This is a genomic window from Bradyrhizobium sp. BR 10289, assembly GCF_019455385.1.
Lineage (GTDB): Bacteria > Pseudomonadota > Alphaproteobacteria > Rhizobiales > Xanthobacteraceae > Bradyrhizobium.
In genome coordinates this window covers 111,604-168,859 of record NZ_JACOFR010000006.1, presented here as the reverse complement: position 1 = coordinate 168,859, position 57,256 = coordinate 111,604, and the positions used below count along the sequence as shown (strand labels likewise).

Here is a 57,256-nt window from a genome sequence, read left to right as displayed (position 1 = left end):
AGGGTGGTGAGCTGGACGTTTGCCGCCTGGATCGAGCCGATGCGTTGATAGAATCGCAGCGCATCCTTGATGCGGTAACGGGCGAAGGCATCGACCACGAGGCGGCGCCGGTCGAAGGCAATCACTTCCTGCGACGGATTCTCGAGATCGAGGATTCGCTTGTCGATGTTGATCACCGAGTTCCACGGCGCCTTGAAATGCAGGCCTGGATCGGTAACGACGTCCACGGGTTCACCGAACCGCAGCACGATGGTCTGCTCGGTCTGCTGTACCGTGAACAGCGACATGTAGCCGACGATCACAACGAGCAGGAGGGCGAGCAGCGTGACAATACCTGTGACCGGAGACCTCATCGCGTGCCTCCGCTCGAGGGCTGACCGGTGGTAGGCGCCTTTTTGGTCGTCAACTCGCCGAGCGGCAGGTAGGGCACCACGCCCTGGCCGGACTGGCCGCCATCATAAATGAGCTTGTCCGAACCACCGAGCACGCGCTCCATCGTCTCCAGATAGATCCGTTCACGGGTCACGTCGGGCGCCTTCTTGTACTCGTCATAGACCTTCAGGAAGCGCGCGCTCTGACCCTTGGCCTCGGCGACGGCCTGCTCCTTGTAGCCTTCGGCGGCCTGGAGGATCTGCGCCGCGCGCCCGCGTGCCTGCGGCACGACCTGATTGGCATAGGTCTCGGCTTCGTTCTGCAGGCGCACCAGATCGGCTTGCGCCGCCTGGACGTCGCGGAAGGCGTCGATCACCTGCGCCGGCGGATCGACCTTCTGCATCTGCACCTGGGTAATCAGGACGCCGGCGCCATACCCGTCGAGCGCCTTCTGCATCAGGTCCTGCACAGTGGTTTCCGTCTGCGTCCGCGCCCCGGTCAGGATCGGCTGGATCTGGGACCGGCCGATCACCTCGCGCATCGCGCTCTCGGCCACCGCCTTCACGGTACCCTCGGGGTTCTGGATGTTGAAGAGGAAGTCGCCGACGCCGTTCGGCTTGATGCGCCAGAGCACGGTGAAGTCGACGTCGACGATGTTCTCGTCGCCGGTCAGCATCAGGCTCTCCTCCGGCACGTCACGGATGGAGCGGCCGCGCCGGGCCGGATCATCGATCAGCGTCATGCCGATGGAGATGGTGGAGACGCGCAACGCCTTCGGCAGCAGCACGGTCTCGATCGGATAGGGCAGATGGTAGTTCAGGCCCGGGTCCACGGTGCGGACATGCTTGCCGAAGCGTAGCACGACGCCGAGTTCTTCGGATTGCACGCGGAAGAAGCCCGAGAACAGCCAGATCGCGACGATGAACAGCACGATGGCAGTGATGCCGATGCCGGAGAAATAGCCGCCCGGCATGATCTGCTGCAGACGGTCCTGACCACGCCGCAGAAGATCTTCCAGATCCGGCGGCCTCGGCCCGACCGGTTGCGGGCCTGTGCCCCATGGTCCCTTCGGACCCGAGCCCCATGGGCCACCGCCCTGATTCTTCCACGGCATTCGACGCTCTCCTCGGCAGACCGGGACTAGAACTAACCTGGCCCGTATTGTCCGGTCCGGCTTTATAGGGGACAGGCAGGTCCCTTACAACGCAGCCCTCGCCATCCTCCGAGCTATGCTCGGGCACGAAAAAGTCAATGTAAACATTGGCAAAAGCGGTTAATGGGGCGACCGCCGACGATATGTCACATAGGAGTAGTCGGCGCTGTCGTCGGGTCCGGCCGGATGGCGGACACGGGCGACCTCATCCCATTCGGCCCGGGGGATATCGAAATGCGTGTCGCCTTCCGGACGCGCGTGCACTTCAGTGATCTCGAGACGATCGGCGCGATCGAGCCATTGCCGATAGATCTCGGCGCCGCCGATCACCGCGATCTCGGCGACCGACCGCCGCAGGGCATCACCGAGTGCAACCGCAGCCGCAGCGGCGGAGGATGTCGTGACAATGGCACCCGCGGCGCGATAGTTCGCGTCACGCGTGATCACGATGTTGGTGCGGTTCGGCAGCGGCCGGCGCAGAGATTCGAAGGTCTTGCGGCCCATGATCACGGGCTTGCCGATCGTCAGCGCCTTGAACCGCGCCATGTCGGACTTCAAACGCCACGGGATCGCGTTACCCGCACCGATGATACCGTTCTCCGCGATCGCAACGACGAAGACGATTTCCATCAGGTCGTGCTCCCGGCCAGCTGCGTCAGCGCAGGACCAGTGACGCGGCACAGCGTCCAGTCGTCCATCATCACGGCGCCGAGGGACTTGTAGAACGCGATCGACGGCGCGTTCCAGTCGAGCACCGCCCATTGCAGGCGCGACCAGCCGTTGTCGACGCATTCCCTGGCGAGGTGCACCAGCAGCGCCTTGCCGAGACCTTTGCCGCGATGCGACGGTCGCACGTAGAGATCTTCGAGATAGATGCCGTGGCGACCGCTGAAGGTGGAGAAATTGAGAAACCATACCGCGAAGCCGACAGCTTCGCCGTTCCACTCGGCAATCGCGCAATAGAGCTGTGGTCTCTCGCCGAACAGCGCGTGCGCGATATCAGCCTCAGTCGCCTCGACCTCGTGCGAGAGCTTTTCGTACTCGGCGAGCTCACGGACGAAATCGAGAACGAGCCCGGCTTCGCCAGGACGCGCGCGGCGGATGTTCAACGCCATCGGCGCTAGACCGCGACTTCCGCCTTGATGTGCGGATGCGGGTCGTAACCGACGAGCTCGAAATCCTCGTAGCGGAAGGAGAAGATGTCCTTCACCTCAGGATTGATGCGCATCACCGGCAGCGCACGCGGCGCACGCGTCAGCTGGAGCCGGGCCTGTTCCAGATGGTTGGAATAGAGATGGGTGTCGCCGAGCGAGTGCACGAAGTCGCCGGGCTTGAGACCGGTGACCTGCGCCACCATCATGGTGAGCAGCGCGTAGGAGGCGATGTTGAAGGGCACGCCGAGGAACACGTCGGCCGAGCGCTGATAGAGCTGGCACGAGAGTTTGCCGTTGGCGACATAGAACTGGAACAGCAGGTGGCAGGGTGGCAGCGCCATCTTCTCGACATCGGCCGGATTCCACGCGGTGACGATCAGCCGGCGCGAATCCGGGGTGCGCTTGATCATCTCGATGACCTTGGCGATCTGGTCGATGCTGCCGCCATCGGCCGTGGGCCAGGAGCGCCACTGATGTCCATAAACCGGGCCGAGGTCGCCATTGGCGTCCGCCCACTCGTCCCAGATGGTGACGCCATTGTCCTTGAGATACTTGATGTTGGTGTCGCCCTTCAGGAACCACAGCAGCTCATGCACGATCGCCTTCAGCGGCAGCCGCTTGGTCGTCAGCATCGGGAAGCCGGCGGACAGATTGAAGCGCATCTGATGCCCGAACACGGATAGCGTGCCGGTGCCGGTCCGGTCGGTCTTCTCGGCGCCGTCTGAAAGAATTCGCTCGAGCAGGTCCTGATACTGGTGCATATGCCCAAACCTTTAGAAAGACGGCAGCCTTTGGGGAGGCGGCGAACTTAACGGCCGCTTCCACGCTGTGACAGCAGCGATTCGCTGCTCCCACAGATTATACCCCGGAAAAGGTGAGCGCTCCCGCGGCAAACGACAAGGGGCGGAACTCGACGTCCCGCCCGTCGTCTATCGGATTGAAAATGTTAGTTAAGTTGCCGGCTTCAGCACCGGGGTCCACTTCGCGATCTCATTCTTGACGAGGGTCGCGAGCGCCTCCGGGGTCCGCTCGGCGGGCGTCGGAATGACGCTGCCGAGCTCGAGCAGGCGCTTCTTGACGGTCTCGTCGTCCAGCGCCTTGACGGCGGCGGCATTCAGGCTGGCAATGATCGCAGGCGAAGTTCCCTTCGGCGCGAACATCGCATTCCACGCCTGGGCCTGGAAGGTCGGCAGGCCGGCTTCCGTCGTGGTCGGCACGTTCGGCAGCGACGGATTGCGCTCGGGCGTTGCGATCGCATAGGCCTTGATGGTGCCGGCGTTGATCTGCGGCACGGCGTTGACGATCTGATCGCACATGTAATCGACCTGTCCCGCCACCAGCGCGTTCATCGCAGGACCGGTGCCGTTGAACGGCACGCCGACCGGCTTGATGTCGAGGATTGAGTGCAAGAGCTCGCAGGACACGTGCGAGACCGAGCCGACGCCGGCATGCGCGGCATTCACCTTCTCGGCATTGGCCTTCACGTAAGCAACGAACTCCTTGAGGTCCTTCGGCGGAAAGTCCTTGCGCGCGAGGATCAGGATCGGCGTGCCCGCGAGCAGCGCGATCGGCTCGAAATCCTTCTCCGGATGATAGGCGAGCTTTGGATAGAGCGGCACCGAGGCGGCATGCGTGCCCATATGCCCCGTGATGAGCGTATAGCCGTCACTGGCCGCGCGCGCGGCGCGCGTGGTCGCGGTGGTGCCGCCGGCGCCGACGACGTTCTCGATGACGATGCTCTGGCCGAGCGCCTGCGCCATGTGCGAGGTGACGATCCGTGCGACGACATCGGTCGGCCCGCCCGCCGCAAACGGCACGATCATGGTGATGCCGCGCGTCGGATAGGTCTGCGCCTCAGCTGGTGCGACAAAGGCGCACAGCGACGCCAGCGCGACGGCACATGCGCCCGTGGCGAGCGCGCGAATAGAGGTCATGTCGTTTCCCCCCGGGACACAAACAAAAATGCCGGCCACAAGGGCCGGCATTTTCATTTCACGAACACATCGCACAAGTCGATTCGACTTCCGAATGCGGCGTGCGGACGCAGGCGCCGCGCGATCAGTTCTCCGATTCGGTGAACACCTCGTCGCGCTTGGCACGCAGCACCGGCAGCACCGTGAGCAGCAGCAGGAAGGCGGCGATCGCCAGCAAGACCGCCGACAGCGGACGCGTCAGGAACACGCTCCAGTCGCCGCGGGAGATCAAGAGCGCACGACGCAGGTTCTCTTCCATCAGCGGTCCGAGCACCATACCGAGCAGCAGCGGGGCCGGCTCGAAATCGTGCTTGATCAGCCAGTAGCCGACGAGACCGAACACGCCTGCGAGGATGACGTCCACAGGTGCATTGTTCACCGAGTAGATGCCGATCGCGCAGAAGATCACGATCGAGGGGAACATCAGCCGGTAAGGCACGCGCAAGAGGCGGACCCAGATGCCGACCAGCGGCAGGTTGATGATGATCAGCATGAGGTTGCCGATCCACATCGAGGCGATCATGCCCCAAACGAGATCCGGCTGCTTCTGCATCACTTGCGGGCCCGGCACGATGCCGTGAATGGTCATCGCGCCCACCATCAGCGCCATCACCGCGTTCGGCGGGATGCCGAGCGTCAAGAGCGGAATGAAGGAGGTCTGCGCCGCCGCGTTGTTGGCGCTTTCGGGCGCCGCCACGCCCTCGATCGCGCCGCGACCGAACCGCGACGGGTTCTTGGCGAGCTTCTTCTCGAGCGTATAGGCCGCGAACGAGGCGATGACAGCACCGCCGCCCGGCAGGATGCCGAGGATCGAGCCGAGCACGGTGCCGCGCAGGATCGGCGGCGTCGAGTCGATCAAATCCTTCCTGGTCGGCATCAGGCCGGTGATCTTCTGCTGCACGAGGTCGCGATTCATCTCGGCGCCGGCGTCGAGATTGCGGATGATCTCGGCAAAGCCGAACACACCCATCGCCACCGTCGCAAAGCCGAGACCGTCTGCGAGTTCCGGAATGTTGAAGGCCATGCGCGAGGCGCCGGTTTCGATGTCCGAGCCGACCATCGAGAGCAGCAGGCCGAACACGATCATCGCGATCGCCTTCAGCACCGAGCCCTTGGCCAGCACGACCGCGAAGATCAGGCCGAGCACCATCAGCGAGAAATATTCGGCCGGGCCGAACGCCAGCGCGAGCTTCGTCAGCGGCGCGCCGAGAACCGCGATCAAGACGGTCGCGACGCAGCCGGCGAAGAACGAGCCGATCGCCGCGATCGCCAGCGCCGGACCGGCGCGGCCCTGCTTCGCCATCTGGTGGCCGTCGATGGCGGTGACGACCGATGTTGCCTCGCCTGGAATGTTGACCAGGATCGACGTGGTCGAGCCGCCATATTGCGCGCCGTAATAGATGCCGGCGAGCATGATCAGCGCGCCGACCGGCGGCAGGCCGAAGGTGATCGGCAGCAGCATCGCGACGGTCGCAATGGTGCCGATGCCCGGGAGCACACCGACCAGGGTGCCGACGAGGGCGCCGATCAGGCACATCAGAAGGTTGATCGGCGAGAGCGCGACGGCAAAACCGTGAGCGAGGTTGGCAAAAATATCCATCACAGCCTCACGGGTTCAGGAAGCGCGGAAACATCGGCATCGGCAGACCGAGCACGTAGGGAAAGAGCAGCGCGCAGCCGACCGTCAGGCAGGCGCCGACGATCGCGGCCTCCACCCAGCGCGTCTCATGCGATCCCGTCGCGGCGATCATGAAGCTGACGAAGGCCGAGACGACGAGGCCGAGCGGCCGGATCGCGAGTGCGAAAAACACGATCGAGGCCATCACGAACATGGGCCCGCGCCAGGAGTAATGGGACATTCCCGGCCCATCGGTCAAAAGCCCGGTGAGGGCGATGCCCGCGGACAAGGCCACCAGCAATCCGCCGAACATCCGTGGCGCGGTGCCCGCGCCGAAGGAGAAGCCGCGCATGCCCTGCAAATCGCTCGAAGCCCACAGCGCGAACAGCGCCAGCGCCATGAGAATCACGCCGCCGACATAGTCCTGCGCCGAGCGGATCGTCATGAACAGCGTGACGATGGCGACCGCCAGAATTGGATAGGAATAGATGAGCGCCAACAGGACATCGGACGACGCCTTCTTGGTGTCACCGCCGGCCGCTGCGATCAGCGCTGCGGGAGCGCCTGCGACCAGCGCGGTCGCGTGGCTGATCAGGACGGTGGCCGGGCCGCGTCCGGCGCCCCAGCCGAAGATCGTCCCGATCGACCAGATGAATTCGAAGATCTGCGGCGCTATCGCCAGCAGGCAAAAGCCGATCGCCACCGACGTGTTTCGGGTGGCTGTCGCTGAGTGGCCCATCGTCTCGGCCATGCATGTCTCCTCCGCGACCCGTAAGTCACGAGCACTGTTGTTCTAAATCGGCTGGAAGTGGATCCCCGGCCCGGACCATTGCCTAGCGATTTTCATCACACAATGCCAGCAAAACCAAACAGGCCTCCTGCGAGCAGAAGCCATAGCGGATTGATGCGCGAGACCGAGGCGAGCACTGCAACCGTCGCGGTCAGAAGCAGTGCAGCAATGGTGCGATCGGTCGACTGGGCCAGGATCAGGGCGCTGGCTGCCATCAATCCGATCGAGAGCGGAACCAGTGCAGCCTGGATCAGGCCGGGCCAGCGGGATTGGCTGGGCCGGTTCAACAGACGGCTGACATAATAGGCAACCAGCGCCGTCGGCAGGCACATCGCCAGCGTCGCGGCGAGTGCGCCGGGGATTCCCGCGACGGCATAGCCGATTAACGTCACGATAAGCACGTTTGGACCTGGCGAGAGCTGCGCAATCGCATAGGCGTCCGCGAACTGCTTGTCGGTCATCCAGTGATGCATCTCAACCGCGACGCGGTGCATCTCGGGCACCGCTGCGGCGGCGCCGCCGACCGCGAACAGCGACATTAGACCAAAGGTGGAGATCAGCGCCCAGATCGGGTTATCGCTGTTCATGCTGCTACCTTCCGCCGCATCAGATATCTGACGCCGATGCTGACGGGAATCGCGACCAGCAGCACCGCCTGGAGCGGCAGGCGGAGCACGCCGATGGCGACGAAGACGCCGAGCATCAGGACGATCACGACGACGTCCATCCGCTTGAGCAGCGGCGTCATCATCCGGAAGACCACCGCGATCAACAGGCCGACCGCAGCGCAGGAGATGCCTGCGAGACTACGCCGCAGCACCTCCACATCGCCGAACCGGGCATAGATGATCGCAAGCACGGTCATGATCCCCGTCGGCGGCAGCAGCAGCCCGGTGAAGGCGGCAACGCCCCCGGCGATCCCGCGCAGCCGGGCGCCAAACACCATCGACAGGTTGACGATGTTGGGCCCGGGCAGGAAATGGCAGAGCGCGAAGGTCTCGTTGAACTCGTCCGCCGTCATCCAGCGGTGCTGGTCGACGATGGCGTGCCGGGCGAATACCAGGACGCCGCCGAAGCCGGCCAGCGACATCCGGGCAAACGCCAGGAACAGGGCCAGCAGGCCGGGCGGCCGGGCGTGGGCGGCGGCGATATCCGGCTCTTGAGCGGCCGGTGCGGAATCCGGGGACATGTCAGAAGCTTAGAACGCGTGCCGGGCCGCGGCCAAGATCGCCTTGGCGACGATCCGGCCCTATCCAAAGGGAACCGCGCCCTCGCCGCTCGAAACCTCTGTTTTTCGAAAGCTTTGCCCCCTATATTGGGGGTGCCGGTTCGCCGGCTATGGAAATAAACGGTCGTCGCAATAAACCATTCGGACCCGGGGGCGGTACCCGGCGCCTCCACCAAAGCCCACTTCCGGGGCAGGCCCAAGAAGCGGGTTTTGGCGGGGGCGAAATAGGATCGACGAGGGCGTAAAGGGCGTACTTTTTCCCGGTATTGTTCCGCCGTTATCGGGCTACTGCAATAGTTGCCAACGACAACTTTGCTCCGGTTGCTCAGGCTGCGTAACGCAGTTTGAAAGACCAACTTAAAGTCCTAACGGGTTAAGCTCCGTTAGGCGGGGTTCGGAGGCACCTGGCAACAGAAGCCTCCACTTACCTCTGATTTCCTTCCCGGCGGGGACTCCTGCTGACCCGTCAGGCGCGGTACTATTGCGGCTTGGCGAGTCGGGCGGCGGGGGCCCGTCTCCTGGAATGCAACAGGACCATTATGGCGACCGATCACATCCGATACGACGTGCTGGCGAGCGAGGCGATGCGCGGCGTGGTCAAGAAAGTGCTGACCGATGCCGCCGCCCATGGCCTGCCGGGCGAGCACCATTTCTTCATCACCTTCGTATCGAAGGCCGAGGGCGTGAAGCTGTCGAGCCGGTTGCTGGCACAATATCCGGAAGAGATGACGATCATCCTGCAGCACCAGTTCTGGGACCTGACCGTGCTCGAGGACCGCTTCGAGGTCGGCCTGTCCTTTGGCGGCATTCCGGAACGGCTGGTCGTGCCGTTCAGCGCCATCAAGAGCTTCCTCGATCCGTCCGTGAAGTTCGGCCTCCAGTTCGAAACCACCGACGCCGCCGAGGTCGCGCCGGAGACGCTGCCGGCGGCCCCAGCTCCATCCGCCCTGTCGGTGCCCGCGCCCGCCGCGGAGAAGGCAGAGACCACGGAAGAGCCGCCTCCGCCGAGCCAGGGCGGCGCCGAGGTCGTGCGGCTCGATCGTTTCCGCAAGAAATGATCTAGGTTGGGCGCGAGGCCATCGCGTCCAGCCAAACTCCCTATATAGAAGAGCACCTGAATAGGCCGCGCGGCACCTCGCGCGCCGGAATGGATGTGCTCATGGCCAAAGCTGCCCGCGCGAAGACCTCGTCCCCCGCCACCCGCATCGAGACCGACAGTTTCGGTCCCATCGAAGTCCCCGCCGATCGCTATTGGGGCGCGCAGACCGAACGCTCTCGCCAGAATTTCCGCATCGGCATCGATCGCATGCCGATCGAGCTGGTGCATGCGCTCGGCATCGTCAAGCTCGCGGCCGCACAGTCCAACCTCGAGCTCGGCCTGCTCGACCAGCGCCGCGCGGGCGCGATCATCCGCGCGGCGCGCGAGGTGATCGAGGGCAAGCTCGACGATCATTTCCCGCTTGTGGTGTGGCAGACCGGCTCGGGCACTCAGAGCAACATGAACCTCAACGAGGTGATCGCCAACCGCGCCAACGAGCTGCTCGGCGGCGAGCTCGGTGCCAAGAAGCCGGTGCATCCGAATGACCACGTCAACATGAGCCAGTCGTCGAACGACTCTTTTCCCACTGCCATGCATATCGCGGCCGCCAGCCGCATCACTGCCGATCTCGTCCCCGCCCTCGGTGAGCTGCTCCGCGCGCTGCGCAAGAAGGAGAAGGAGTTTTCCAAGATCGTGAAGATCGGCCGCACCCACACCCAGGATGCGACGCCGCTGACGCTCGGGCAGGAATTTTCCGGATACGCCGCGCAGGTCGAGAGCGGCATCGCGCGACTGAAGGTCGCGGTGAAGGATCTCTATCCGCTGGCGCAGGGCGGCACGGCGGTGGGGACCGGCCTCAACTCCAAGCCTCGCTTTGCAAAACTGTTCGCAAAGCACGCTGCCGGGATTACCAAACTCCCCTTCACCAGCGCCGCCAACAAATTCGAGGCGCTGGCCTCGAATGATGCCTATGTGCTGGCGCATGGCGCCATCAATTCGGTCGCAACCGGCCTGTTCAAGATCGCCAACGACATCCGCCTGCTCGGTTCAGGCCCGCGCTCGGGCCTTGGCGAGCTGATCCTGCCGGAGAACGAGCCCGGCTCCTCGATCATGCCGGGCAAGGTCAATCCGACGCAGTGCGAGGCGATGACCATGGTGTGCTGCCAGGTGTTCGGCAATCACACTGCGATCACAGTTGCCGGCAGCCAGGGCCATTTCGAGCTCAACGTCTATAAGCCCGTGCTCGCCTACAACATGCTGCATTCGATCCGCCTGATGGCGGACGCGGCGCGCTCCTTCACCGAACATTGCGTCAGCGGCATCCGCGCCGACGAGAAGCGCATCAAGGAGCTGATGCAGCGCTCGCTGATGCTGGTGACGGCGCTCGCCCCGAAGATCGGCTACGATAACGCGGCCAAGGTCGCCAAGACCGCACATCACAACGGCACCACGCTGAAGGAAGAGGCGCTCCGCCTCGGCTTCGTTTCAGCCGACGAATTCGACCGTCTGGTGCAGCCGGAGAAAATGACGCAGCCCGGATGAATTCCGAATTCCGATAGTCATCCGTAATGATACGGAGCCCTGGAGCACATAAATATAAGGCTTAAAGGACGGGATTTGATTACCGTCAATGTTGCGGCGAGGCGGCGTGCTAGGCAAGGCCTCCTCGCCCTTGACGGGGCTAATTCATCGTTTGATGGCCCGAGCGGCCGATTGACGAGGACGAGCGAATGGCGATCAAGTCTTGTGGGGCGCAACGCGGCGCCTTGTTTCTGAATGTTTCATCCTGCCTGAAGAGGAGCGGATGATGGAGACGCGGCATGGGGAACGTCATCAACCTGAATCGTTTCAGGAAGCGCGCCGAGCGGGAAGCCTCGGCGAAGCAGGCGGACGTCAACCGGGCGAAGTTCGGCCGCACGAAGGCGGAGCGGTCGGCGGAGGAGACGCGCGCGGACAAGGCGAAGGCGCACCTGGACCAGCATCAGATCGATCACGAGGATCAGTCATGAAGTCGCCCGTCGTGAAGCGGTCGATCGTGGTCGCCGGCCACAAGACCAGCGTCAGCCTGGAAGAGGCGTTCTGGAACGGCATGAAGGAGATCTCGGGCCTGCGCAACATGACGCTGTCCGAGCTCGTCGGCGAAATCGACGGCGCCCGCCAGCAAGGCAATCTGTCCTCGGCGATCCGCCTGTTCGTGCTCGACTACTTCAAGAGCCGCGCCATGGCCAACATCCAGGCGGACAAGGTCCCTGCCCAGTAGGGCGGTGGCGCTGTGCCCACAGCTTCGTGATCTGCACTTTAAAATCACTCTAAGGTGCAGCTTCGGGAGGCGAGCGCGCTTGACCTCCATGCCCTGCGTTGAAAATACAGGGCATGACCGATACCAATGACACGCGCTCGCACATGCCGCTGGGTCTGGCCCTGCGCGGCTATACCGGCGTCATTCAGCACCTTGCCACCAAGGACACGGGCTCGGCGCTCTCTGACATCGAGCTCGAAAGCCGGCTGATCGAGCTCGGCTTCGTCGAGGGGGCGCGGGTCGAGGTCCTGCACGAGGGCCTGGTCGGGCGCGATCCCATCGCCGTCAGGGTCGACAACATCACCATCGCAGTGCGCCGCCGCGAGGCCATGGCCATCATCGTCGCTTGAGACGCGCGACCGGATATTTGATTCCATGGAATTACCCCTGCTGCATCTCGCCCTGGTCGGCACGCCCAACAGCGGCAAGACCTCGCTGTTCAATGCCCTGACTGGCAGCCGGCAGAAGGTCGCGAACTATCCGGGTGTCACCGTCGAGCGCAAGGAAGGCTTCTTCGTCACCCCGCAGGGCCGCCAGGTCTCGGTGGTGGACCTGCCCGGCACCTATTCGCTGCGCGGCCGCAGCCCGGACGAGGAGATCACCCGCGATTTCGTGCTCGGCAAGGCCACCGGCGAGACCGTGCCCGATCTCGTGCTGTGCGTGGCCGACTCGACCAATCTGCGCCTGACCATCCGCCTGCTGCTGGAGCTGAAGCGCACCGGACGGCCGATGATCCTCGTCCTCAACATGTTCGACATCGCCAGCCGCCGCGGCATCACCGTCGACGTCGAACGGCTCGCCAAGGAGCTGGGCGTGCCCGTGGTCACCTCGATCGCGGTGCGCAAGGGCGGTACCGCCGACCTGCTGGCGCTGACCGACGAGATCTCGGCCAAGCTTGCCGCCGAGCCGGCGCAGGACAACAGCTGGCGCGCACTCAGCGTCGCCGAGCTGCGCGCCACCCAGCGCGAGGCCGACCGCATCATCGCCGATTGCGTCAGCCTGCCGGCCCGGCCCGATACCTGGACCGCGCGGATCGACGCCGTGGTGCTGCATCCCGTCGGTGGCCTGATCGTGCTGGCGCTGATCCTGTTCGTGATGTTCCAGGCGGTGTTCGCCTGGGCGCAGCCGCTGATGGACCTGCTCAACAACGGCTTCGATGCGCTCGGCGAGCTCGTGAAGGCCAACCTGCCCGACGGCCTCTTGCAGAGCTTCCTTCAGAACGGCGTGATCTCGGGCGTCGGCAGCGTCATCGTGTTCCTGCCGCAGATCATCATCATCTTCCTATTCATCCTGCTCTTGGAAGATTTCGGCTACATGGCGCGCGCCGCGTTCCTGATGGACCGCATCATGGGCGGCGCCGGCCTGCACGGCCGCGCCTTCATTCCGCTGCTGTCGAGCTTTGCCTGCGCCATTCCCGGCATCTTGGCGACGCGCGTGATCGACAACAAGCGCGACCGGCTGACCACGATCCTGATCGCGCCGCTGATGACCTGCTCGGCGCGCATTCCGGTCTACACGCTGATCATCTCCGCCTTCATCCCGGCGAAGGACGTCTGGGGCTTCATCAATCTGCAGGGCCTCGTGATGTTCGGCCTCTACGCCACCGGCATTGTCAGCGCGCTGGCCGTCTCGTTCGTGATCAAGTTCTTCATGATCCGCGACTACGCGCCGGCGCCGTTCATGCTGGAGCTGCCGGACTACAAATTGCCGCGCTTGAAATCGGTCGCGATCGGCATCTTCACCCGCGCAAAAATGTTCCTGTACCGCGCCGGCACCACGATCTTCTCGATGATGGTGCTGATCTGGTTCCTGGCCTCGTTCCCGCAACCGCCGGCAGGCAGCACCGAGCCCGCCATCGACTTCAGCCTCGCCGCCATGATCGGCAAGGCGCTCGCGCCGCTGCTCGCGCCCGTCGGCTTCAACTGGCAGATCGCGGTCGCGCTGATCCCGGGCATGGCGGCGCGCGAGGTCGCGGTCGCGGCGCTCGGCACCGTCTATGCGATCGAAGGCGGCAAGGAAGCGGCCGAGCAGATCGGCTCGGTGCTGGCGACGAAATGGTCGCTGGCCACCGCGCTGTCGATGCTGGCTTGGTACATCTTCGCGCCGCAATGCGCCTCCACGCTCGCCGTGATCCGGCGCGAGACCGGCAGCTGGGGATGGATGGCTGTGACCTTCGCCTACATGCTGGTGCTGGCCTATGCGGCGAGCCTCGTGACGTACAATGTCGCGGTGGCGCTCGGAGCGGGATAGAGCCTCTCAAGACCAAATTTCGAAAACAACCCCATGCACAGTAGGCGTCGGCTGTGCAATCAACGGGTTACGTGCGCGGGACAATGATTTCGTCCGTAGCCCCGATGGAGCGCAACGTCATCCGGCTCCCCCGACGCGTTGGGCAAGAAGCAGGGAAGATTCTTAAATTTCGTTTATCCGAAATAAGACTTGACTCGTCGGGCAAAACAGGTGCATCATGGCATCATCGAAGGAGTGGCAGGCGCGCGTGGCTGCAGACGTTTGTCAATCCGGGATTCCTGGCTGCCGCCAGTCTCTAGCCAGTGCCTGCGAAGGCCTTGACATGTTGCGACGCAATTCGGACGCCGCTCATGACATCTCCGAGATCACTCTCGTATCGACGGCCGACGGCTCGGCGCTGGCCACGCACCTAAGCCGAAGAAGCGCCTGTCGATCAGGTCGACTGTCTCGGGAATTGCCGCCAGAACCCTTCTGGGACTTGCCGGCATCACGCTCAATCCGGCACCGGCCGGCGCGGTCGTGTATTGCCAGTATGTCGGCTATCCCGTCGGATGCGTAGCAAGGGCGGGCGTCGTGCTGCGGCCCCGGCCTGTCGCACGTGCAGCGGTCCGCCACAATGTCGGCGGTAACGCCAATGGCGGCGTCAATCGCATCGGCGCGGGACGGTAACGGCCTGGCTCAAGGGGCACAAGCTTGTCGCCATACAAGATGGCGATGGCTGCCGGTTGTGTCTATGCTCCCAAGCTGCGTGGCATTCCCTGTGGAGCTACACCTCTCATGAAAGAGGCCCCGGCCGGTGCCGGGGCCCGAGTTTCACTGGGAAGACTCTGGATCAATAGCGCGCCGTGACGGGCGCACCGTAGCCGCCAAAGCGGTAGTTCACCCGAACCGTGACCATGTCGACATCCTGGGTGACCCCGCTGCCCGTGAGGGTGAACCCACCCGGCGTAACCACGCCTGCGAAGCCGCTGTTGTCACGTCCCATCCAGAGATGGTCGTATTCGACACCGACGGACCAATTTGGCGAGAAGCCGTACTCCCAGCCGACGCCGAGGGTACCACCCCAGCGCGTATGACCGGCAGAAGCGAGACCGACGCCGGTGACGTTGTTGAAGATGTCGAAGCGATTGCGCGTCACCGCGGCGCCGCCCTTCACATAGAGCAACGAGGCGTTCCATGCCCAACCGAGCTGCGCCGTGAACAGCCCGATGCCATCGATCTTTCCCGTGGTCGAGATCAACGGGTCGATCAGGCTGACGCGCGTGTTCTTGATCTCGGCCCAATCGCCCTGGGCTTCGAGGCCGAACACGAACTGATTGGTCTGCCAGCGATACCCGATCTGACCGCCGGCAAGGCCGCCGGAGCGATCGGCGCAACCGCTCGCGACGGCGCCGGCGGGCGTTATGAGGTCCACGCAGCCGTGGCTCTGCCCCCAGCCGCCGTTGGCACCGATGTAAAATCCGGTCCAGTTGTAAACAGCCACCACCGGTGCCGGCGGCGGCGCAGCCTTGACGGCCATATCGGCGGCCATGGCGGGAGCTGCCATGCTCAGCGCCGCGAAGCCGATCGCCGCGATCGAAAGCTTTTTCATCGTCTCGTCCCCTTTGCTCAGATCTTCTTGTTCAACAAAGTGAGCCCTTATGCAGGCTGGCGTGCATAAGTGCTGCGAACATCCTGGAGTTTACGCGCGACGAGGTTTTCGGCCGTATCAAAATGGCAACACTCAAGCGCCATCGCTATGCACGGAAAAGTGCTTAGTCCTGGTTTGAATTGCCCGATGCCGTCGTGCCGTCCTGGTTCTCGGCGAGCCAGGCGTTGATGCCGGCGGACGGGATCACGCGCCTCGGAACGTGCGGGTTGATGGTCCCTGCAAAGACGGCAAGTCCCTCATCGAGCTTGGCGCGCGCAAAGAGTTTGGCTTCCTGCTCCGTCGCGAAGGTCCTGGTTTCCCGCGGACTGCGTTGTCTCGGCAGAATGCCTCGCTGCTGCACTTCAAAAGTGACGTACCAGGTCGGAATCATCGCGCACGCCAACATGTCACCGGCCCCAGTGACGCGTTGTCGTGCCGCTGGTGTCCGCGCGCTTGATTCAGATCAACGCCGAAAGCGCAGCAAGCTCAGGCATCATCGATCTTCATCGGCCTGATTGTTGCAAGTCAGCGCGGGCGGCTCTGGTCTCCTCCTGATCGCTCTCCGGCTCCTTGATCAGCACCACCGGTTCGTCATAACCCTTGCGGCTGCTATAGAAGACCAGCGTCATCAGGCCGACGCCGACGACCAGCGAGAACACGACGCCGAGAACGAGCGCGACATAGCCCGCCTCCGGTACGTCGTGATCCGTCCTGAACCAGCCGAGATAGCCGAGCGCGAAGGCTCCGGCGAGCATCGCGCACAATACCGCGATGACCAGCCATGTGACGAGCTTGCCGCCTTGCGGCGTGGATGGTGCCTGTCGCATGTCGGTGCTGTTCATGGACCCCTCCTCAATGGCGCCCTATGGCGCAGTCGCCTTGGTCGCGATCGCATGCAGGGCGCCGGTCATTGCGAGAACTGCAGCCTTGGCCGGCTCGCCGACGCGGTGGCGCCCGGCGAGCCAGGCCGGATCGTTGTAGGACAGCCAAGTCGCGCCCTGCTCGTCCTGCCAGACCAGCGCCTTCAGCGGCAGGTCGATGCCGATGGTCTGCGCCTGCTGCATCAACGGCGTGCCACCCTTGGCATTGCCGAAGATGAGCAGATCCGTCGGACGCAACGGCAGGCCGGCGGCAGACGCGCCCGCGGCATGATCGACATGGGCAAACACGGTGAGGCCCCTGGCCTTCACTTCGGCCTCCAGCCGCTTCATCGTGTCTTCCGGTCCAAAACTGCTCTTGATGGTGATGAGTCCGTCTACGGCCATTGCCGGTGTCTCCCATGAATAAAGCGCTGCAATCACAGCGAGGATCTTGATCAGTGCCGAAAGCCTCATGCACCGCGGGCTCATTTCTTGCGGAACAGTTTTGCTGGATCGAATTCCGGATCCGGAATGAAGCCGTCGCGATTGGGCATCCTGATCTTCGGCAAGCTGTCCTTGTCGACCTTGCCGTCAGCGGGAATGATGCCGTTGAGACTGAGGATGTAGGCCGTGACGGCATAGGTCTCGTCGGTGCTCAGCGAGCCAGGCGTCGGATAGGGCATGGCGCGGTGAATGTAGTCGTACAGGGTCGTTGCGTAGGGCCAGAAGCTGCCGACGGTCTTGACCGGCATGTTGGAGGCAAGCGTGCCCTGCCCGCCGACGAGCCGGTCCTTGATGCCGCCCTGGCCGTTGTCGCCATGACAGACCGCGCAATTGTCGGCGAAGATCTGCTTGCCTTGGACCGCGGAGCCGCCGCCGTCAGGCAGGCCCTTGCCATCGGGGCCGATATCGATGTCCCACAGCTTGATCTCGGCGGGCGTTGCCGGCCGGCCGAAATCAAACGCCAGCGCAGGCGCAGCGATCAGACCCGCGCCGAGAAAGCCGGCGAGAAGGAGTTTCCTATGCGAGAACATTGCGGACCCTCCCGGCCTCGTCGATGCTCCAGGTCTGCTGGGCGTTGTAGTGAAACAATGCGTTGGTCCCCATCGCGGCGATGAAGGATTGCCGGTCGGGCTGGACATTGCCTTGCTCGTCGGTCGAGCGGCTAACGATCCTGGTCGGCTTGCCGTCCCAGACCCAGTCCATCTGGAAGCGCACCTGCGCCTTGGACAGCACCGGCTGACTCAATTGCGCCTGCTTCCAGGTCTTCGCGCCGTCAGTGGAGACCTCGACCTTGGCGATCTTGCCATGGCCGCTCCAGGCGAGGCCCGAGATGCGGTTGTAACCCGGCTGGATCTGCATCATGCCCGAAGGCTGGGTGATGACGGAGTTGGTCTCCATCCGCAGTTGGAATTGCCGCGCCTTGCCGTCGGCCAGCAGCTGCGTGTAGCGCGCCGTCTCCCAGCGCGTCATCCAGGGCGCGTTGCCGAACTTGAGGCGGCGCAGCCATTTGATGTTGAGGTTGCCTTCGAAGCCCGGCATCACCAGCCGCATCGGAAAGCCGTGCGCGGGCCGCAGCGGCTCGCCGTTCTGCCCGTAGGCGACGAAGGCCTCGCTGAGAATCTCGTCGGTGAGCGGAATGCTGCGATCCACGCCTGCGCCATCGCCGCCTTCCGCGAGCATCCAGTTCGAGCTCCTGTCCTTGGCGACGAGATCAATCAGGAATTTGAGTGGCACGCCGGTCCATTCATTGGTGCTGACAAGGCCATGCGTGTTCTGCACCGTCAGGTCGGGATCGGCCTTCTTCCAGTTTTCCCAGCCGTTGCCGGTGCATTCGATGAAGACGATTCGGGTGATCGACGGCATCCGCTTCAGATCCTCGACGCTGAACACAAGCGGCTTCGAGACCATGCCGTGGATCAGCAGCCGGTGCTGGGCGGGATCGATATCGGGCACGCCGGAATGGCTGCGCTCATAGTGCAGATCGGTCGGCGTGATGTTGCCGACCAGCTTCTGGTGCGGCGTCTTGGAGTTGATGGCGTTGCCGGGATCGACGTTGCGCTTGCCCGGTGTCGCCTCAGGGATGCGATCGAGTTTTACGAATCGAGAGCGCTCGCTATGCGCACTGAGTTCGGCGCCGGGCCCACGATCGGGCACGTCGGCCAGCGTTTCCGCGCCGGCTGCCTCAGAGGCGGCCGCGCCCAAGATGCCGGCCGACAGGCCTCCGACAAAGCCGCGACGCGACACATTCGCATGCCCCGGCAATAATTCGATTGGTGTCCTGGACGTCATATCATCTCCCGCTGATATCGTGCTTTTTCGAAACCGCGTCCGCTGTCATGTCGAGACATTTAGCGGACGCGGCGAAGATTGCTTGTTAGGTTGTGTTAGAAAGAATGAGCATTGGCGCGCAAGTCGATCAGGCCTCCCTGAAGGCCTCGTGCGCGCGAATAGCCCCTTAGGATGGGTAGAGCGCAGCGAAACCCATCGCGTTTCCGTATGCTCGGAGACAATGATGGGTTTCGCTGCGCTATACCCATTCTACAAAACTACAAAACGAACGCTCAGCGGGCACGCAGCCGAATGACCGAGCTCGGCAGCGAGGCCAGAAACAGCACGGCGCAGACGCACAGCAGGACGATGTCCTTGAACAGGAATTCGCCGGTCAGATTCCACGCCATTGGATCGGTCGAAAGGCTCCATCTGACCACGCCCGGCGTCGTGAAGAAGAACGACCACGTCACCGCGAAGGTCATCATGCCCATGAATGAACCCAGCGCCGACAGGATTGGATTGAAGCTGCCTGCCACGAGCAGTGCCGCAATCACGAACTCGGCCACCCCGAGGACGTAGGCCTCTCCCCTCAGACCGAAGACGGACAGCCAGGAGATGAATGGACTGTTAGTGATGAACTGAGCGATGCCCTGTGCCGATTGCAGCGTGAACTTCTGCATGCCGAACGAGACGAAGATGACCACCATGACCCAGCGGAGAATGGCGAGCGGTCGATAGGAACCTGCGCCGGTCTCGGCAATGTTGAGCCCTTGCATGTGACGATGTCTCCCCGGACAAGACGTGCATCCTTTGGCGAACGAGTGTCCGCTGCGGACAGTACGAAGAGGAGCTTCGCTTGTTACCTGTATCCGCGGGGTCCGCAGATCACAGCTGCGTGCAATGTGGGTTTTTGTGTCAAGGCCCATCCGACCTGCCGAGAGCTACCCCTCGCCCGGCCACGCGACCATCGCGGCCTTCGCCGCGCTTCTCAACTCCGCCGGCGTCGCGCCGTCCTTGGCCTGGATGGCCATGCCCTGGAAGACGCTGAGATAGAAACGGCTGAGGGCATCGATATCCGTCATCGCGGGCAGCTCGCCATCGGCGAGCGCCGCCTCCAGCCGCGCGTGCAAACTGCGGAGCAGGTCCAGCCTGACTTTCCTGACCACACGGGCGATCGATGGCGGCCACTCGTCACTGACGGCGCCCAACGCGACCATGCAGCCCGCCGGGGCGATCCGGGATTTCGGAAGGGTCTCGGCGGCGGCCATCAGCAGGTTCTCGACCCCGGCGCGTGCTGTCGCGCCGTCCGCCAACCTGTCCCAGACAGCCTGACCTTCGGTCGCGGCGTAATGCGCGAAGGCGGCAAGGTAGAGCTCCTCCTTGCTGCCAAAGGCGGCATAGAGGCTCGGTGAGCTGACGCCCATGGCCTCGCACAGATCGTGCATCGAGGCCGCAGCGAAGCCTTTGCGCCAAAACAGGTGCATGGCGGCTTCAAGCGCCGCATCGCGATCAAATTCCCGTGGCCGTCCAGCCATGACGCCCTTTCGCGTCTCGTTCTGTAATGATCAACACATAATTCACTTGACGAATGGGTTCAAGCCTCCACATATTCTGTGTCGATCGTTACAAAATTGGAGAGAGCAGATGACACTGGCAGGAAAACGGGCCCTGGTGACGGGCGCAAGCAGGGGTATCGGTGCCGCCATCGCCAAGGCGCTCGCGGCCGAAGGCGCCAATGTCGCAATCACTTACGAGAAGTCCGCGGACAGCGCCGCCAAGGTGGTTCACGCCATCAAAGCGACCGGGCGGAAGGCCGTGGCGATCCAGGCCGACAGCGCCGATGTCGGTGCAGTCCAGGCTTCGGTCGAGACAACCGTCAAGGAGCTGGGCGGGCTCGACATTCTCGTCAACAACGCCGGCATTCTGCGGCTGGCGGGCCTTGCCGACATGTCGCTTGGGGACATCGACGCGCTGCTGAACGTCAATGTCCGCTCACCGATCGTGGCAAGCAAGGCCGCGCTGCCCCACCTCGGCAAGGGCGGCCGCATCATCACCATCGGCAGCTATTTTGCAGACCGCGTGCCCTCGCCAGTGCTCGGCGTCTACGCCGCCTCTAAGGCGGCGCTGGCAGCGTTCACCAAGGCGCTGGCGCGGGAGCTTGGGCCCAGGGACATCACGGTCAACCTCGTGGCACCGGGCTCGATCGACACCGACATGAATCCGGCGCACGGCCCGACCGCGGAGACCTTGAAGCAGTTCATGGCTCTCGGCAGCTACGGCGCGACAGATGACATCGCGAGCGCGGTCGCGTTCCTGGCGAGCGCGAAGGCCAAGTACATCACGGGCACGACATTGACGGTTGATGGCGGCGCGAACGCCTGAGCCCTGAAAACACCGGCGGCCGGACCACGGATTGGGCCGGCCGCATTCGACGAACCCCTACAGTTCGAGGGAACCAGGGAACAGCCGACCCCACGGCCAACTCGTTTCTCGGCGAGGACGGGCAACCTTCGCATGACCCAAGGCCGCGGCCCCCTCACAGCGTCATCAGGGCCGCAACGAGGCGCTCGGGCGGAAACGGCTTTTCGAGAAGAAGGCTGTTGGGCACGCCTTGTGACTTCCATAACGCCAGATCGGCACCGGCCATCATGTACACGACCGGAATGTCCGGATGTTTCTCTCTCATTCTGCGGGCGAGATCCCAACCACTCAACGCGCCGGCGAGGTACACATCGGTCACGAGCGCCTTGTGATGCTTTCCCCTGGCGATGAACACCGTGATCGCTTCCTCGCCCGAGGAAAGGATGTCGGATGCAAACCCTGCTTCCGCCAGAGCGTCCTCGAGCACGCCCTGGAGGGGATATTCATCCTCCACGACAAGGATCGAGGGCGGTTCCGACATCGTTCGATTCGCCCTTGGCTTCGGCGTTGACGCGGCGATCCGTCGCGGAACATGCGACGTCGGACGTCACTACACGACGCGAATGTGCGGCTTTGTTGACAATCCCTGCAGTTCCGCGGGTTTCCCTCCGCTGAATCCTGGACTCGGCGCAAGGAGGCCCCGCCGCGGCGGGGCTTTTTTCGTGCGGCTCCAGGCCGCTCCGTGCGGGTTACAGCCGGAGGATTCTTATCGGAAATATCCCAGCACGAGATCGGTATCCGCAGGGGATGCGACCGTGCCGTTGAGCTCGGCGTCGATGACGCGGCGGCAGGCCGCGATCGCGGTCTGGTCGCCGAGATCGTTGGCGGCTTCGAGCACGAGCCAGGCGGCGTCGACGGACGCCTTCTCGGGAGCCGATCCGTTCGGCTCGACTTTGAGGCTCTTGGTCTTGCGAACTGCGGTGCCGAATTGAGGCAACATTCTCAAATACTCCCTCGATTTCCCGCTCAGTGGACCTGGAGCTCGGGCTGACGGCCCGAGCCCGCATCGGCACCCGCGCCGGTCTTGCGCGACTGGTAGAACTTCAGAATGCTGCGCGAGGTCTCGATCTTGAGCCGGCCGAACTCGCGTTCATTGTCCTGGAGCTCGCGCGCCGTGATCAGATGATCCTTGGCGCCGAGGAACAGCAGCGACATCGTGGTGTCCCAGGAGAAGTCGAGCGCCTTGCACAGCACCAGGATCATCTCGCGGTTGCGGTCCATCAGCGCGCGCTCGATCACGTCGACCGGCAGCGCCGACAGCAGCGACAGGCCGATCTGCACCTCGTCGAAGCGGTGCTGACGCGCATAGTTCGAGATCGAATCCTGGTTGAGATTGCCCTGGCGATACTGCGTCGTCACCACGCGCTTGGCGACGAAATAGCTGCGCGAGGACGGGCCGAACTTGGATTGCAGATCGCCGGTCACATCGGTCACCGAGCTCTGGATCTGCGCCATCATCTCGGGACGCTCGCTCTCGAGGCGGCGGCGAACGTCTTCCGACGCCTTGGCGATCAGCTGCTGGAAGATATGACGCGGCACGTCCTTGCGCAGGCCGAGCTGCTCGGCAAGGATCGAGTCGCCCTCTGCGCGGCGGACCATATGCAGCAGGCCCGAGCCGGAGAAGCGGGCCCCCTCGTTCCTGGCGACCGACGTCACGACCGCCTGGTCGCCGCGCTTGACCAGCACGTCGGTGACGGCCTCGCCGATCGACTGGCGCTGGGAAATCGCGAGCAGATGCGCCTGGCCCTTGGTCAAGGCGCTCTGGACCAGCATCTTCTCGTCGATGCGCGTGGAGTCGCGCAGCACGGGGCCGGCGACCGCGATCTCGTCGTCGAGCGCGAGCTTTTCGATGACGTTGAGCGGGGCGTGATCGCAGGCCGACATCACCTCGGAGAGCTGGGTGCGCGCGGCAACCTCGATCTCGTCGGCGAGCCGGCCGATCACCTCGCCGAACATGCTGATCTCGTCGTCGCTGTAGCGGCCGGTGATCAGAATGTCCGTCGCATGCCACAACGCCCGCGTCCGGCTTTCGTCGGTGCCGCGCGCGATCGCGTCGTCCAGATCCTGTAGAAGCGTCTTCGCCCCGTTCATCTCGATCACCCCAGTTCTTGGTCGTTCGGATTCCTCTGGCGTCGAGACTAGGGAACAAACGCGAGAATCCAGTAAAGCCGGTGCAGCAGTTTTGCCGACGAAAATTCGCTAAAATGCGAAGGAATGGGTTTACCCGTCGGTGAGGTGCTTCACCTCTCCCGTAGGGAGAGGTCGGGTCGCATCGACAGATGCGATCCGGGTGAGGGGTTCTGGTCTCACTGGGTGCCGCGCCCCCTCACCCGGATTGCTCAGGCGCGCGATTGCGCGCCATAGCAATCCGACCTCTCCCCACTGGGGAGAGGTGAAGACCGAGCCCGCGGCAGCCAGCGTAGCTGTCCTACGGATTCTGCGGCGTCAGCACCAGCGGCGGCTTTGGCTTGGGCTTTGCGGGCGCGGGGCCCGGCGCGGGCTTCACGTCGATCGGCGGCGGCAGCGGGGCGACCTGCTGGCTGGCGAGTGGAGGACTTGCGAATGGAGGGCTTGCAAGTGGCGGACTTGGAGCGGCGGGAGCAGCCTGCGGCGCTTTCGGCGTCGGCGCGGCCTTGGGCTTCGGCACCGGCCCGCGGCGCGGATCGCGGCCGGGCATCGGCACGTCGGTGAGCGAGGGCTCCGGCGCGGGATCGGGCGAGACCAGCGTCGGCAGTGCGGCAGTCGCCGGCGGCGGCTCGCCGCGCTCGATCGCATCCAGCCGGCGCGTCTCGCGGTCGATCGTGCGCACCGCAAGCCACGAGGACAGCGGCGCGACATCGACGGTGCGGTTGAGCCTGTCGGGGGGACCGGCCGCGAACAGCTGGATCTCCGGCGGCGCACCGGAGAGGCCGGTCATGATCGGCGTCAAGCTGGCGCGGATGTCGGCCTGGTCGGCCGGAATGTCATAACCGCCGGAGACGATGGCGCGAGCGTTCCTGGCCTCCAGCGGCGTCGCGCCGACGCGCAGCCGTCCGTCGCGGATCGTGAACGGGATCTGCGCGGAGGCGACCGCGATGGGAGCGGCCGCCAGCGCGGGCTCGACGAGCTGGCGCAAGCGGTTATCATCGGAGACCTGGCCGCTGTCGCTGGCGCGGATGGCGATCTCGAAGGCGCGCGGATTGAGGCCCGATATCTCGGCCGAGTCCAGCGTCACCGTGCCGTTGCCGGCGAGCGCGCCGGTGAGCGCAGCGACGCTGCGGCCCTGGCTGGTCAGTGCCATCTGCACCGAAGCACGCCCCTTCGGCAGCGCGAGGTCGCGGTAGCGCAAACTGGCCGCATCGACATTGGCGAGCTCGATGCGCGCGCTCAACGCAACACTGTTCGCACCATTGCGCGCATCGAAACTCGCCGACATCTCGCCGCCGCCGACATTCCCTTTCAGCGCATCCAGCGCGAGCGACTGGCCGTCGCTGCGGATGGTGCCGCCGAACGGGCGCAGCTCGAGCCCGCCGGGCAACGTGCCGCGCAAGGCCTGGAAAGCGATGCGGCCGCGCCAGCCACCGAGCAGCCCGCTGCTCAAGGGATCGCCGGCATCATGTCCGGCGGCACCGATCGCCATCGCCAGCGCCGGCGCGAGGTCGAGCGTGTCGAGGCCGACCTCGCCGTCGACGCTCTTCTCCTGATCGAGCGTAACAGCGAGATGGCCGCGCAGATGCGACCCGGAAGCGGTGCTGTCGAGATCGTCGAAGGTCAGGCGGTTGCCGGAGAAAGCAACGCGAGACGACAGGCTGACATTCTGCGTCGCCTTGTCGGTCGTGCCGGTTCCGAACAGCGGCGCCAGGTTGACGTTGCGCGCGCGAAGATTCAAATTGGCTTTCGGCTCCGACAGCTCGACGCTGCCTTGGGCGTCCGCATCCAGAGCGCCGCTGAGCTTTGCGGTGAGTTGCAGCGGCCGCCGCCACGATCCACTCAGCTTGCCTTCGAATTGAGAGGGGCCCTCGCCTGCGGCGACCACGCGATCGAGGCCGACCAGCGCCAGCAAGGCGCCAGCCTGCGGCGTCGACACTTTCGACTCCAGCGTGAAGTCGCTGCTGCGCAAACGCTCGATGTCGAGGCCGTTGACGGCCGCGAGCGGTGTCTGCGCGGCCAGCGTCGCGGTCGCCTTGAGCTGCGGCGCGTCGAGATCGAGCACGGCGCGGGCATCGCCGCGATCGGCATGTTCGGCGTTCTTGTCGAGGCTGAGGTCGAGCTTCAAGCGCGTCGCGCCGGGCAGCTGCGGCAGGGTATCGAGCCGCGCGCGCAGCGACGGCGCGAACGGCTCCAGCAATGCGGCCAGCTCACGCAGCGAATTGGCCGAGGATTTCAGCGCGAGCTTGCCGGTCGCCTTGGTGCGATCGAAGCTGCCGCTGGCCTCGGTGGTGACGCCGCTGGTCTGGCCGAACCGCAGCTGCTCCAGCGACAGCGCATTCGGGCCGTAGCCGAGTTTTGCCGCGAACGGCCGCAGCTCCTGGCCGGCGGAGATTGCGCGGCCGATATCGAGCGAGAGTTTTGCCTCCTCCGGCCATTCACCTTGCGGTCCTGCGAGCGCGCGCACGAAGCTCGCGGCGGCGTCGAGGTCGAGACGATCGGCCTTGAGATCGGCGTCGATCCGCGAGCCCTTGCTCGCACCCGTCTGCACGAAGCCGATGCGGCCCTCCACCGTACCGCCTTCGATATCGGCCTTGAGCTTGTCGATGGCGAGATGGTTGGCGGCGACGGTCACCTCGCCGGCGAGTCGCAGCGGCCGCGTGCTGCGGCGGCTGATCTCGCTGCGGCCTTGCAGCCAAGCCACCAGCGTATCCGGATCGGAGGATTCGACGCTGAGACGGCCGCTAAAGCTGTCGGCGCCGGGCGTGGCGCCGTTGAGCGAGAGCTGCGTCATGCCGGGGGCGCGCAGCTCGAGCCGCTGGAAAGTCCAGGAGCGTCCGTCGGTGCGAAGCTCGGCCGCGATGTTTTGCAACGGGCGGCCGCCCAGCATGATCTGGTCGGAGTTGAACTCGATCTGCGCCGGGATCGGCGCCTGCGGGATCGCTGCGAGACCGGCGCGCAGCGCCGGCAGGATCCGCAGCGGCTCGGAATCGTCCTTGCCGGCGAGCTTGTCGGCATCGATCTGGCGCGCCGAGAGCACCGTGCGCAGCAACGGCGAGGCGCCGAACCTGAGGTCGCCGACGCCGCCCAGTTTCAGCGCATGGTCCTCGGCGCCGAAGCTCGCATCGATCTGGTCGAGCCTGGCGCCGGCCGGGTCGGCCTTGAGCTTGCTGGTGAGCTTCCACGGCGTCGGCCCGGCCTCGCCCGCCTTCTTCGTCGTGGGCACCGCGATCGTCAGTGCGCCGTCGAACTTCGGCAGGCGGTTGTCGAAGGCGAGCACGCCTTCGAGATCGGCCAGGATGGCGCGCTCGCCGGGATCGATGTTGAGGTGAAGGCGCGTAGCGCTGCCATCGGCGCTCGGGCCGGAAGAGATGCGGAACGGATAGCGCGTGCCCGATACGGTGAAATTGCCGTCGCCCCGCACCGAGCCGGCGAGCGATCGGACGTCGCCGGAGAAGGCGATGTCGTTCAGCTCCAAGGTCGAACGGCTGGCGGCATCGTGCAGGGCGACCCGGCCGGTGAGGTTGAGCCGCTCGATCGCGAGCGAGGCGAGGTTGAAGGTGCCGCTCGCGGTGGAGGGCAGATCGACCCGCCCGCGCGCATCCAGGCCGAGATCGACCGCCATGCCGCCCACCGTCAGCTCGGTGGCGCGCCATTCGCCCCGCATCAGCGAGCTCAGGCTGAACTCGACGTCGAGCTTGTCGGCGCGCAGGCGGCCGAGATCGTTGTTGCCGCCGAAGGTGACCGAACGCAGCCTCAAGGTCGGCGCCGGCAACAGCCGCGCATCGAGCTCGCCCGCCACCCGCACCGGCACGCCGATGATCCGGCCGGCCTCCGCCTCGAACTGGGGCCTGAACTGGTTCCAGTCGATGAAGTAAGGCCCGATCAGCGCGGCCAGCAGCGCAATGATGAAGGCAATCGCCAATCCGAGCAGCGTCGTCTGCACGGGTCTCCCCTCGGCCAAACCGGCACCAAGCCTGACCTGAGGGCCTCAGGCGCGCCGGAACAGTCCCTTATATAGGGGGAAGTGTGGCGAAGTCACAGCGACTGTTGCGCGCGGAGGTTAACGCTGCCGGCCTCACCAGCTGGCGGGCAGCTGCGTCAGGCCGCGCAGCACGAAGGTCGGGCGCCATTTCGGGTTCTCGACGTCGTCGATGCGCAAGTCGGGCAGCCGGCGGAGCAGCGTGGCGATGGCGATCTCGGCCTCGATGCGCGCCAGTTGGGCCCCCAGGCAAAAATGGATGCCGCCGCCGAACGACAGCGGTTTCACGTTCTGACGTGTCACGTCGAGCCGATCGGGGCGATCGGGGTAGACTGCGGGGTCGCGGTTGGCCGAGCCGAGCAGGCAGAGCACGGTCTCGCCCTTCGGAATCTTCTTGCCGCCGAGATCGTCGATGTCCTCCAGCGCGACGCGGCCGGTCATCTGCACCGAGGAATCGTAGCGCAGGAATTCCTCGATCGCGCCGACCATCAGCTCCGGCCGCGCCTTCAGCATCGCGAGCTGGTCTGGATTGCGATGGAGCGCCAAGAGGCCGTTGCCGATCAGATTGACGGTGGTCTCGTGGCCGGCGCCGAACAGCAGGATGATGTTGGCGGTCAGTTCCTCGTTGGTGAGCTGGTGGCCGTCTTCCTCGGCCTGCACCAGCTGGGTGATCAAATCGTCGCCGGGGTTCTTGCGGCGCAGCTCGAACAGCTGCTGGAAATACATCTGCGCCATCATGTTGCCGGCGTTGCCCTTGGCGATCTCCTCCTTCGAGAGCGGCACGGGATCGAGCAGGCGGCCGCCGTCGCGCGAGCTGTTGTAGAAGGTCTGGCGATGCTCCTCGGGAATGCCGAGCATGTCGCAGATGATGGTGACGGGCAGACGGAAGGCAAAATCCTCGATCAGGTCCATATGGCCGCGTTCGATCACGGCGTCGATGGTCTGGTCGACGATCTCCTGGATGCGCGGCCGCATGTCCTCGACCCGGCGCGCGGTGAAGGCCTTCACGACGAGGCCGCGCAGACGGGTGTGATCGGGCGGATCGGATTGCAGCATCCAGTGGCTCATGCTGCGGAACACCGGCTCGTCCATGATCTTGTCGCTATAGCGGCGCTTGGAGCGCTCGACGAAATCCTTGCCGAAGCGCTTGTCGCGCATCACGAGGCTGACTTCGGCGTGGCGGCTACAGACGAACTGGCCGAACGGCGTCACATGGACCGGATCGACCGCGCGCAGGCGTTCGTAATGCGGATAGGGATCGCGGATGAAGTCCGGCGACAGCGGGTTGAACAGCGGATCGCCGCCAGTGGGTTGCGTTTGCTCGTTCATAATGACCTCACATCGGTTGCCGCATGCACGAAACGCAAGGCTGCCCAAAGCCCGGCGTAACCATCCCCTGAAATCATTAACTCGATACATTGTTGTATCGAGTTGCATTCTGCCCTAACCTGGCGCGATGTCAAGGGTGAGAACCAGGCCGACCAGGGACGACACGCGCGAGGCGCTGTTCGAAGCGGCCGCGCGCGTGTTCGAACAAGACGGCATCGGCGGCGCCAGCATCGAGGCGATCGCGGCGGCCGCCGGCTTCACCCGCGGCGCGTTCTACTCGAACTTCAAGAGCAAGGACGAGCTGATCATCGCCATGCTCGAGGACCATGTCGAGCAGTCGATCCGGCGCAACATGGACATCCTCGCCCAGCACGACAATCTCGACGATTTCATCGCCGCACTGAAGGCGATGGACCGCAGCAAACAGGACCCGCTCGGCCGCTCCCCTCTCCTGCACATGGAGATGATCCTGTTCGTCGCGCGCGCCGAGAAGCGCCGGCCGGAACTGGCAAAGCGCCTGCGCGCGCGGCGCAAGCTGATTGCCGACATCGTCGAGGCGACGCTGAAGAGCAGCGCGAGGGGCGACAAGCTGAACCCGCCCTGGATGGCGTCCATCGTGCTCGCGCTGGAAGACGGCTTTCGGCTGCACCGGCTGATCGATCCCGAGACGACGCCGGCGGACAGCTTTTTGCGGGCGATCACGGATCTGCGGCGGAGGACGGGGCTCGCGTCGGAGTGAGAGTCGCTGAACGCTGATCCTCTCACCGTTTCCAATTCGCACGACAATTTTAGATCTGAACGAGAACTTCGACGGGAAAGCTGCCGCGCTGGGAGTTCTGCGGGCCAAGCAACACAGCATTGCGATTGATGTCCGACGCCGAACTCGGATAACGTATCGACACGCCCATCTGAAACGGGAGTACGTTTCGTTGAAGAATGACCCTTCGCCAAAACTTCTTCGACGTGACTTGCTCAAGCTGACGATGATCGGTGTCGGTGCGGTCAGCGCTGCCGAGTTGTTGCCCTCCCCGGCTTCCGCGAAGACGGTCGACCTCGATCAAAAGCGCAAGGCGCGCTATCGATCCGACTCGCAGGAAGTCAGGAACTTCTACCGCGTCAACGCCTATCCCGGCGCTCGATAGGAGACCTCCGTGCTGATCAGGAAGTCCGAGCGTCGTCCGGAGCGGGCCAAACCTTCCAGTGCGAAGCCTTCCAGCACAGAATCCGGCATACCTTCGTCGGGCCTGGACCGGCGGACTTTCCTGAAGCGTTCGGGCGTGACGGCGGGCGCATTGGTCGCGGTCGGTGAGATCGCGCTGCACGGCGTGCGCAAGGCCGAGGCAGGACCGCCGCCGCCTGTCGGCGCGCCGGTCACGATCCGGAAGAATATCTGCACGCATTGCTCGGTCGGCTGCTCGGTGATCGCCAAGGTCGCCAACGGCGTCTGGATCGGACAGGAGCCCGATTACGATAGTCCGATCAATCGTGGTTCGCATTGCTGCAAGGGCGCGGCAGTGCGCGATGACGTGTTGAACGAGCGGCGCCTGCGCTATCCGGTCAAGCTCGTCAATGGACAGTGGACGCGCATCTCCTGGGAGAAGGCGATCGACGAGATCGGCGACAAGCTGCTGGACATTCGCCAGAAGTCCGGACCCGACTCGGTCTATTGGCTCGGCTCCGCCAAGTTCACCAACGAGGCCGCCTATCTCAATCGCAAGCTCGCGGCGTTCTGGGGCACCAACAATTCCGACCATCAGGCGCGGATCTGCCACTCGACGACGGTCACCGGCGTAGCCAATACCTGGGGCTACGGCGCGATGACCAACAGCTACAACGACATCCGCAACGCCAAGACCATCCTGCTGATGGGCGGCAATCCCGCCGAGGCCCATCCGGTGTCCCTGCAGCACATTCTCGAAGGCAAGGAGCTCAACCGCGCCAACATGATCGTGGTCGATCCGCGGATGACGCGGACGGCGGCGCACGCGACCGAATATGTCCGGGTTCGCCCCGGCACGCATATCGCCACGATCTACGGTATGCTGTGGCACATCTTCGAGAACGGCTGGGAAGACAAGGAATTCCTCAGCCAGCGCGTCTATGGCCTGGACGAGGTCCGCAAGGAAATTGCGAAGTGGCCTCCCAAGGAGGTCGAGCGCGTGACCGGCCTGCCCGAAGCGCAGGTCAAGCACGTAGCCCAACTGTTCGCGACGCAGAAGCCGGCCACGCTGATCTGGGCGATGGGACAGACCCAGTTCACCACCGGCACCGCCAATGTCCGCGCCAGCTGCCTGTTGCTGCTCGCCACCGGCAACATGGGGATGCCCGGCGCGGGCGCCAACATCTTCCGCGGCCACACCAACGTGCAAGGCGCGACCGACCTCGGTCTCGATGTCACCTCGTTGCCGCTTTACTACGGCCTGGCTGAAGAAGCCTGGCGGCATTGGTGCCGGGTCTGGGAGGTCGATTACGACTGGATGAAGTCGCGTTTCCCCGACAAGAAGCTGATGGAAACGCCCGGCATTCCCAGCACGCGCTGGTTCGACGCAACCTTGCTGCCGAAGAATCAGATCAGTCAACCCAACCCTGTGCAGGCCATGTTCATCATGGGGCATGGCGTCAACACCATCACCCGCATGCCAGAGGCCGTGAAGGGCATCGAGAAGCTCGAGATGCTGGTGGTCTGCGATCCCTATCCGACCGCATGGTCGGTGCTGTCGGAGCGAAAGAACGGCACCTATTTGTTGCCGGCCTGCACCAGCTTCGAGATGGAGGGCTCGCGCACCAACTCCAACAGGTCCCTGCAATGGGGCGAAAAAATCGTCGATCCGGTCTTCGAGGCGAAGAACGACTACGACACGATGTATATGCTGGCCCGCAAGCTCGGCTTTGCCGACCTGATGTTCAAGAACATCAAGGTCGAGAACGGCGCGGTTTCGGCGGAGGACATCCTGCGCGAGATCAACCGCGGCGGTTGGTCGACTGGATATTGCGGACAGTCGCCGGAGCGGCTCAAGGCGCACATGCGCAACCAGCACAAGTTCGATCTGGTGACGCTGCGCGCGCCAAAGGACGATCCGGAGGTTGGCGGAGACTATTACGGCCTGCCCTGGCCATGCTGGGGCACGCCGGAGTTCAAGCATCCGGGCACGCCTATACTCTACAACACCAATCTGCCGGTGAAAGAGGGCGGCGGTACCTTCCGCGCGCGGTTCGGCGTCGAGCGCATCGTGAAGCGCAAGGTGATGGAGAACGGGCAGGAAGTGGAGCGGGAAGATCACGATAATCTTCTTGCCGAGGGCTCGTATTCCGTCGGCTCCGAGATCAAGGACGGCTATCCCGAATTCACGCTCGGCGTGCTGAAGAAGCTCGGTTGGGACAAGGACCTCACCGCGCAGGAGCGCGAGGCGATCGCGCGCATCAATCCGGCCGATCCCGACAAGGTGTCATGGTCGACCGATCTGTCGGGCGGCATCCAGCGGGTCGCGATCGAACACGGCTGCTCGCCTTACGGCAACGCCAAGGCGCGCATGATCGCGTGGAATCTGCCCGACCCGGTTCCGGTGCATCGCGAACCGATCTACACGCCGCGTCCCGATCTCGTTGCCGACTATCCGACCTTGCCGGACGCGAAGCAATTCCGCGTGCCCAATATCGGCTTCTCCGTGCAGAAGGCTGCCGTCGACCGCGCTATCGCGAAGCAGTTCCCGCTGATCCTGAGCTCGGGTCGCCTGGTCGAATACGAAGGCGGCGGCGAGGAAACGCGCTCCAACAAATGGCTCGCCGAATTGAAGCAGCACATGTACGTCGAAATCAATCCGGCGGACGCGGCCGAGCGCGGCATCGTCGATGGCGGCTGGGTCTGGGTGACCGGCGCGGAGAACAGCTCGCGGGCCCGGATGAAGGCGCTGGTGACCGAGCGCGTCGGCAAGGGCGTTGCCTGGATGCCCTTCCATTTCTCGGGCTGGTACGAGGGCAACGATCTCCGCGCGAAATATCCGGCGGGCACCGATCCCATCGTGCTCGGTGAGAGCGTCAATACGCTGACGACCTATGGCTATGATCCTGCCACCGGCATGCAGGAGCCGAAAGCCACGCTGTGTCAGATCAGGGCCGCATGAGAGGTTAGACCGATGGCACGGATGAAATTTCTCTGTGATGCGGACCGTTGCATCGACTGCAACGCCTGCGTGACCGCCTGCAAGAACGAGAACGAGGTGCCCTGGGGCATCAACCGGCGCCGCGTCGTCACCATCAATGACGGCAAGCCCGGCGAGCGGTCGGTGTCGATGGCCTGCATGCATTGCACCGATGCGCCCTGCGCGTCGGTATGCCCGGTCAAATGTATCTATCCGACCGAAGACGGCATCGTCCTGCACAACAAGGATCAGTGCATCGGCTGCGGCTATTGCTTCTACGCCTGTCCGTTCGGCGCGCCGCAATATCCGCAGGTCGGGAATTTCGGCTCGCGCGGCAAGATGGACAAGTGCACCTATTGCGCCGGCGGCGGCGGACCCGAGGCGCCCGGCAGTGCCGAGGAGTATGCCAAGTATGGCTCGAACCGCTTCGGCGAAGGCAAGCTGCCGATGTGCGCCGAGATGTGTTCGACCAAGTCGCTGCTCGCAGGCGATGGCGACATCATCGCGCAACTCTACGAGGAGCGCGTCGAGAAACGCGGCTACGGCTCAGGGGCCTGGGGCTGGACGACCGCCTATCATGAGGACGTCAAGTCATAAGAGGACTTGCGCTTGCGGACGATCGAAGCGCGACGACCAAGGACGAAGATTGGGTATCCGTCATGACGGCTTTCGCACGCATTCGCACCGCAGCGCTGTTGTTGATGCTGTTCGGCCTCACGGCAGCCCCGGCGCTGGCCCAGAAGCTCGGGCCTGACGGGGCGCCCAACCCGACCGCCAGTGTCACCAACCAGAAGACGCTGCTCGAGCGGGCGCCGCGCATCCAGGGCCGGATCGACATTCCCGATGTCAAAGCCAGCGTGTTGATGCAGCCGATGGGGCGGACCTGGGATTATTTTCACGAGGTGCTGCTGCACTGGGGTGGAGCGGCGGTGATCGTCGGCACGGTTGCGATCCTCGCGCTGGCCTATCTGGTGATGGGCCGGCTCCGCATCGAGGCAGGGCGCTCCGGCCAGACCATCGTCCGCTTCAAGGCATTCGAGCGGTTCGCGCATTGGCTGACGGCCGTTTCGTTCGTGTTGCTCGGATTGACCGGCCTGAACATCACCTTCGGCAAGATCCTGCTACGGCCGCTCGTCGGCCCGGACCTGTTCTCCGACATCTCCGAGATCGCCAAGTACGTGCACAATTTCACGAGTTTTGCTTTTGTGACCGGGCTCGCGCTGATCACGGTGCTTTTCTTCCGGGACAATATCTTCAGGCGCGTCGATATCGACTGGGTCAAGCAGGGTGGCGGCTTCATCAAGTCGAAGCATGCGCCCGCGGGACGGTTCAATCTCGGTGAGAAGATGGTCTATTGGCTGTCGGTTGGCGCCGGCATCGCGGTATCGGCATCGGGATTCGTGCTGTTGTTTCCCTTCTACGGCACCAATATTGCGGACATGCAGATCGCCCAGGTCGCGCACGCCATCATCGCGGTTCTTTTCATCGCGTTGATCCTGGGACACATCTATATCGGCACCCTCGGCATGGAAGGCGCGTTCGAAGCGATGGGGACCGGTGAGGTCGACATCAATTGGGCGCGCGAGCATCACGACCGCTGGCTCGCCGAAAAGCTCGAAGCGGAAGGCCGGCGGGCATCGGCCACGCCGGCTGAATGAGCTAAAGGATAACCCTCGGGATCAGTTGGAGCGGCCGTCCGGCTCTCGCTTCCCGTCCCGGTCACGCAGGTAATCGTCCGTTGTGCGGACGGTCGGGCCAGGTGCGCCGTAAGATTCAAAACCTTGTTCGGCGACGAAGCCGACGCGGCAGTCGGCGCACATTTTGATGGCGTCGAGCCGTTGCGCCGCGCCCGAATACATCCAGTGCTGGCCTTCGAGCTTTGCCACGACGCGCTCGATGCTGCTCTTGACGCCGAACGGCTTGCTGCAGCGGATGCAGCAGAACGGCTCCTCCTCCTTGAGAACCCGGGTTGGCGCCCGGCTGGCGCGGAAGTCGATTTGCGGAACCAGCGTGATGACCTTCTCCGGACACGTCGTGCGGCACAGACCGCACTGAACGCAGGAGTCTTCGACAAAACGCAATGCCGGGCGATCGGGGTCGTCGCGCAGGGCACTCGTCGGACAGACCGACACACAAGACAGGCAAAGCGTGCAGCCTGCGGTATCGACCTCGACGGCGCCGAACGGTGCCCCCTCGGGTAACGGAATCACATCGACGGGCACAGGTGCCGCGCGGTGCAGTTCGGCCAGCGCAAAACGAAGCACGTCGCGTTTGCGGCCCACCGGGCGGAAGCTTGCGGGGTGCGGAGCCGGCGCGCCGGCCGGCGCCGTGCGGAGCGCCTCGATCAGGCGGTCCGGATCGTCGGTCGCGATGACCGAAAGGCGGTCCGGGCCGAAGCCGAGGCCGGCAAGAATCGGATCGGCCAGCGCGATCGTCCGCGTCAACCCGGAGACGTCATGGCGCGGCTTGGCTCGCAGCAGGAAGTGCACCGCCGACGCGCCATAGGCAAACGCCGCGGCGATGCTCTCCAACCCGATTTGCGTGACCTCGTTGACGGAAAACGGCACCACATTCGCGGGCAAGCCGTCGCCGAACCGTGCCAGCGCGTCGATCAGAGGCGAACCGTGGGCCTCGTCATGCACCAGTATGACGGCCCGCTCACCGCCCGCGCGATGATACGCAAGCAGCATCGTTCGCAGCTTCCTGATCAGCGCGTCTTCCGGCGGCAGCGCATAGGACGCGGCGCCGGTCGGACAAGCCGTGGCGCATTGACCGCAGCCCTCGCAGATACTGGCATCGATCGCGACATGATTGCCGGCGGGCGTGATCGCGCCGGCGGGACAGACATCGAGACAGCGCGTGCAGCCGGTCTGCTTCGAGCGCGAGTGAGCGCAAAGCCCGGCGTCAAACGTGATATAACGTGGCTTCTCGAAAGTTCCGACGAGGTCGCGCGCCTTCAGCACGGCCTGGAGAATGGATGAGCGATGGCCGGGATCGGCGCGCAGATAACCATCGCGCATATCGCCGGAGATCAGCGCTGGCCCGCCGGTCAAGTCGAGGACGATATCGCAGCTCGAACGCGCGTTGTTACGCGATGGACCGAATGTCAGGGCTCGGCGCGAGGACGGGGCCGCTTCGGCGAAATCATCGACCACGATGTCGAACGCGCCCAGATGGCCTTTGACGCTGCTGACCCGGCCTTTGGCAATTGGATAGTCGGCGCTACGAGGCGGCGCCAGCGCGGCCGGCGGCGCGATCAGCACGGTGACGTCGAGATGCTCCTTCAGCAAATCGCCGGCCTCGACCGCGGCCTCGTCGCGGCCGTAGATCAGGATGATCCCGCCGCTTTCCAGCTGGACCATCGGCGTAGGCGGGGCGGCTTCGGCCGCGGCGGCCAGCAGCGCGGCCATTTTCGGCCCCGCGCGATCGGCCTCGCCGGACCATCCGGCAGTCTCGCGGATGTTGGCAAACTGTATCGAATTCGCACGATTATTTTCGGTCGCCACCTGCGAGAACAGTCCCGCCTGCTGTGTGCAGGCGACCGTGAGCAGACCATCTTCAGCCGCAACAGCCTTGAATCGGCCGAGTTCGGCGCCGCAGAGCTGTGTCGCTGCCGTCACTTCACCGCGACAGCCGCGGCGAATCGCGTCTGTGTCGAGCGGCATCGTGCCTTCGCATGAGCAGATCAGGAGGCGCCTGCCGGCGTCAGATATGACGGTCACAATATCTCGCTAATCCCAAAACAGAGCGGCCCCTACTGGCCCGTTCATCGCTTGAGTATATACTGTTGGTACCGGAAAAGACGACGCCCGTATCATGGACGCACGATTCCCGCCGTCGGGAGGCGCGAGCTTCGCTGGACGGGCATCGAAAGCGGAACTGCAGCCCGATCTCGAGAGGATAGATTGATATCGACAAGTCTCGCGCGCATCGCCGTCGGTGTCGCAATCGAACGACGCAAAGCGAAGAGTGCGTGGGCCGACTTTCTATGGCGGCCCGTGTCGGTCTTTGCCGGGGAGCCGGCTGCGAAACCATGGACGCCGATTGGTGGCGAAGGCGAGGCCATGCTGTTCTACGCCGGCGATGCCGTGATCGAACTGCATCGCACCGAGACCACCAACTATCGCGAGAACCTGACGTCGGGCTCGCCCACTCTGTGGGTCAATCTGCGCCCCACCGGCTCCGAACCGCCTTATGAACTGCTCGCTGTCACGGCCGATCCGGCAGAGGGCGAGGCGTTTACCGATGCGGGCAGCAACCTGATAGAAACGGTGCCGATGCCGGCCAGTATCTCCGAGATCATCGGTCGTTTCATTGCCGAGCACCATGTCGAGCGGCCATTCGTCAAACGGCAGCGCAATCGTTAGCAACCCCAGCGCGGGACACGAGACAGAACAGTGCCAGACAACAACGTCTTTCTCCGCTGGGCGCGTCTCAAGCAGGCGTCGAAACGCGCTGAAGTCGAAGCCGACCAGGCCGACGTCACGCAAGCCGCCGAGCCGTCGGCCGGGGATCTTCCGTCCGAATGCTCCTTCGATGTCGCCAGCCTGCCGTCGATCGAGTCGATCGCCGCTCACACGGATATCGCCGCGTTCCTCAACACTGGCGTCCCGACTGAATTGACCCGCGCGGCATTGCGCCGGGCCTGGGCAACCGATCCAGCCATTCGCGACTTCATCGGGATCGCGGAGAACCAGTGGGATTTCAATGACCCCGATGCGATTCCGGGCTTCGGTCCGCTCGATCCGACGGACAATGTCGCCGATGATCTGGTCGAGCGGGTTACGAAGGGCCTGGAGCGAGCCCAGGCCGCCCTTGCGGACGCGCCGCCGCCGGGCGATCCGGTTCGGCAAGGCCTCGTCAATTCGGAACAGCGGGCCCTGGAACCAGCGACCTCTGCCGTTCGATCGTTACCCGATGATGCCGTGATATCAGCGACCGACGACCGGGATGCAGTCGAGCAGCCTGACGTTCTCGCTACACCAGCCTTGCCCTTTCAGCAAGCACGACGTCATGGCGGTGCATTGCCGCGCTAGCAGCCTCAGGAATCGCTCCAGTGCGCACTGTCGATGAATTCGACCTCGCCCGATCGCAGGAATACGCGCTGCTGGCGACGCTGCTTGTGCGTAGCCCGGATGCGGATCTGCTGGACCGCATCTCCAGCTTGCGCGGAGATGCCAGCCCGTTGGGTCTGGCTCACATGGCGCTGGCGGACGCTGCGCGCCGGACGGATGCGCAGGCCGCCTCGCGCGAGTTCTTTGCCCTCTTTGCAGGATTGGGCAAGGGCGCACTGCTGCCTTATGCCTCCCACTATCTGTCCGATACATTGTATGGCCGTCCGCTGGCGCGCTTGCGGGACACCTTGCGGGGCCTCGGCCTGGAAAGGGCGCCGGAGCAGATCGAACCCGAAGATCACGCGGGATTCATCTGCGAGGTCATGGCAGGTTTCACCGGGGGAGCCATCGCAGTGCAAGCGGACGCCGAGAGGATGTTCTTTGAAGAGCATGTCTCACGCTGGATGGGCCGCTTTTTTGCCGATCTCGAGCGGGCGGGTTCGGCGGGCTTCTACGCGGCCGTCGGCATGGTCGGGCGGACGTTCATCGATATCGAGGTGAAGGCTTTCGCACTTCCGGCCTGAACACGGTGTTTTGTACGAGAGATGCACACATCAGGTGCTAGGTTTGCAGTGTAAGGGATCGACAACATGCGCTCTTTCATAATTGCTTGTCTGTTCGCCGCAATGGTCGCGGTCGGCGCAGCCGCTATCCTTGACAATTTCGTGCAGGAATCAGCGAAAACCGCGTTTGCGGAGCCAAGTGCCCGCGTTTAACGGCACAGGTGTTTATTGAGATGTGTTCTCCCCGTGCTGTTTTCTGCACGGGCGAAGTAGGAGATTTTCATGCGCCGGTTTCTGATCGCTTCCGTCGTCGTTCTGGGCCTGGTCGTCGCTGCTTCCACGATCTTTAGAGGGCAGCCTCGCACGGCCGAGCTCTCCGCCGCGGCGATGCCGTCTTTGGTCGAGCTGCACACCATGGCGGGCGTGCATCGGCTTCCCGACCAGGATATCGACGATCAATCGCTAATCTTCCCCGCACAGGCCAAGAAATAAGCGCAGCCGGTCAGGCTGAGCGTTTGACCGCGACTTCATCAACCGCGGCAAGATCCAGCCGCCCCAGCATCGCCCTCGCCTGCTCGGCGCAGTGCTCGATCAGCCAGCGCTCGAACGCGACGGGTGCGAGCGCGGGTGCGTAGAGGAAGCCCTGGACGACGTCGCAGCCGAGCTCGGCCAGCACCTTGCGCTGTCCCTCGGTTTCGACGCCTTCGGCGACGACGGTCATGCCGAGGCCCTGGCCGACCCGCACCACGGCGGTGGCGATAGCGAGAGCGCCGGCATCTTTCTCGATGTCGCGCATGAAACTGCGGTCGATCTTCAATTCACGGATCGGCAGATGGGCGAGACGGCTGAGGCTGGAATAGCCGGTGCCGAAATCGTCCACGGAGAGCCCGACGCCGAGTGCGCGGATCGCGTTCATGGTCTCGAGCGCAGCGACGCTGTCCCGCATGAAAGCGCCTTCGGTGATCTCCAGCATCAGGGCATCCGCCGGCAGTTCGTATTCGGCGAGGATGTCCTTGAGCCGGGCGGCCAACGTGACGTTGCGGAAATTGATCGGTGATAGATTCACCGAGACGCTGGGAATGTTGAGGCCGGCGCGACGCCAGCTCGCCATCTGGCGGCAGGCCTCGCGCACCGACCACAGGCCGATCTGCTCGATCAGGCCGCATTCTTCCGCGAGCGGAATGAACTTTGCCGGCGAGACGTCGCCGAGCACCGCATCGTGCCAGCGCGCCAGCGCTTCGACGCCGTGGATGGCGCCGTCGCAGCTGCGGATCTGCGGCTGGTAGCTGAGGGTCAGCGCTCCTTCCGCGATCGCGCGGCGCAGCGCCGCGATCAGCGCCAGCCGCTGCTCGGTGAGCCCATTCATCTCGGCGCTGAACAGGCGGTGGGTCGAACGTCCCGCCTGCTTGGCCATGTACATGGCCGCGTCGGCCTGCTGCATCAGCATGTCGATGTCGGTGGCATGGTCGGGATAGAGGCTGATGCCGATGCTGGCCGACATCTGCATCAGCTTGGATCCGAGCCGTAAGGGCGCAGCCAGCGCCTCGGTAATGCCGGCCGCGACGCGCTCCGCACTCTCGGCGTTACGTTGCGGCAGCAGGATGACGAACTCGTCGCCGCCGAGCCGGCCCAGCATGTCCTCCGGGCCGATCTGCTCGCGCAGGCGCTGAGCGAGCTGGACCAGCAGCTCGTCGCCGGCGGCGTGACCGAGCGTGTCGTTGACGTCCTTGAAATGATCGACGTCGAGGAATGCCAGCGCGACATGGCTGCCGGTCGGACAGGCGTCGATCGCCGTGGTGATCAGGTTGCGGAGCTGCGCGCGGTTCGGCAGGCCGGTGAGGATGTCGTGATAGGCGAGCCGCGCGATCTCGGCGCGCGCCTCCTTGCGCTCGATCGCGAACGCGCCGAGGCTGACGCAGGCCTCGACGATGCGGCGGTGCCAATTGCTCGGCGCACGGGGCTCGCGATAGTAGAAGGCGAAGGTCGCGATGACGCGGCCGTCCTTGGCCTTGACCGGGGTCGACCAGCAGGCGCGCAGGCCAACCCCGAGCGGCATCGCCTTGTAGGGCTGCCAGCGCGGATCGGTGTCGAGATCTTCAGCCAGAACCGGCTCGCCATAGAAGGCGGCCGTGCCGCAGGAGCCGACGTTGGGGCCGATCGCGATGCCGTCCAATGCGCGGGAATAATCCTCGGGCAGGCTGGGGCCGCCGAGCGGATGGATCAGGCCCGCGGCATCGACGTGAAGCAGCGAGCAGACGACATCGGGCGCGATCTCCTCGACACGCCGGCATAGCCTGTCGGCGATGTCAGTGATCGGGACCTCGTCGGCGAGCGCGCCCATGATGAGCTGCTGGAGCGAGCGCAGCTGCTTGGTCTCGGTGATGTCATCGAGCAGCGCGAAGATATGCTTGACCCGGCCCTTCCTGTCCCGGAAAGCGTCAATCCGGGCGCAGACCCAGATCTCCTCGCCGTCCTTGTTGTAGACGAGCGTTTCGATCTCGCCGCGCCGGCCGCCGGTCATCAGGCGCTTGAAGAGCTTTGCGACGGCCTTGCGATCGGTGTGGCGGCCGGCGATGAGTTCGCCCGCGCTGCGTCCCTCGGCCTCTTCGCCGGTGTGACCGAATAGCGCCGTGAACGCCGAATTGACGTAGACGATGTTCTGCTCGACGTCGGTGATGATCACCGCGCGGTTGGTCTGGTCGGCGACCGCGTTGAGAAGTCCGATCCTGACGCGGCGTTCCGCATCAAGGGATACGTCGCGCGCGAACACGATCTGATGGGTTGCGCCGCCGATCGTCGCTGACGACATTGCGACATGCGCCCTGATGCGGCTGCCATCGCGGCGCACGAGGCTGATCTCGTCGCGGAATTCGCTGACGGAATCGTCCTGAAGGAATTTGAGCGTAAGAAGCCCAGCGTCGCGACCGAGCACCTCGGCGCGGGCGAGCTTCCAGATCTGCTCCGCAGCCGCGTTGAAATGCGTGATGCGGTGGTTGTCATCGATAATGACGATGCCGTCGTCGGCGCATTCGAGCGCGGCGCGCAGCACGTCCGGAATTTCTGTCACTGGACACTGGGAGGCGGACATCGTTTGATCCGGCAGTATCGGGAAAATACGGCAATCGACCCGACGCTAACGCTCCGATAGTGTCCAAGACGTTTTGGCAACCGCCTCGCGCCGCCACAAGATGCGGCATGCTTAACATTTCGCGAAAGCGGCAAAGGTATCTTGATGCGCTCGGAACCTATTCCGCAGCTGGCTTCAGCTTGTGCAGCCGCCCCGCCACCGCCCGCACCTTGCCCGGTGATGCCTGCCAGACCGACAACGCCGACAATCCGCTGACGAACATGGCGATGGCGAAGGCGAGCGTGTAGTCGCCGGTGCGATCGTAGAGCAAGCCCGTGAGCCACGGGCCCGCCGCGCCGCCCGCCAATGCCGCCAGCATGATCATGCCGAAAATGCTGCCCTGGTGCTTGCCCTGGAAAATCTCGAACACCACCGCGCCCATGATCGAGGTGAGGCCGTAGCCGAGCGCGCCTTGCGTGAACACCATGACGTAGACCAGCCACAGCGACGGCTGGAATTTCAACGCGATCAGCGCCGCAAAGCAGATCGCAAAGCCGGTGCAACTGATCGCCCACACCAACTCCCGTCCGATCCGGTCGGAGACATGGCCGAGCAGGATCTGACCGGGAATGCCGAGCAGGCTGACGGTGCCGAGCGCCCACACCGCGACGCCCGGGCTGAAACCGATGTCGAGCAGGAATTTGGTCTGGTGCACCTGCACCGCGTACCAGATGTACAGACCGGAGAAATAGCCGAGCGCGATCCACCAGAACCGCGCGGTCGCCACCGCCCGCTTGAGCGTCCACTCGGTGCGGACCCAGTCGGGATCGACGATGTTGGAGACGGTCTGCGCCGCACCTGTGGCGGGCGCGGCGTCGCCGTCCGGCTGCAGCCCGATATCCTCGGGGCGCTTGTGCAGGAACAAATTGATCGGCGCCAGCACGATCAGGATCAGCAGGCCCATCGCGGTGCAGGCGGTGCGCCAGCCGGTCTGTTCGATCATGTGCTGCGCCCAGGGCAGCAGCGTCACCGAGCCGATGCCGACGCCCGCAAACGCGATGCCGATGGCGAAGCCGCGCTTGCGGATGAACCAGTTCGGCAGGAACTGCGACTGGCCGGAATAGCCGAGACACACGCTGCCGGCGCCGACCATGACGCCGATGGTGACATAGAGATGCCAGGGCTCGGTCGTGAGCGGTGCCAGTAGCAGCCCGCCGCCCATCAGCGCGACGCCGAGCTCCATCACCGCGCGCGGACCGGCGCGATCCATCAGGCGACCAATCAGCGGGCTCGCGACGCCCGAGGCCACGAAGCCGAAGGAGAACGCGCCCGCGGTGATGCCGCGTTCCCAGCCGAACTCGGAGATGATCGGCGGAAAGAACAGAGAGAAGGCGGTGCGCGCATTGACGCCGATGGCCATGGTGACGAAGGTCACCGCGACCACGACCCAGCCGTAGAAGAACGGAAGACGCATGGCGTGCTTGATTCATCCCTAGACGATCCTACCGACCATCCGGAGGTGCCTGGGTCAAGCGATTTTCGCTGATCTTCCCTGGGCTAAAGCGCTCAGGCTGCGTCGCGCTGCGAGGGCCGCGCGGCCGCGTCGAACGCGATCTGGTCGACCGGCTGCGGACGTCCGAACAGATAGCCTTGCGCGAAATTGACGCCGAGCGCGGTCAGGCGTTCGAACTCCTCGCGCGTCTCGACGCCTTCGGCGGTGACCGACATGTCGAGGCCGCGCGCCAGCGTCACGATCGAGGCGATGATGGCGGACGAACGCGGCTGATGCGTGAGGTTACGGATGAACGATTTGTCGATCTTGATCTTGTCGAACGGGAAGGCAGTCAGATAGCTGAGCGAGGAATAGCCGGTGCCGAAATCGTCGAGCGCGAGCTCGATACCGAGCTGCTTCAGCCGTTCCATGAAGGCGAGGTTCTCGACACCGCGCTCCAGCAGCACCGATTCGGTGATCTCGATCTCCAGCCGCTGCGGTGGCAGGCCGGAATCGGCGAGCGCGGCCGAGATCATCTCGAACAGCTCGGCTTCCTTGAACTGGATCGGCGACAGGTTCACGGCGACCATGAGATTGGAAGGCCACGCCGCCGCGTCCGCGCAGGCGCGCCGCAGCACGAACTCGCCGAGCGGCACGATCAGCCCGGTCTCCTCGGCGAGCGGAATGAACTGATCGGGCGGGATCAGGCCGCGCGTCGGATGCCGCCAGCGCACCAGCGCCTCGAAGCCGCGCCGCTCGCTGCCGATCGCATCGACGAACGGCTGGTAGTGCACCTCGAGCTGGCAGCGCGCGATGGCGTCGCGAAGATCCCCTTCGAGCGTGCTGCGCGCCTCGAGCTCTGCCGACATCGCCTCGTCGTAGACGGTGTAACAGTTGCGGCCGGCCGATTTCGAGCGGTAGAGCGCAAGGTCCGCCTTCTTGAGCAGCTGCTCCTGATCGACGCCATGGTCGGGCGCAATCGCAATGCCGATGCTGGTGCCGATCTCGACGCGATGTCCGGGCAGCAGGAACGGCTCGGCGACGAGCTTGGCGATCCGCCCGGCGAGCTCGGCTGCGCCGTCGCGCTGATCCTCGCAGGCTTCCTGGATGATGGCGAACTCGTCGCCGCCGAGCCGCGCCAGCACGTCGCTGGCGCGCAGCGCGGCTTTCAATCGCTGCGCCACCTGGCGCAGCAGCACGTCGCCAGCGCCGTGACCGAGCGAGTCGTTGACGTTCTTGAAGCGGTCGAGGTCGAGCATCAGGATCGAGAAGGTCGAACCCGACATGTCGAGCTGGCCCTTGAGCTCATCGAGCCGGGCGAGAAAGAACGCGCGGTTCGGCAGGCCCGTCAGGATGTCGGTCTGCGCGAGCTCGAGCACGCGGCGGTTCGCCAGCGACAGCCGCCGGGAGTTGCGGCTCGCGAGCATCAGATAGGTCGACAGCGACAGCGTCAGCAGCATGCCGACGATGAGGACCGCGGCGGCGCGGTCATAGGCCGTCTCCAGCGCGCCGCCGGCGGTCGGCACGGCGCGCACCTGCCAGTCGGTGTCGCCGATCTTGAGATTGCCCGACCAGTGCAGCGCCCGCGCGACGTCGCGCATCGATTGCGGCGCTGTGGCGGCCGACGAAAAGTCCGGCAGCATCTCCTCGAGGCTGACGATCTGCCCCGTGAAGGGCGGGTAGACGTTCACGCTGACCGCGGGGCTTGCACCGGTGGTCGCACGAATCGACTGGATCAGCAGCGGCAGGTCGAAGATGCCGACGACGAAGCCGGCGAGGTTGCGGCGGCGATCGGCAACCGTCTCGCGCGAGGTGCCCTTGGCATAGACGGGAATGGCAACGAGGACGTCGGGCAGCCGGCCGCCATCCTTCGCTGCGTACAGGTGTGTGCGGATGGCCGCGACGCGGTCGTTGTCGCGGGCGCGTTCCAGCGCCGCGCGACGATCCGGAACGGTCGCGTAGTCCATGCCGTAAACCGACGACGTCTTCGGCTGGGTCGAGTAGAACACCGGGAAATATTCGTCGCCTTGCGGCGCGACCACGAAGGCGTCGCCTTGAAGCGACTTGATGCGATAGCCCGATATGCCGTCCGCGATCGCGGCGGCCTCGTATTCGGCGCGTTCCTTGCGGTTGACGCGCGGCAGCCAGGCGATGCGCAGCATGCCGGGATGCCGCTCGAACAGGCGGGCGCTGAAGGTCTCGAACTCGCTGCGGGTGATTTCCTCGTTGGTGGATTCGAACAGCGTGCGCAGCGCGACGAGCCGGGAAATGTATTCGCCCATGCCATTCTGCATGACGATCGCTTCGGTCTCGGCCGCGTTCTCGAACTCGAGCCTGTTGACGCGGTCTTCCCACCGCGCAACCGCGGCGGCGCCCAGCACCGAGAACAGAAGGCCCAGAGCAATCGCGATCAGCGCGGGACGGTACAGCCCGAGCAGCGGCGCAGCACGCCACCATCCGGTCTTCCGTTTCCGATCCTGATCGTTCCGATCGCGACCGCCCATCTTGATCCGCAAGTCCCCTCGACATCCCCATCGACGCGGCGGCACGAACTTCTGGTTGAGCCGCCGAAACCACTATCGGACAAGGAACGGGGTTAAGAACTGCACAATTTCGGAACCGGGGAGTTCCGCATTGGCGCGGCGTAGTTAACGATTGCCCTGCATATCGCGTCAGCGTGGACATATTCTGCCGGTTTTCCCCGAAGTCATACGGAGTGCCGTCACGCCAGGGGTTAGCGAGCTGTTCAGGGCGGCCGGACTATCGTCTGGAATAGAATTTTCCTGATCCGGCAAGCATTCCTCATGACACGCTCGCGATCCGCGACATGCCTCGCCCTGACCATCGGATGGCTGGCAGCAAGCCTGCTGCCTGCGAAGGGCGACGAGGCCGGGGTCAGCGACGATGCGATCCTGTTCGGCCAGGCTGCCGCGCTCGAAGGCCCCTCCTCCGCGCTCGGGCAGCGGATGCGACAGGGCATCGTCGCCGCGTTCACCGAGATCAACCAGAAGGGCGGCGTCTACGGCCGCAAGCTCCAGCTCATCAGCCGTGATGACGGCTATGATCCCGATCGTTCGGTGGCGCAGACGTTGCGGCTGATCGAGGACGACAAGGTGTTCGCGCTGATCGGCGCGGTGGGCACCCCGACCGCGATCGCGACGATTCCGATTACCAGCGCGAGGAACGTTCCCTTCATCGGCCCGTTCAGCGGCGCCGAATTTCTGCGCGACCTCGAGCTCCCCAATGTCGTCAACATCCGCGCCAGCTACGGCGCCGAGGCCGAGGCCTGGGTCAAGCACCTCACCGAGGATCGCAAGTTCACCCGCATCGGCATCTTCTACCAGGACGATTCGTTCGGGCGCGACGGCCTTGCCGGCGTCAAGCGCGCGCTCGCCAAGCGCGGCCTGGAGCTTGCCGCCGAAGGCACCTTCGAGCGCAACACCCGCGCCGTCGCCTCGGCTTGGCGCATGATCAAGCGCGCCGATCCCGAGGCCATCGTCATGGTCGGGACCTATGGTCCCTGCGCCGAGTTCATCAAGCTCGCGCACCGCAGTGGCGCCTATCCGACCTTCGTCAACATCTCCTTCGTCGGCGCCAACGCGCTCGCCCAGGAGCTCGGTCCCGAGGGCGAAGGCGTCATCGTTTCGCAAGTGGTGCCGTCTCCCTGGGACCGCTCGCTCAAACTCGTCGCCGACTACCAGGCGGCGCAGAAGGCGTTCGATCCGGCACTGACGCCGGATTTCGTGTCGCTCGAAGGCTATCTCTCCGGTCGCCTCGCGGCCGCAGCGCTCGAAAAAGCCGGACCGCGGCCAACGCGCGCGAGCCTGCTCCGCGCCATCAACGATGTCGGCCGCTTCGATATCAGCGGCAGCGTCGTCACCGTCGGCGTACGCGCGATCGACACGCCGCCCAAGGTGTTCTTGACGGTGATCCAGAAGGACGGGACCTTCAAGGCGATCGACCGGCTTTAGGGTCGCCGTGTCCACTGCTCGGCGTTGACGGCTCCTTGCGGGACCTCGCCTCTCACGATCGCTTCCACTTGGCGGACGGTTTCCAGCGACTGGTATTCGATAGCCTGCGGCGTCAGTCCGCCGACATGCGGTGTCGCAACGACGTTGGGCAGTCTTGCAAGCTCGGGACTCGGCATCTGGTCTGGCGCACGGCCGACATCCATCGCGGCGCCGGCGATGCGGCCCTCGCGCAGCGCGCGGGCCAGCGCGGCCTCGTCGACGAGATTGCCGCGGGAGAGGTTGATGAAGACCGCATGCCTCTGCATGCGCGCCAGCGCCGCCTCGCCGATCAGGTTCTCGGTCTGCTCATTGGCGATGGCGAGACAGACGACATAGTCCGACGCGGCGAGGAGATCGTCGAGGCTGACATGCCGGATGGCGCTGTCGTTGACGTCGGCGAAGGGATCGGCGACCAGCACCTCCATGCGCATCACCTTGGCGATCTCGGCAAGATAACGCCCGATGCTGCCATAGCCGATGATGCCGATCTTGCTGCCGGCGAGCTGGCGGCCCATCCGCGCCTCGGGCTTGCGGCCGGCCTGGTAGTCGGCCGTCGTTCGCGACACGCCGCGGGACAGATCGACCATGAAACCGACCGCGAGCTCGGCGACGGCCTGCACGAAGCCGGGGCCGGCGCGGGTCACGAGCACGCCGGCCGCCGAGGCCGCATCGACATTGACGTTGCGGATGTCGACGGCGCAGCGGACGAAGGCGGAGAGGCGCGGCAGTTGCGCGAAGATCTCGCCGCGGCCTTCCGTCATGCGATCGGCGACGATGATGTCGACATCTTTCGCGGCACGCACGAGGCTGGCCGCGTCCAGGGTCTCATCGCTCTCGTGCAGGATCACCTCGGCAACCGCGCGAAGGCCGTTCAGGCTGCGGTCGCCGTAATAATTGCGCCGCATCTCCGGCGTGTGCGCAAGCAGGACTTTCACGACAAGACTCCGTCAGTAGCCGAATGCCCGCGGCAGCGCAGTCGAGAGCCATGGCACGAAGGCGATGACAAGCAGGCAGAGGAGCAGCAGGCCAAGATAGCCGATGATCGGCTTCACCGTCTGCTCGATCGGCACATTGCCGATCAGGCAGGCACCGTAGAGCCCGAGCCCGAGCGGCGGCGCGAACAGGCCGATGCCCATCGCGATGACCAATACGACGCCGAAATGCAGCGGATCGACGCCGAGCTGCACCGCCACCGGCAACAGCAACGGCCCGAAGATGATCAGCGCGGCCGCGCCCTCCAGCACCGAGCCCATCACGATCAGCACCACGATCGCGAGCAGGATGAACAACCAGACTCCGCTCGTCTTGGAGAGCCCCAGCATGAAATCGCCGACCGCATGCGGCACCTGCTGCAAGGTCAGCGTGAAGGCCAACGATTGCGCGGCGGCGACGATGAACAGCACGAGCCCCGCGCGCGTCGCGGCCTGCACGAAACTATGCGTGGCCGATTTGAAGCTGAGCTCGCGGAACACCAGGCTGCCGACGATGAGCGCATAGGCCACGGCGAAGGCGGAAATTTCCGTGGCCGTGGCGAAGCCGCTCTTGAAGCCGAAGAAGATCATGAAGATCAGGCCGAACGCGGCGATCGCGCCGCTCCACAGGCCCGACACCGGCGCCTGCGGCTCGATATCCTCTGCCTCCGCCGGCGGCTTGCCGAAGATGATGGACACGGCGATCAGCACCAGCGCCATCAGCGCCGCCGGCAGCAGCCCCGCCATGAACAGGCCGCCGATCGACAGGTTCGCGACGAAGCCCAAAATGATAAGGTTGATGCAGGGCGGAATGGTCTCCGCCATCACCGCGGATGCCGCCAGCAGCGCCACCGCGCCGCCTGGGTTCTGTTTCGAGCGCCGCGCGGCCGGGATCAGCACGGAGCCGACCGCGGCAACGTCCGCCATCTTGGAGCCCGAGATGCCGGAGAACAGCACCATCGAGGCCACCATCACGACGTTGAGGCCGCCGCGCATGCGCCCGACCGCGCGCTGCAACAGCTCGATCAGGCGCACCGACATGCCGTTGGCTTCCATGAGGTAGCCGACGAGGATGAAGAAGGGGATGGCCAGCAGCACGAAATTGTCGATGCCGCGCGCCATCTGCTGGGCAAAGATTACGCCGGGCAGCGCGCCCTCGACCCAGATGAAGACCAGCGCGGCCAACGCCAGCGCAAAGCCGATCGGCAACCCGCCGAACAGCGTTGCGAAGAAGCCGATCAGCATCAGCGTGCCCGCCGATGGCACTGAAGACGGCGACAGATAATCCCAGACAAGATAAAGCCCGGTGACGATGGCGATCGCGACGAGGCCCCTGACGATGTCGGGCAGCGGCCGCGCGCAGAGCTGGTCGATCGCGAACACCGTCATGAACAGAGCGCCGAGGCCCATCGGATAGAAGGTCAATTCCAGCGGCAGGCCGGAGCCGGTGGTCTGGCCTGCCGTGAGCGAGCCGAGCTTGATGGCATTATAGGCGACATAGCCCGAGATCAGCACGATCAGCAGGCTGCTTGCGGCATCGACCAGTGTGCGCAGTGCCAGCGGCAGTAGATCGCGAAAGAAGGACACGCCGACATTCTCGCCGCGCGCGAGCGCGCTCGCCGCGCCGAAGAAGGCCGAGCCGACCATCAATCCGCGCGCGACGTCGTCCGACCATTCGACCGGCGCGTTGAAGCAGAAGCGCAGCAGCACGGAGGCGCAGACGACCACGAGATCGGCGGCCAGCAGAATGGCCGCGATCGCGTCGCTGAGGCGAAGCAACAGGGTGATGCCCCCGCGGCGTTCGCCCGAGAGAGACACGGCGCTTGCCATCGCCATATTAAGCCTGCGTCGCGCGGATGATGTCGATGACGGCCTTGGAGTCCGGCCGCGCCTTGATGAAGTTCTCGTGCTGCGGCGCCACGCGCTTCTTGAAGGCTTCACGGTCGCATTCGGCGACCGTCACACCCTTCTCGCTCAAGGCCGCCAGCGCCTCCTTCTCGACTGCAAGCCCGTGGGCCCGGGTGTCCGCCGCAGCCTTCTTTGCGGCATCGAGGAAACCCTCACGCAGCTTGGGATCCATGCGATTGTAGGTCATGTCGCTGAAATAGATCGCGAGCGGCGAGAAATTGTGCTGCGTCAGCGCGTAGAACTTTGCCGTCTCGAAGAACTTGCTGGCGAGGATGGTCGGCGGATCGTGCTCGAGGCCATCGAGCACGCCGGCCTGCAGCGCCGTGTAGATCTCGCCGAAGGCCAGCGGCGTTGCGGCCGCGCCCATCAGGCGCAGGCATTCGGTGATGACGGGGTTGGGCAGCGTGCGGATCTTGAGGCCGGCGAGATCTTCCGGCGTCTTCACCGGCTTTTTCGCCAGCACGCTTCGCGAGCCGAAATTATAGGCCCAGGCGATGATGCGGATATTGCCGCCCTTGAGCAGCGCGTCCTCGATCGGCTTGGCTGCACCTGATTCGAACGCCTTGGTCTGCTGCGGGAAGCTCGAGAACAGGAAGCCGAGGTCGAAGGTGCCGACCAGCGGCACCAGATTGGCCGAGATCGACGAGCCCGATACCATGAGGTCGATGACGCCGAGCTTCACCGAATTGATGACGTCGATCTCCTGGCCGAGCTGGTTGTCCGGGAAAAACGCAACCTCGACCTGCTCGCCGAGCCCGTTGCCCTTCAAATTCTTGACGAGGTTGTCGTAGTAGACGCGGCCGTTGGCGTATTTGGGATCATTCGGCAGCGAGGAGGAGCATTTCAGCTTCAAGGTCGCAGCTTGGGCGCGGCCAATGATGGCGGGAGAGAGCACGAGGCCGGTGGTGACCACCGCCGATGACTTGATGAACGCGCGTCGGTTGACGGGCACGATGGTCATGGTGCGGTCTCTCCCCGATATTTTTGTTTACGGCTGCGAGCGTTGCGTGCCGCCTGTTGCCTTCGACTGTATGGCCAAAGCAACGGCACAGGCAAGGGACGCGACCAGGGAAGCCGCAATCGCGCGAACGGCCCGCGCGTCAGCGCAGACCGTGGGGGAACGCCTGCTTTTTTAGGTGTTTTCGATCATTCCGCGCGGCAGCGACCAAGCCTGCCATGCAAGATTGAGGCGGATCAATCCAATTCAGGTATGGATCAATGCCGAACGCAGATCGATCGGCCCGCAGCAAAAGAGCTGCGGGATCGGGTCCCGCAGCTCTCATGTTCGAACAACATCGTAACGTCAGCGCGAATGTGCGCCGCTGAGCTGGCCGCTTGCGGATGCGACATCGCGGGAGGGCCGCAGCGCATAGGCGCCGTCGCCGAGCAGGGCCTGTGCCGCGAGCGCGATCGCCCAGAAGGCGGGGAATTCCCAGCCGCCCTTCGGATTGGTGAAGAAGAAGCCGGCGGCGCCATGCACCGAGAAGATCGCGCCGAGCAGGATGGGAATGCCGGCCAGTGCCGCATAGCGGGTCCAGACGCCGAGGATCAGAGCGAACCCGCTCAGCACTTCGACCGTCATGATGAGATAGGCGAACTCGGGCGGGAAGCCGAGGCTGCCGAAGAACTTTGCGGTGCCGGCGGGCGTGAACACGAACAGCTTCAGGCTGGCATGGGCCAGGAACAGCGCGCCCAGTGTGACGCGCAGCACCAGCGCGGCGTAGGGAGCGGTACGGGAATCGATCATGGCAGTCTCCTTTGCAGTGCAACATGATCTATTCTCATTCCGACGATAATCTGCTATTCTGAAAATATACTTCACACCCATAGAGTGAAATGGATGCTCGACCGGCTGACCAGCCTGGAAGTCTTCGCCAAGGTGGCGGCGAGCGCCAGCCTGTCCGGCGCAGCCCGGGCGATGGGCCTGTCGCAGACCATGGTCACCAAGCATGTCGCTGCGCTGGAGGCGCGGCTCGGCACAAAGCTGTTCCACCGGACCACGCGGCGGCTGTCGATTACCGACGCCGGCCGGCTCTATCTGGAATCCTCCGAGCGGATCCTCGCCGACATGGAAACGGCCGATGCCGCCGTCGCGCGCGAGCGGGTCGAGCCGCGCGGGTTGCTGCGGGTCAATGTCCCCGTCGTGTTCGGCACACGGCAGATCGCGCCGCTCATGGCGGAGTTTCTGGACCAGCATCCCGAGGTCACCGTCGAGCTCGGCCTCAACGACCGTCTCGTCGATCTCGCCGAGGAAGGCTGGGACCTCGCAATCCGGATCGGCAAGCTGCGCGACTCCAGCATGGTGGCGCGAAAGCTCGCACCGAACCGCCTCGTTGTCTGTGCCGCGCCCTCATATCTCAGGAAGCACGGCACGCCGCGCAGCGTGGCCGACCTCGCCGCACATAATTGTCTCGGCTATACGCTGACACAGCAAGGCAGCGCGGCGGAATGGCCGTTCGGCGCCGATGGCGAGATCCGCATCCGGATCAACGGCACCTTGCGCGCCAACAATGGCGATGCGCTGCGCGCCGCGACGCTGGCGGGTCTCGGCCTGTCGCGGCAGCCGACCTTCATCATCGCCGACGATTTGCGCGCAGGCACGCTGGTCGCGCTGCCGCTCGACCAGCCCGAGGTCCGGACATCGGCGGTGCATGCCGTCTACCTGCCCGATCGCCGGCCGCCGGCAAAGGTGCGCGCCTTCATCGACTTTCTCGCCGCGCGCTTCGCGCCCGATCCGCCCTGGGATCGCGGACTGTTCTGACGGCCCGCGGTCTGACGCGCCAGCTCCGGCAGTTCCGCTGCCCCATTTTGCCGCAGCTCGCAGCGTGAGCTAGCGCACAGACAGATACGTGGCGGCGACCTACAAAACGTGACAGCATCGCGCCTATTGCCGATGGAGGTGACATCATGCGCCGTCCAGCCCTTCGTCATTTATTCCTTGCCTCGGGCCTTCTGGCCCTCACCCAGTTGATCAGCCCGACGGAGGCTTCAGCCGAAGCGCGGCTCGCGCTGGTGATCGGGCAATCCGCCTATCGCACCGTGCCGGAGCTGCCCAACGCCGCCAACGACGCCAAGGGCATGACGGAGCTGCTCGGCAATGCCGGCTTCACCGTCACCACGGCATCCAACCTCGCGCAGAACGAGATGCGTTCGGCGATCTCGGATTTCGCCGGCAAGGTCAGCGCCAGCGGCGCCGACACGGTGGCGCTGGTGTTCTATGCCGGCCACGGCCTTCAGATCGACGGCGAGAACTATCTCGTGCCTGTCGATCTCGATCCCAAGCGCGAGGCCGACATTCCGCTGCAGGGCGTGCGGCTGAACGATCTGCTCAACACGCTCGGCGCGCTGCCGACCAAGGCGCGCATCTTCATGCTGGATGCCTGCCGCAACAATCCGTTCCCCGCGCTCAGCGGCGCCGGCCACGGATTGGCCATCGTCGACACCAAGGCCGGCGCACCCGGCTCGTTCATCTCCTATTCAACCTCACCCGGCGCCGAAGCCGAGGACGGCACGGGCATCGACAGCCCCTACACCACGGCCGCACTGACCGTCGCCAAGCAGCCCAATCTGCCGATCGAGGAAGTGTTCAAGCGCATCCGCGTCGCGGTGGCGCAATCCACCGACGGCCGGCAGATCCCCTGGGAAAGCTCCTCGCTGACGACCGACTTCAAGTTCTTCGGTGGCGACAGCAGTAGCAGCACGCCGGCGCTTCCGGGGGCGTCGTCGATGGCGCTGGCCGGCGGCACGCGCAGCGTCGCGGACTGGCGCAAGGAGTTGCAGGGCAAGGACGCCAAAATTGCCTATGAGCTCGTGATCACCGACGACACTGTGGAGGCCTATCAGGCCTATATCGAGCTCTACACGCAGGACACCCGCACGCCGCGTCTGCGCACGGTGCTGGAGCGCCGGCGCCAGATGCTGGCCTGGGAACGCGCCACCGCGATCAACACCCGCGCGTCGTTCGAGGCCTATCTCAACAATTGGGACAACAGCGATCTCGCCGCGACCGCGCGCCGGCTGCTGCTCCGCGTGCAGAACCGCAACTACGCCTTGCCGGTTGCGGCTGCGGCGACCCCTGCTCCGGTCGCCGTCGCGCTGGCGCCGACCTGCCCGTGCTCGACGCCGACGCCGCCGGCCTCTCCGGTCAACCCGGCCGTCGCCCCCGTGATCAAGAAGCGCGTCGACGACACCCCGCCGAAGCGCAAGGTCGTCGACACGCCGCCGAAGCCGCGCCGTCCGCCGCCTGACGAAGTCGTCGTCTATGAGCGCGCTCCGCCTCCGCCGCCGCCCGTCGGTGTCGGCATCGGGATCGGAATTGGCATGGGTATGGGTATGGGTCATGGCGGTGGCGTCTACGGCGGCCCATCGCGCGGCGACTATGGCAACCGCGGCAGGTATTGAGGCCCCACCTCGCTTGCCTCTCGTGCCCCGAACGCTCGCAGCACGAAGTGATGCGCTGCAGAGCCGGGGCCCATCGGCAGCGCGTGGTGCCGCTTTCTGGGGCCCCGGCTCTGCGCAGCAACGCTGACGCGTTGCAGCGCGTCCGGGACACGAGAGCTGCGGAGACTGATCCGCTATCGTCTTCTGGAAATGCTGTAGTCTGACCGGCCACCGTCAGCCTTTTCCGGGGATTCCACATCGATGTCGCACGACGCGTCCGCCAAACACGCATGGCCTCTCTTCCGCTCGCTCGCCTCCTATTCCCTGCCCGGCGATCTCATGGCGGGGCTGACGCTGGCGGCGATTGCGATCCCGGAGCAGATGGCGACGGCGCGGCTCGGCGGCTTTGCGCCGCAGATCGGCTTCTTCGCCTTCATGGCGGGATCGCTCGGCTTTGCGCTGCTCGGGGGCAACCGCTTTTTGTCCTGCGGCGCCGATTCCACGATCACGCCGATCTTCGCCGGCGGGCTCGCCGCGCTGGCCACCGCGGGCACTCCGGAATATCAGGGGCTCGCGATTGCGCTGGCGCTGATGGTCGGGGCAATGATGCTCGCGGGCGGCGCCTTTCGTCTCGGCGGCATCGCCAACCTGTTGTCGGTGCCTGTCATGGTCGGCTTCCTCGCCGGCATCTCGGTCCACATCGTCGTCTCCCAATTGCCGGGCGTGCTGGGACTGGAATCGCCAAGCGGGCCGACGCTCGATCGCATCGGCGTACTGGCGAGCGAGATCGGACGCAGCAATCCCTTCGCGCTGTGCATCGGCTTTGGCGTGCTGGCGGTGGTCTTCATCTCCGAACAGATCAGCGCAAAGATTCCTGGCGCGCTGATCGGGCTCGTCGGCGCGACGCTGGCCACCATCGCGCTCGGCCTCGAGAGCAAGGGTGTTAACGTCGTTGGCAGCGTGCCCGGCACGCTGCCGCGGCCGACCTTGCCCGCGCTTGCGCCCGAGCTGTGGGTACGCCTCGTCCCGCTCGCCTTCGTCATCACCGTCGTGGTGATGGTGCAGACCGCCGCGACGACGCGCTCGTTCCCGTCCGATCCCGCCAAGCCCGCCGATGTCGACCGCGACTTCCTAGGCGCCGGCGCCGGCAGCGTGCTGTCCGGCCTGTTCGGCGCGTTTCCGGTCAATGCCAGCCCGCCGCGCACGGGCATCGTCGCGGAGACCGGCGGACAATCGCAGCTCGCGGGTCTTGCCGCTGCAGCGATCGTGCTGGCGTTGCTCGCGTTCGGCACCGGACTGCTGCGGCACGTGCCCGACGCCGCGCTCGGTGGCATCCTGCTGTTCGTGGCGCTGCGCATCGTCCGCGTCAAGCAGATCGTCACCATCTACAAACAATCCTTCAGCGAGTTCTTGCTGATCATTGCGACCGCGGCGCTGATCATCGTAGTGCCGATCCAGCAGGGCGCATTCCTCGGCATCGTGCTGTCGCTGCTGCACGGCATCTGGAGCACGACGCGCGCGAGGCTCGTCGAGTTCGAGCGCGTGCCGGGCACCACGATCTGGTGGCCGGCGCACCCGCACATCACCGGCGAGCGCATCAATGGCGTCGCCGTGATCGGGCTCCAGGCGCCGCTGTCCTTCCTCAACGCGTCGGACTTCCGCAGCGACGTGACCAAGGTGCTCGGCACGGCGGCACCGCAATTGCTGGTGCTGGAAGCGAGCGGCATGGTCGAGATCGACTTCACCGCGGCGCAGATCCTGCTCGAAATATTCAAGGCATGCGGCGAACAGGGCGTCACGGTGGCGCTGGCACGGCTGGAATCGGTGCGCGCGCAGGACGCGTTCGAGCGGTTCAGATTGTTCGATGTGCTGCCGAAGGAGCACGTCTTCCACAGCGTGGACGAGGCCGTGCGGAAACTGGCGAAGTAACCGCGGTCACTGCGCCAGTGTCGGATGATCCCGCTGCACCCTCTCGCGGATCCAGCCGGCGTGGATCGCGCGGAACAGGATCTGCGCGGTCTTGAGGTCGTTTGCCGTCATGCAGAGATCGACGATGTGATGGACCGCGTCGTCGCGCATCAGCGCGTCGGAGATCCTCATCGCGATCTCCATCGCGGTCTTGGCCGCGCGCTCGTAGCGCTGGTTTTCGTGCTTGTCGTTGCAGGCGGCGGCGCTCGGCGCCGCAGCCTCGCAAATGGTGCGGATGCGCGCGGCGGCCTCGATGTCGCCGAGCGGACCTTCGATCGGCTCATCCCAGATGTCTTGTCGCGTCTTGCGCGCGAACCAGCGCATTGCCCGCTCCGTTGGATGGAGCGAGCATAAACGCCGCTAACGCCGCGCGCTATGCCTCCGGCACGATCTTGCCGGGGTTGAAGATGTTTTGCGGATCGAGTGCCTTTTTCAGCGCACGCATCGCGTCCAGCGCCTCGGGGCCGAGCTCGGCCTTGAGATATTTCTGCTTGCCCTGGCCGATACCGTGCTCGCCGGTGCAGGTTCCGTCCATCGCCTGCGCGCGCTCGACAAGGCGATGCATGAACTCCTCGCCGCGCGCCATCTCGTCGGCATCGTTGGTGTCACACACCAGCGAGCAGTGGAAATTGCCGTCGCCGACATGACCGACGATCGGCGATAACAAATTGAGCCGCTTGAGGTCTTCCTCGGTCTCGCTGACGCAATCGGCCAGCCGCGAGATCGGCACGCAGACGTCGGTGGCGACCACGCCGATACTGTCGCCGGGGCGTAGCGCCTTGACGGACCAATAGGCGTCGTGCCGCGCCTGCCACAGTTTTGTGCGGTCCTCCGGCTTGGTGGTCCAGGAGAAATCGCCGCCGCCACACTCCCTGGCAATCTCACCGAAGGCCTTGGATTGCGCGTCGACTTCGATCTCGCTGCCGTGGAATTCCATCAGCAGCAGCGGCGTCTCCGGCAGCGTCAGCTTCGAATAGGCGTTGCACGCCTTCACCTGCGCCGTGTTCAGCAGCTCGATGCGCGCTACGGGAATGCCGGTCTGGATCGCCAGGATCACGGCCTGACACGCCCCGTGCACGGTCTCGAACGACACCGCGGCCGCAGCGATGGTCTCGGGGATGCCGCGCAGGCGGATGGTCAATTCGGAGATGATGCCGAGCGTGCCTTCGGCGCCGACGAACAGATGGGTGAGGTCGTAGCCCGCC

The 57,256-nt window shown here is 64.8% G+C and carries 54 protein-coding genes and 1 other RNA gene (2 of these 55 running past the window's edge); 22 read left to right on the top strand and 33 right to left on the bottom strand.

The annotated features are described in order from the left end of the window. From hflC to HYH08_RS13490, 10 genes are all read right to left on the bottom strand, one after another. Positions 1-353 carry the 5' end (the start) of a protease modulator HflC gene (hflC, locus tag HYH08_RS13535; protein ID WP_220010301.1) on the bottom strand. 544 nt of this gene lie to the left of the window's left edge, so the window shows 353 of its 897 coding nt (coding positions 1-353); it begins with the start codon at positions 351-353; the stop codon falls past the left edge of the window. Beyond that, the gene (hflK, locus tag HYH08_RS13530; protein ID WP_220010300.1) at positions 350-1,486 is read right to left on the bottom strand and encodes an FtsH protease activity modulator HflK; all 1,137 of its coding nucleotides are present in this window, start codon (positions 1,484-1,486) and stop codon (positions 350-352) included. The genes hflC and hflK overlap by 4 nt, the downstream gene beginning before the upstream one ends. Before the next feature lie 159 nt (positions 1,487-1,645). Then, complete coding sequence (locus tag HYH08_RS13525; RefSeq protein WP_220010299.1) at positions 1,646-2,155, bottom strand: dihydrofolate reductase; 510 nt, start codon at positions 2,153-2,155, stop codon at positions 1,646-1,648. Next, complete coding sequence (locus HYH08_RS13520) at positions 2,155-2,640, bottom strand: GNAT family N-acetyltransferase (protein WP_220010298.1); 486 nt, start codon at positions 2,638-2,640, stop codon at positions 2,155-2,157. The genes HYH08_RS13525 and HYH08_RS13520 overlap by 1 nt, the downstream gene beginning before the upstream one ends. A 5-nt stretch (positions 2,641-2,645) precedes the next feature. Next, the gene (locus tag HYH08_RS13515; protein WP_220010297.1) at positions 2,646-3,440 is read right to left on the bottom strand and encodes a thymidylate synthase; all 795 of its coding nucleotides are present in this window, start codon (positions 3,438-3,440) and stop codon (positions 2,646-2,648) included. A gap of 189 nt (positions 3,441-3,629) precedes the next feature. Next, positions 3,630-4,613, bottom strand: coding sequence for a tripartite tricarboxylate transporter substrate binding protein BugD (locus tag HYH08_RS13510; RefSeq protein ID WP_220010296.1), 984 nt, complete (start codon positions 4,611-4,613; stop codon positions 3,630-3,632). 124 nt (positions 4,614-4,737) lie between these two features. After that, positions 4,738-6,252 (bottom strand): tripartite tricarboxylate transporter permease, encoded by a 1,515-nt coding sequence (locus tag HYH08_RS13505; protein WP_220010295.1) that lies wholly within the window; start codon positions 6,250-6,252, stop codon positions 4,738-4,740. A gap of 7 nt (positions 6,253-6,259) precedes the next feature. Continuing rightward, a complete protein-coding gene (locus HYH08_RS13500; protein WP_220010294.1) occupies positions 6,260-7,021 on the bottom strand; it encodes a tripartite tricarboxylate transporter TctB family protein in 762 nt (253 codons plus the stop codon). Positions 7,022-7,116: 95 nt separating this feature from the next. Beyond that, positions 7,117-7,647, bottom strand: coding sequence for a chromate transporter (locus tag HYH08_RS13495; protein ID WP_220010293.1), 531 nt, complete (start codon positions 7,645-7,647; stop codon positions 7,117-7,119). After that, positions 7,644-8,249, bottom strand: coding sequence for a chromate transporter (locus HYH08_RS13490; protein WP_220010292.1), 606 nt, complete (start codon positions 8,247-8,249; stop codon positions 7,644-7,646). The genes HYH08_RS13495 and HYH08_RS13490 overlap by 4 nt, the downstream gene beginning before the upstream one ends. A gap of 95 nt (positions 8,250-8,344) precedes the next feature. On the opposite strand from HYH08_RS13490, the gene ssrA reads away from it, so the two are divergent. From ssrA to HYH08_RS37450, 8 genes are all read left to right on the top strand, one after another. Then, positions 8,345-8,713: a transfer-messenger RNA gene (gene ssrA, locus HYH08_RS13485) on the top strand. Positions 8,714-8,827: 114 nt separating this feature from the next. Beyond that, positions 8,828-9,346 (top strand): SspB family protein, encoded by a 519-nt coding sequence (locus tag HYH08_RS13480; RefSeq protein WP_220010291.1) that lies wholly within the window; start codon positions 8,828-8,830, stop codon positions 9,344-9,346. Between the two features lie 89 nt (positions 9,347-9,435). Then, positions 9,436-10,869 carry a class II fumarate hydratase gene (fumC, locus tag HYH08_RS13475; RefSeq protein WP_220010290.1) on the top strand — a complete coding sequence of 478 codons (1,434 nt, stop codon included), beginning with the start codon at positions 9,436-9,438 and terminating at the stop codon, positions 10,867-10,869. Between the two features lie 278 nt (positions 10,870-11,147). Continuing rightward, on the top strand, positions 11,148-11,336 hold the full coding sequence (locus tag HYH08_RS13470) for a DUF4169 family protein (RefSeq protein ID WP_220010289.1): 189 nt from the start codon (positions 11,148-11,150) through the stop codon (positions 11,334-11,336). Beyond that, positions 11,333-11,587, top strand: a complete 255-nt coding sequence (locus HYH08_RS13465; RefSeq protein ID WP_220010288.1) for a ribbon-helix-helix domain-containing protein — start codon at positions 11,333-11,335, stop codon at positions 11,585-11,587. Before HYH08_RS13470 ends, HYH08_RS13465 begins: the two co-directional genes overlap by 4 nt. Before the next feature lie 113 nt (positions 11,588-11,700). Further along, the gene (locus tag HYH08_RS13460; RefSeq protein WP_220010287.1) at positions 11,701-11,976 is read left to right on the top strand and encodes a FeoA family protein; all 276 of its coding nucleotides are present in this window, start codon (positions 11,701-11,703) and stop codon (positions 11,974-11,976) included. A gap of 25 nt (positions 11,977-12,001) precedes the next feature. Next, positions 12,002-13,876 carry a ferrous iron transporter B gene (feoB, locus tag HYH08_RS13455; protein ID WP_220010286.1) on the top strand — a complete coding sequence of 625 codons (1,875 nt, stop codon included), beginning with the start codon at positions 12,002-12,004 and terminating at the stop codon, positions 13,874-13,876. A 426-nt stretch (positions 13,877-14,302) separates the two neighbouring features. Beyond that, entirely contained in the window at positions 14,303-14,545 is a 243-nt protein-coding gene (locus tag HYH08_RS37450) for a hypothetical protein (protein ID WP_502788016.1), read from the top strand. A gap of 163 nt (positions 14,546-14,708) precedes the next feature. On the opposite strand, the gene HYH08_RS13450 is transcribed toward HYH08_RS37450, so the two are convergent. From HYH08_RS13450 to HYH08_RS13415, 8 genes are all read right to left on the bottom strand, one after another. Further along, entirely contained in the window at positions 14,709-15,467 is a 759-nt protein-coding gene (locus HYH08_RS13450; RefSeq protein ID WP_220010285.1) for an outer membrane protein, read from the bottom strand. A 163-nt stretch (positions 15,468-15,630) separates the two neighbouring features. Further along, a complete protein-coding gene (locus HYH08_RS13445) occupies positions 15,631-15,897 on the bottom strand; it encodes a hypothetical protein (protein WP_220010284.1) in 267 nt (88 codons plus the stop codon). Between the two features lie 112 nt (positions 15,898-16,009). Then, a complete protein-coding gene (locus HYH08_RS13440; protein WP_220010283.1) occupies positions 16,010-16,348 on the bottom strand; it encodes a hypothetical protein in 339 nt (112 codons plus the stop codon). A 21-nt stretch (positions 16,349-16,369) separates the two neighbouring features. Next, positions 16,370-16,840: a DUF302 domain-containing protein gene (locus tag HYH08_RS13435; protein WP_220010282.1), complete on the bottom strand. Its 471-nt coding sequence runs from the start codon at positions 16,838-16,840 to the stop codon at positions 16,370-16,372. Positions 16,841-16,851: 11 nt separating this feature from the next. Then, positions 16,852-17,400, bottom strand: coding sequence for a c-type cytochrome (locus HYH08_RS13430; protein ID WP_220010281.1), 549 nt, complete (start codon positions 17,398-17,400; stop codon positions 16,852-16,854). Further along, positions 17,387-18,658, bottom strand: a complete 1,272-nt coding sequence (gene soxC, locus HYH08_RS13425) for a sulfite dehydrogenase (protein WP_220010280.1) — start codon at positions 18,656-18,658, stop codon at positions 17,387-17,389. Before soxC ends, HYH08_RS13430 begins: the two co-directional genes overlap by 14 nt. A 272-nt stretch (positions 18,659-18,930) precedes the next feature. After that, a complete protein-coding gene (locus HYH08_RS13420; RefSeq protein ID WP_220010279.1) occupies positions 18,931-19,416 on the bottom strand; it encodes a YkgB family protein in 486 nt (161 codons plus the stop codon). A gap of 165 nt (positions 19,417-19,581) precedes the next feature. After that, positions 19,582-20,175, bottom strand: a complete 594-nt coding sequence (locus HYH08_RS13415; RefSeq protein ID WP_220010278.1) for a TetR/AcrR family transcriptional regulator — start codon at positions 20,173-20,175, stop codon at positions 19,582-19,584. 109 nt (positions 20,176-20,284) lie between these two features. Here HYH08_RS13415 and HYH08_RS13410 point away from each other — a divergent pair, with 109 nt between their 5' ends. Beyond that, the gene (locus tag HYH08_RS13410) at positions 20,285-21,022 is read left to right on the top strand and encodes an SDR family oxidoreductase (protein WP_220010277.1); all 738 of its coding nucleotides are present in this window, start codon (positions 20,285-20,287) and stop codon (positions 21,020-21,022) included. A 154-nt stretch (positions 21,023-21,176) separates the two neighbouring features. Here the strand turns inward: HYH08_RS13410 and HYH08_RS13405 are convergent, their stop codons facing one another. The 5 genes from HYH08_RS13405 to HYH08_RS13385 form a co-directional block, all read right to left on the bottom strand. Continuing rightward, positions 21,177-21,515 carry a response regulator gene (locus HYH08_RS13405; RefSeq protein WP_349631424.1) on the bottom strand — a complete coding sequence of 113 codons (339 nt, stop codon included), beginning with the start codon at positions 21,513-21,515 and terminating at the stop codon, positions 21,177-21,179. A gap of 252 nt (positions 21,516-21,767) precedes the next feature. Further along, positions 21,768-22,001 carry a hypothetical protein gene (locus tag HYH08_RS13400; RefSeq protein ID WP_220010275.1) on the bottom strand — a complete coding sequence of 78 codons (234 nt, stop codon included), beginning with the start codon at positions 21,999-22,001 and terminating at the stop codon, positions 21,768-21,770. Positions 22,002-22,027: 26 nt separating this feature from the next. After that, positions 22,028-23,152 carry a DUF2336 domain-containing protein gene (locus HYH08_RS13395; protein ID WP_220010274.1) on the bottom strand — a complete coding sequence of 375 codons (1,125 nt, stop codon included), beginning with the start codon at positions 23,150-23,152 and terminating at the stop codon, positions 22,028-22,030. A gap of 337 nt (positions 23,153-23,489) precedes the next feature. After that, entirely contained in the window at positions 23,490-27,134 is a 3,645-nt protein-coding gene (locus HYH08_RS13390) for an AsmA family protein (protein ID WP_220010273.1), read from the bottom strand. A 132-nt stretch (positions 27,135-27,266) separates the two neighbouring features. Beyond that, a complete protein-coding gene (locus HYH08_RS13385; RefSeq protein WP_220010272.1) occupies positions 27,267-28,499 on the bottom strand; it encodes a cytochrome P450 in 1,233 nt (410 codons plus the stop codon). A 127-nt stretch (positions 28,500-28,626) separates the two neighbouring features. On the opposite strand from HYH08_RS13385, the gene HYH08_RS13380 reads away from it, so the two are divergent. From HYH08_RS13380 to HYH08_RS13360, 5 genes are all read left to right on the top strand, one after another. Continuing rightward, the gene (locus tag HYH08_RS13380; RefSeq protein WP_220010271.1) at positions 28,627-29,238 is read left to right on the top strand and encodes a TetR/AcrR family transcriptional regulator; all 612 of its coding nucleotides are present in this window, start codon (positions 28,627-28,629) and stop codon (positions 29,236-29,238) included. 229 nt (positions 29,239-29,467) lie between these two features. Beyond that, entirely contained in the window at positions 29,468-29,641 is a 174-nt protein-coding gene (locus tag HYH08_RS13375) for a formate dehydrogenase (protein WP_220010270.1), read from the top strand. Between the two features lie 9 nt (positions 29,642-29,650). After that, positions 29,651-32,620, top strand: a complete 2,970-nt coding sequence (locus HYH08_RS13370; protein ID WP_220010269.1) for a formate dehydrogenase subunit alpha — start codon at positions 29,651-29,653, stop codon at positions 32,618-32,620. Positions 32,621-32,632: 12 nt separating this feature from the next. Then, entirely contained in the window at positions 32,633-33,235 is a 603-nt protein-coding gene (gene fdh3B, locus HYH08_RS13365; protein ID WP_220010268.1) for a formate dehydrogenase FDH3 subunit beta, read from the top strand. A gap of 62 nt (positions 33,236-33,297) precedes the next feature. Beyond that, a complete protein-coding gene (locus HYH08_RS13360) occupies positions 33,298-34,296 on the top strand; it encodes a formate dehydrogenase subunit gamma (RefSeq protein WP_220010267.1) in 999 nt (332 codons plus the stop codon). Between the two features lie 21 nt (positions 34,297-34,317). Here the strand turns inward: HYH08_RS13360 and HYH08_RS13355 are convergent, their stop codons facing one another. Continuing rightward, positions 34,318-36,303: a 4Fe-4S binding protein gene (locus tag HYH08_RS13355; protein ID WP_220010266.1), complete on the bottom strand. Its 1,986-nt coding sequence runs from the start codon at positions 36,301-36,303 to the stop codon at positions 34,318-34,320. 240 nt (positions 36,304-36,543) lie between these two features. Between HYH08_RS13355 and HYH08_RS13350 the strand changes: the two genes are divergently transcribed. From HYH08_RS13350 to HYH08_RS13335, 4 genes are all read left to right on the top strand, one after another. Further along, positions 36,544-37,005, top strand: a complete 462-nt coding sequence (locus HYH08_RS13350) for a DUF3305 domain-containing protein (protein WP_220010265.1) — start codon at positions 36,544-36,546, stop codon at positions 37,003-37,005. Positions 37,006-37,035: 30 nt separating this feature from the next. Beyond that, complete coding sequence (locus tag HYH08_RS13345; protein WP_220010264.1) at positions 37,036-37,674, top strand: DUF3306 domain-containing protein; 639 nt, start codon at positions 37,036-37,038, stop codon at positions 37,672-37,674. A 20-nt stretch (positions 37,675-37,694) separates the two neighbouring features. Continuing rightward, positions 37,695-38,276: a TorD/DmsD family molecular chaperone gene (locus tag HYH08_RS13340; protein ID WP_220010263.1), complete on the top strand. Its 582-nt coding sequence runs from the start codon at positions 37,695-37,697 to the stop codon at positions 38,274-38,276. 261 nt (positions 38,277-38,537) lie between these two features. Further along, positions 38,538-38,747 carry a hypothetical protein gene (locus HYH08_RS13335; RefSeq protein WP_220010262.1) on the top strand — a complete coding sequence of 70 codons (210 nt, stop codon included), beginning with the start codon at positions 38,538-38,540 and terminating at the stop codon, positions 38,745-38,747. Positions 38,748-38,757: 10 nt separating this feature from the next. Here the strand turns inward: HYH08_RS13335 and HYH08_RS13330 are convergent, their stop codons facing one another. The 3 genes from HYH08_RS13330 to HYH08_RS13320 all read right to left on the bottom strand — a co-directional run bounded on the left by HYH08_RS13330 (position 38,758) and on the right by HYH08_RS13320 (position 45,318). Further along, a complete protein-coding gene (locus tag HYH08_RS13330) occupies positions 38,758-41,343 on the bottom strand; it encodes an EAL domain-containing protein (protein WP_220010261.1) in 2,586 nt (861 codons plus the stop codon). A 157-nt stretch (positions 41,344-41,500) separates the two neighbouring features. Further along, complete coding sequence (locus HYH08_RS13325; RefSeq protein ID WP_220010260.1) at positions 41,501-42,796, bottom strand: MFS transporter; 1,296 nt, start codon at positions 42,794-42,796, stop codon at positions 41,501-41,503. Positions 42,797-42,888: 92 nt separating this feature from the next. Continuing rightward, positions 42,889-45,318 carry a putative bifunctional diguanylate cyclase/phosphodiesterase gene (locus tag HYH08_RS13320; protein WP_220010414.1) on the bottom strand — a complete coding sequence of 810 codons (2,430 nt, stop codon included), beginning with the start codon at positions 45,316-45,318 and terminating at the stop codon, positions 42,889-42,891. A 300-nt stretch (positions 45,319-45,618) separates the two neighbouring features. Between HYH08_RS13320 and HYH08_RS13315 the strand changes: the two genes are divergently transcribed. After that, positions 45,619-46,785, top strand: coding sequence for an ABC transporter substrate-binding protein (locus HYH08_RS13315; RefSeq protein ID WP_220010259.1), 1,167 nt, complete (start codon positions 45,619-45,621; stop codon positions 46,783-46,785). Here HYH08_RS13315 and HYH08_RS13310 read toward each other — a convergent pair. The 4 genes from HYH08_RS13310 to HYH08_RS13295 all read right to left on the bottom strand — a co-directional run bounded on the left by HYH08_RS13310 (position 46,782) and on the right by HYH08_RS13295 (position 51,450). Continuing rightward, positions 46,782-47,759 (bottom strand): hydroxyacid dehydrogenase, encoded by a 978-nt coding sequence (locus HYH08_RS13310; RefSeq protein ID WP_220010258.1) that lies wholly within the window; start codon positions 47,757-47,759, stop codon positions 46,782-46,784. The two genes, HYH08_RS13315 and HYH08_RS13310, sit on opposite strands and share 4 nt — an antisense overlap. A 12-nt stretch (positions 47,760-47,771) precedes the next feature. Next, positions 47,772-49,625: a TRAP transporter large permease gene (locus HYH08_RS13305; protein ID WP_502788014.1), complete on the bottom strand. Its 1,854-nt coding sequence runs from the start codon at positions 49,623-49,625 to the stop codon at positions 47,772-47,774. Positions 49,626-49,632: 7 nt separating this feature from the next. Next, on the bottom strand, positions 49,633-50,664 hold the full coding sequence (locus tag HYH08_RS13300; protein ID WP_220010256.1) for a TRAP transporter substrate-binding protein: 1,032 nt from the start codon (positions 50,662-50,664) through the stop codon (positions 49,633-49,635). Between the two features lie 342 nt (positions 50,665-51,006). After that, complete coding sequence (locus HYH08_RS13295; protein WP_220010255.1) at positions 51,007-51,450, bottom strand: DoxX family protein; 444 nt, start codon at positions 51,448-51,450, stop codon at positions 51,007-51,009. Between the two features lie 93 nt (positions 51,451-51,543). On the opposite strand from HYH08_RS13295, the gene HYH08_RS13290 reads away from it, so the two are divergent. From HYH08_RS13290 to HYH08_RS13280, 3 genes are all read left to right on the top strand, one after another. Then, positions 51,544-52,464: a LysR family transcriptional regulator gene (locus HYH08_RS13290; RefSeq protein WP_220010254.1), complete on the top strand. Its 921-nt coding sequence runs from the start codon at positions 51,544-51,546 to the stop codon at positions 52,462-52,464. A 146-nt stretch (positions 52,465-52,610) separates the two neighbouring features. Continuing rightward, positions 52,611-54,104, top strand: a complete 1,494-nt coding sequence (locus HYH08_RS13285; protein WP_220010253.1) for a caspase family protein — start codon at positions 52,611-52,613, stop codon at positions 54,102-54,104. Positions 54,105-54,344: 240 nt separating this feature from the next. Further along, a complete protein-coding gene (locus tag HYH08_RS13280; protein ID WP_220010252.1) occupies positions 54,345-56,012 on the top strand; it encodes a SulP family inorganic anion transporter in 1,668 nt (555 codons plus the stop codon). A 6-nt stretch (positions 56,013-56,018) separates the two neighbouring features. On the opposite strand, the gene HYH08_RS13275 is transcribed toward HYH08_RS13280, so the two are convergent. Continuing rightward, positions 56,019-56,375, bottom strand: a complete 357-nt coding sequence (locus tag HYH08_RS13275; protein WP_220010251.1) for a hypothetical protein — start codon at positions 56,373-56,375, stop codon at positions 56,019-56,021. A gap of 49 nt (positions 56,376-56,424) precedes the next feature. Then, positions 56,425-57,256, bottom strand: the 3' portion of a protein-coding gene (locus tag HYH08_RS13270; RefSeq protein WP_220010250.1) for an FAD-binding oxidoreductase. It continues 593 nt past the right edge of the window; only the last 832 of its 1,425 coding nucleotides appear in the window; its start codon lies beyond the right edge, outside the window; its stop codon occupies positions 56,425-56,427.

Coding starts and splice junctions, on each gene's coding strand:
- hflK (WP_220010300.1), bottom strand. CDS start 1,486: ATGCCGTGGAAGAATCAGGGCGGTGGCCCATGGGGCTCGGGTCCGAAG.
- HYH08_RS13525 (WP_220010299.1), bottom strand. CDS start 2,155: ATGGAAATCGTCTTCGTCGTTGCGATCGCGGAGAACGGTATCATCGGT.
- HYH08_RS13520 (WP_220010298.1), bottom strand. CDS start 2,640: ATGGCGTTGAACATCCGCCGCGCGCGTCCTGGCGAAGCCGGGCTCGTT.
- HYH08_RS13515 (WP_220010297.1), bottom strand. CDS start 3,440: ATGCACCAGTATCAGGACCTGCTCGAGCGAATTCTTTCAGACGGCGCC.
- HYH08_RS13510 (WP_220010296.1), bottom strand. CDS start 4,613: ATGACCTCTATTCGCGCGCTCGCCACGGGCGCATGTGCCGTCGCGCTG.
- HYH08_RS13505 (WP_220010295.1), bottom strand. CDS start 6,252: ATGGATATTTTTGCCAACCTCGCTCACGGTTTTGCCGTCGCGCTCTCG.
- HYH08_RS13500 (WP_220010294.1), bottom strand. CDS start 7,021: ATGGCCGAGACGATGGGCCACTCAGCGACAGCCACCCGAAACACGTCG.
- HYH08_RS13495 (WP_220010293.1), bottom strand. CDS start 7,647: ATGAACAGCGATAACCCGATCTGGGCGCTGATCTCCACCTTTGGTCTA.
- HYH08_RS13490 (WP_220010292.1), bottom strand. CDS start 8,249: ATGTCCCCGGATTCCGCACCGGCCGCTCAAGAGCCGGATATCGCCGCC.
- HYH08_RS13480 (WP_220010291.1), top strand. CDS start 8,828: ATGGCGACCGATCACATCCGATACGACGTGCTGGCGAGCGAGGCGATG.
- fumC (WP_220010290.1), top strand. CDS start 9,436: ATGGATGTGCTCATGGCCAAAGCTGCCCGCGCGAAGACCTCGTCCCCC.
- HYH08_RS13470 (WP_220010289.1), top strand. CDS start 11,148: ATGGGGAACGTCATCAACCTGAATCGTTTCAGGAAGCGCGCCGAGCGG.
- HYH08_RS13465 (WP_220010288.1), top strand. CDS start 11,333: ATGAAGTCGCCCGTCGTGAAGCGGTCGATCGTGGTCGCCGGCCACAAG.
- HYH08_RS13460 (WP_220010287.1), top strand. CDS start 11,701: ATGACCGATACCAATGACACGCGCTCGCACATGCCGCTGGGTCTGGCC.
- feoB (WP_220010286.1), top strand. CDS start 12,002: ATGGAATTACCCCTGCTGCATCTCGCCCTGGTCGGCACGCCCAACAGC.
- HYH08_RS13450 (WP_220010285.1), bottom strand. CDS start 15,467: ATGAAAAAGCTTTCGATCGCGGCGATCGGCTTCGCGGCGCTGAGCATG.
- HYH08_RS13445 (WP_220010284.1), bottom strand. CDS start 15,897: ATGATTCCGACCTGGTACGTCACTTTTGAAGTGCAGCAGCGAGGCATT.
- HYH08_RS13440 (WP_220010283.1), bottom strand. CDS start 16,348: ATGAACAGCACCGACATGCGACAGGCACCATCCACGCCGCAAGGCGGC.
- HYH08_RS13435 (WP_220010282.1), bottom strand. CDS start 16,840: ATGAGGCTTTCGGCACTGATCAAGATCCTCGCTGTGATTGCAGCGCTT.
- HYH08_RS13430 (WP_220010281.1), bottom strand. CDS start 17,400: ATGTTCTCGCATAGGAAACTCCTTCTCGCCGGCTTTCTCGGCGCGGGT.
- soxC (WP_220010280.1), bottom strand. CDS start 18,658: ATGACGTCCAGGACACCAATCGAATTATTGCCGGGGCATGCGAATGTG.
- HYH08_RS13420 (WP_220010279.1), bottom strand. CDS start 19,416: ATGCAAGGGCTCAACATTGCCGAGACCGGCGCAGGTTCCTATCGACCG.
- HYH08_RS13415 (WP_220010278.1), bottom strand. CDS start 20,175: ATGGCTGGACGGCCACGGGAATTTGATCGCGATGCGGCGCTTGAAGCC.
- HYH08_RS13410 (WP_220010277.1), top strand. CDS start 20,285: ATGACACTGGCAGGAAAACGGGCCCTGGTGACGGGCGCAAGCAGGGGT.
- HYH08_RS13400 (WP_220010275.1), bottom strand. CDS start 22,001: ATGTTGCCTCAATTCGGCACCGCAGTTCGCAAGACCAAGAGCCTCAAA.
- HYH08_RS13395 (WP_220010274.1), bottom strand. CDS start 23,152: ATGAACGGGGCGAAGACGCTTCTACAGGATCTGGACGACGCGATCGCG.
- HYH08_RS13385 (WP_220010272.1), bottom strand. CDS start 28,499: ATGAACGAGCAAACGCAACCCACTGGCGGCGATCCGCTGTTCAACCCG.
- HYH08_RS13380 (WP_220010271.1), top strand. CDS start 28,627: ATGTCAAGGGTGAGAACCAGGCCGACCAGGGACGACACGCGCGAGGCG.
- fdh3B (WP_220010268.1), top strand. CDS start 32,633: ATGGCACGGATGAAATTTCTCTGTGATGCGGACCGTTGCATCGACTGC.
- HYH08_RS13360 (WP_220010267.1), top strand. CDS start 33,298: ATGACGGCTTTCGCACGCATTCGCACCGCAGCGCTGTTGTTGATGCTG.
- HYH08_RS13355 (WP_220010266.1), bottom strand. CDS start 36,303: ATGCCGCTCGACACAGACGCGATTCGCCGCGGCTGTCGCGGTGAAGTG.
- HYH08_RS13335 (WP_220010262.1), top strand. CDS start 38,538: ATGCGCCGGTTTCTGATCGCTTCCGTCGTCGTTCTGGGCCTGGTCGTC.
- HYH08_RS13330 (WP_220010261.1), bottom strand. CDS start 41,343: ATGTCCGCCTCCCAGTGTCCAGTGACAGAAATTCCGGACGTGCTGCGC.
- HYH08_RS13325 (WP_220010260.1), bottom strand. CDS start 42,796: ATGCGTCTTCCGTTCTTCTACGGCTGGGTCGTGGTCGCGGTGACCTTC.
- HYH08_RS13320 (WP_220010414.1), bottom strand. CDS start 45,318: ATGGGCGGTCGCGATCGGAACGATCAGGATCGGAAACGGAAGACCGGA.
- HYH08_RS13315 (WP_220010259.1), top strand. CDS start 45,619: ATGACACGCTCGCGATCCGCGACATGCCTCGCCCTGACCATCGGATGG.
- HYH08_RS13305 (WP_502788014.1), bottom strand. CDS start 49,625: ATGGCAAGCGCCGTGTCTCTCTCGGGCGAACGCCGCGGGGGCATCACC.
- HYH08_RS13300 (WP_220010256.1), bottom strand. CDS start 50,664: ATGACCATCGTGCCCGTCAACCGACGCGCGTTCATCAAGTCATCGGCG.
- HYH08_RS13295 (WP_220010255.1), bottom strand. CDS start 51,450: ATGATCGATTCCCGTACCGCTCCCTACGCCGCGCTGGTGCTGCGCGTC.
- HYH08_RS13290 (WP_220010254.1), top strand. CDS start 51,544: ATGCTCGACCGGCTGACCAGCCTGGAAGTCTTCGCCAAGGTGGCGGCG.
- HYH08_RS13285 (WP_220010253.1), top strand. CDS start 52,611: ATGCGCCGTCCAGCCCTTCGTCATTTATTCCTTGCCTCGGGCCTTCTG.
- HYH08_RS13280 (WP_220010252.1), top strand. CDS start 54,345: ATGTCGCACGACGCGTCCGCCAAACACGCATGGCCTCTCTTCCGCTCG.
- HYH08_RS13275 (WP_220010251.1), bottom strand. CDS start 56,375: ATGCGCTGGTTCGCGCGCAAGACGCGACAAGACATCTGGGATGAGCCG.